Below are 55,507 nucleotides of genomic sequence, written 5' to 3' on the forward strand. Positions count from 1 at the left end.
ACAACTAAAACCCGACGCGCCGCACCTGAACCCGGTCGGGCGCTACCCTGTACCTGGGGGCTTCGCCCCCAGACCCCCAGAGGGAGGGGAAATGGGGGGCGGGAGCCCCCAAACCCCCACTCAGTGGGGCGGAGCCCCACACCCCTCGCCAGCGGTGCAGCCCGCGGACAGCTGTCTGTGAGGGTGTGGGGGCTTGCCCCCACAATTTCTCTTACCCGGGGTTTGGGGGCCCGCCCCCAAACCTTCCTTCTTCCCTCAGCTGAGGGCTTGCTCGATGTCCGCGAGGAGGTCGCTGATGTCTTCGATGCCGACCGAGAGGCGGACCAGGTCGGCGGGGACCTCGAGGGCGGAGCCCGCGGTGGAGGCGTGGGTCATCGCTCCGGGGTGCTCGATGAGGGATTCCACGCCGCCGAGGGATTCGGCGAGGGTGAAGAGTTTGGTGCGGGCGCAGAAGTCGAGGGCTGCCTCTTTGCCGCCGTGGACGCGGACGGAGATCATGCCGCCGAAGCGGCGCATCTGCTTCTGGGCCACGGTGTGGCCGGGGTGCTCCGGGAGGCCCGGGTAGATGACCTGGGCGATCTTCGGGTGGTTGGACAGGTATTCGGCGATGGTCTCGGCGTTGTCGCAGTGCTTGTCCATGCGCAGGGCGAGGGTTTTGATGCCGCGCATGGTGAGGAAGGCGTCCATGGGGCCGGGGACGGCGCCGGCGCCGTTCTGCAGGAAGGCGAACTTGGCGTCCATCTCCTGATCGTTGGTGATCAGGGCGCCGCCGACGACGTCGGAGTGGCCGCCGAGGTACTTGGTGGTGGAGTGGATGACGATGTCCGCGCCGAGCAGCAGGGGCTGCTGCAGGTACGGGGAGGCGAAGGTGTTGTCCACCACCAGCTTCGCGCCGCCATTGTGGGCGATCGCGGCGAGGGCGGAGATGTCGCCGATATTGAGCAGCGGGTTGGTGGGGGTCTCGATCCAGATCAGCTTGGTGTTGGGGCGCATGGCCGCGGCGACGGCCTCGGGATCGGAGACGGGGGCGACCGAGTATTCGATGCCCCACTGGGTGAAGACCTTGTCGATGAGCCGGAAGGTGCCGCCGTAGGCGTCATTGGGGATCACCATGTGGTCGCCGGGGCGCAGGTTGGCGCGAATGGCGCAGTCGGTGGCCGCCATGCCCGAGGCGAAGGCGCGGCCGTAGGTCCCGGATTCGAGCGCCGCGAGGTTGGCTTCCAGCGCGGTGCGGGTCGGGTTGCCGGTGCGGGCGTACTCGTAGCCGCCGCGCATGCCGCCCACACCGTCCTGGGCGAAGGTGGAACTCGCGTAGATCGGCACGTTCACCGCGCCGGTCTGCGGATCGGGATCGAACCCGGCGTGCACTGCCCGTGTGGAGAAACCAAGCTGATCACTCATGGGAACAGCCTAGGTCGGCGGAATTCGCGGCGATATCCAGCCCTGGGCCAGGCGGCGCAACGATCGGGCCAATGCCCGCGCCGGATTGCCACGGGGACCCCGGCGCGGCCGTTGTGGGCGGGCCGGGCGCGGACCTAGTGTGGGCGGCATGGTCACCGTAGACGAGCTGTTCGCCATCGATTCCCTGCTCTCCGGCGAGGAGCGCGAGATTCGCGACACCGTGCGCGCTTTCGCGGCGGAGCGGCTGCGGCCAAATATCGCGGACTGGTTCGAGGCGGGCACCTTCCCGGCCCGCGAGATCGCGCCGGAGCTGGGCAAGCTGGGGCTGCTCGGCATGCATCTGGAGGGCTACGGCTGCGCGGGCACCTCGGCCACCGCGTACGGGCTGGCCTGCCTGGAGCTGGAAGCGGTGGATTCCGGTGTGCGCAGCATGGTTTCGGTGCAGGGCTCGCTGGCCATGACCGCCATTCACAAGTACGGCTCGGAGGAGCAGAAGCAGCGGTGGCTGCCGGATATGGCGGCGGGGCGGCTGATCGGCTGCTTCGGGCTGACCGAACCGGATTACGGCTCCAATCCGGGCGGTATGCGCACCCGGGCGCGCCGGGATGGGGACGACTGGATCCTGGACGGGTCCAAGATGTGGATCACCAATGGCTCGGTCGCCGATGTGGCGATCATCTGGGCGCAGTCGCGCGAGGGTGAGCGCGACACCATTCGCGGGTTCGTGGTCCCCACGGACACACCGGGTTTCAGCGCCCGCGAGATGCATCGCAAGCTGTCGCTGCGCGCGTCGATCACCGCGGAGCTGTCGCTGGACGGCGTGCGCCTGCCCGCCGACGCCATGCTGCCGGAGGCGCGCGGGCTGGCCGCGCCCCTGGGCTGCCTGTCGGAGGCCCGCTTCGGCATTATCTTCGGCGCGCTCGGCGCCGCGCGGGACTGTCTCTCCGCCGCAATCGATTACGCCCGCACCCGGGAGGTCTTCGACAAGCCCCTGGCCGCCTATCAGCTGACCCAGGCCAAGCTGGCCGATATGGCGGTGGAGCTCGGCAAGGGACAGCTGCTGGCGCTGCACCTGGGCCGGCTCAAGGATCGCGGCGAGATCCGGCCGGAGCAGATCAGCGCGGGCAAGCTCAACTCCACCCGCGAGGCCATCGCCATCGCCCGGGAATGCCGCACGATTCTCGGCGCGAACGGGATCACGCTGGACTATCCGGTGCTGCGGCACGCCAACAACCTGGAGTCGGTGCTCACCTACGAGGGCACCGCGGAGGTGCATCAGTTGGTGCTGGGCGAGGCGCTGACGGGCGCCAAAGCGTTCCGCTGACGGGCATTCCAGCGATTTCGGGAAACTGGGCGATATCTCACAGCGACCGTCGCGGATGCCGGCCGATTGCTAGCATGACCCCGTGTTTTCGTCCGGCTCCGCGTTGCTCATCGTCTCGGCGCGCAAGACCTTGAACCGTCTGCAGCAGACGCACGGAGTTCCGGCGCAGGCGGCGGCGCGTGAATTCCCGGCGGTGTCCGCCGAGCTCGACCAGCACGCCGCCGCCGTCCGCGACATCCTCGATATGGGCGTCGAGAACTCGGCTGCCCTCCCCCCGAGCGTGCTGCTGGCCGGCTACGCCCGCGGCCTGCTCGAGGACGCCGACGAGACCGAGACACCGGCCCCGGAATCACTTCCGGACTGGCAGGACGCCGACTGGGTGCATCTGCGCCTGGCGTCGCTGTGCCTGCTCGCCCGCGAGGGATGATCAACTCTCGGAGTAACCGACTCTCGGAACTCTCAGGGGCAAGCCCCTGAAGCCCCGGGATTACCGCGGGGGTTCGCCGTAACCACCCCGATCGCCGTATCCGCCCTGTTCGCCGTAGCCCTGTTCGCCGTAGCCGCGCCGCTGGCTGTAGTCGGGGCGGCCGTAGTTCGGCTGGGAGCCGCCGGCTTGGTCGCCCCATTTGCCCGGGGGCATCTGGCTTCCCAAGGGGCGCTGGGGCATTCCCTGTTGGGCCATCATGGCCTGCTGTTGCGCCATCATGGCCTGGTGTTGGGCGGCTTCGCGCTGGCGGGCGGCGTCTTCGCGGCCGCGCTGGTAGGCCTCGGCGTGGCCCTTCACTTCGGGCATCTCGCTCTCGATGGTGTCCAGCCAGCCTTCCCAGCGCTGCTGCATGGGCCGGATGAGGCCGCCGCCGACGCCGACTATGAGCACGCCGGCGATGGTGGCGAGCACCGTGATGAGGATGGGCATGGTGACCGAGGTGCCGACGCCGATCTGATTGAGGGCGGCGATAATGCCTACGCCCCAGATGAATACGGCGGCAATGCGGCCCATCATGCGACCGTAGGACAGGCCGCTGAGCATATTCGAGATCATGTCCATCACCACGCGCGCGATGGCGCCGGCAATGCAGACGATGACGATGGCGACCGCCAGCCGCGGCAGCCAGGCCACGATGCCGTTCAGCATGGTGCTGATCGGGTTGGGGCCGAAGACGCCGAAGCCGAGCTGCAGGGTGAGCAGCAGGACCGCGTAGTAGGCCAGCTTGGCGATGATGCCGGTGGCGTCGTAGCGGCTGCGGGCCAGCATGTCCTTGATGCCGCCGCGCTCGACCAGCCGATCGAAGCCGACCTGGTGCAGGATGCGGGTCACCAGCTTGGCCACGAGCTTGGCCACGAACCAGCCGATGAGCAGGATCGCCAGGAAACCGGCGAACTTCGGGACGAACGTGGCGATGGAGGACCACGCGGCCGACAGGCCCTGCTGGATATCGATAGCCAAACTCGAGGTGTGCATGAAACCCCGTCCCTTTCGCTATCGCTCCGGCTATTTGCCGGAACTGCTCCAAGGGGGAGTTATACCCCTATACGAACACCCGCTCCGGCGGTTTGCGGAATCGTTGCCGAATCGGGTGCCTGCGATTTGCTCGCAGTTCATCGCTGGGGCCGGACGGCTCAGTACGCGCTGAAGACGTTGTCCATGGAGCCGTAGCGGTGGGCCGCGTAGTTGCAGGCGGCGACAATGTTCGCGACCGGATCCCACACGTCGAACACGGTGCCCTCGACGTGGTAGGCGGCGAAGGTGGGGTCGATGACCTGGAGCAGGCCCTTGGACGGGATGCCCATGGCGGCATTGGAGTCGTACAGGTTGATCGCCTGCGGGTTGCCGCTGGATTCGCGGATGATGTTGCGGTAGATGCCGTCGTAGCTACCCGGGATGCCCTTCGCGTGCATGATGTCGAGGGCCTGACGGATCCAGCCGTCCAGGTTGTTCGGGTAGACCGGGGCCGCCGGGGCCGGGATGGGCTCGGGCTGCGGCATGGGGGCGGGGGCCGGAACCACGGCGGGCCGCGCATCGGCCGGAGCGACGGCGGGGGCGGCCGCCGCGAGGGTCTCCTTCAGCGCGGCGGGCTGCACATCGTCGGCGGCATTGCCGGCGGCGGTGATGATGGAGCCGAAGACGCCCAGGGCGAGGGCGGCGGTGCCGGCCGTGCGAGCGGCGGCAACCACCTTGCTACGTCTAGCGGGATCACGCAGTGCAGTCATGGTTTTCGTGGGCATGGCGAATTGGATTCCTGTTCGGTTTCGGGCTCGCGGGCCTGAAAAAGGCAGCGCTGAAGACGCGGCGCCGTAACGGCGCTCACCTGCGCGCTGAGGGCTGTTGTGCGTTGCTGTTGTGAGACCCGTTGTGGGTCAGGGAATTAGACGCTCCAGGAGGTCATGGGTGACAGTGCCGGCCGCAACGGGCCGTGGCGCCTCATCTCACCGCTGTCGTGATCACGTTCCACATGTGAGTCGACATCTCCTTGCATCAACCAGACTTGGGGTCTGTTTCCGACAAGGTCACAGCTTGATTGCGCTTAGTTAACACAGCCTGAACCAAAAGTGAACAGAAAGTGAACCGGCACTCCAAGCAACGCGAATACCTGCATTAATACAAGTGCTGACCTGCTAATTCAATTCAAAACATAAAGTGTTTCAGATCACAGAACAATTTATGTGACTTGGAGCGATATAGCAGGATTGACTGATTTGTCGGCGTGTCGCTGCGCTGGAGCGATCGTTCAGCAACAGCGCCGATCACCCTGCGCCCCCGGTCGGCGGCCATTACTGTCGAGATATGGCATCGATTCGGGTCACCGAGGTGCTCGCAGCGCTCTCACTCACCACCGACCTCGCCACCGGGATGCCCTTCGAAAAAGGCCTGGCAGTCTGCCTCGTCGCCAATGCGGTCGCCGAACAGGTCGGCTTGGACGAATCCGATCGGCGCATCGTCTTCCACGCCGCCCTGCTGGGCGCGGTCGGCTGCACCAGCCGGGCCTCGGAGAACGCCGAGGCCTACGCCGACGACATCGCCTTCCAGCAGGCGTATCACACCCTGGACCCCGGCGATCCAGAGGTTTTCCGCGATCAGATGACCCACTTCGGGCAGTGGGCGCCCGAAACACAGGCCGCCATGCGCGACCGCTTCATCACCCAGGCGCCCAAGGGCGCGCCCATCGCGGTCCGCTCGGTCTGCGAGGTGAGCCGGGCGCTGGGACCGCGCCTGGGGCTGCCCGAGGCCGCCGTGCTCGCCCTCACCGAGGTCAAGGAGCGCTGGGACGGGCTCGGCGCACCCGATCGCCTGTGCGGCGACGCCGTCTCCCTCCCGGGCCGCATCCTGCACCTGGCCGAGCAGGCCGTGCTCGCCTTCCGCACCCGGGACCGCGCCGCCGCCCTCGGGGAACTGCGCCGGCGCGCGGGCGGGCATCTGGATCCGGATCTGGTGGGCGTCTTCACCACCGATCCGGACGTGGTGTGGGACGTGCTCGACCGCCCGGATCTGCTGACCGCGGTGGTGGACGCCGAACCGGGCCTGCCGACGATCATCCGGCCGGAGGATCGCGACCACCTGTGCATGGCCATGGCGGTGGTGGTCGACCTGAAAGGCCGCTTCCTGCTCGGGCATTCGGGCCACGTGGCCCAGCTCGCGGATGCGGCGGCCGGACTGTCCGGCATGAACCGCACCGATCGCGCCGCCCTGCGCGCCGCCGCCCTGCTGCACGACATCGGCCGCGCGGCCGTCTCCAGCTCCGTCTGGGACCGGCCCGGGCCGCTCGGCCCCGGCGACTGGGAACGCGTTCGCCTGCACTCCTATTGGACCGACCGCGTGCTGCGCCGCTGCCCCAGCCTGGCCGATCTGGCCGAGGTGGCCTCGGGCCATCACGAACGGCTCGACGGCTCCGGCTATCACCGCGGCGTCCGCGTGCACGACCTGTCCCCCGGCGCCCGCCTGCTCGCCGCGGCCGACGTCTTCGCGGCCATGACCGAGCCCCGCCCGCACCGGCCCGCGCACAAGCCCAGCGAGGCCGCCGCCCACCTGTCCGCCGAAGCCGCCGCGGGGCGACTCGATCGTGATGCCTGCGCGGCCGTGGTGGAAGCCGCGGGGCTGCGCCCGGCCCGCGCCGAATATCCCTGCGGCCTCACCGAGCGCGAAGTGGATGTGCTCCGGCTCGCGGCCCGGGGCCTGTCCAACCGCCAAATAGCCGCCGAGTTGGTCCTTTCCGAGCGAACGGTCGGCCATCACCTCGCCCACATCTACGACAAGACGGGGAGACGCACCCGCGCGGGCGCGGCCGTCTTCGCCATGGAACACGGCCTGCTACCCGGCTGAACACATCCGGATAGGTCGATCGACCGATGTGGGCGGGTGGGGGCGGGGCGGACGATGGACGCATCCGCCGGAGAACGTCGTGGTTCTCGTTCGGGGACCGAAGGCCGTTCTCCGCCAGGCGGTTTCGGATCCCGCTCGTCGAAGGACTCATCATGCCTGCCGCACCCGAGCCGTCCCATGCCGACCTGGTCGGCGCCCTCTACACCGCTTTCGGAGGCGGGGATATCGCCTTCATACTCGATCAGCTCGCCGATGATGTGTCCTGGGACGCGGATTGGGCCGACAATTCCGCCCAGCGCGCGGGAGTGGCGCATATGCGGGCCCGGCGCGGACCGGCCGAGGTCGCCGAATTCTTTGCGCTGCTTGCCGATTGGAAGTTTCAGGACTTCACCGTCGTGGATATCGTCGGCTCCGGCGGGCAGGTGGTGGCCGAGGTGCAGGTCGATGCCGAGCTGCCCAATGGGGGCCGCATCGTCGATCAGGAACTGCACCTGTGGGGTTTCGACGCCGACGGCAAGGTGAACCGATTCCGCCATTACGGCGATACCGCCAAACATATCGCCGCGTACGGCGGGAGGTGATGCCATTCGACTGAACGCTCTCGACTCGAGCCTCGAATGGCGGCCCGGCTGCTGTCCCAGCCGGGCCGTTCGGCACGCTCGGTTCGCGTGGATTCAGACGGTCGCGGGCACTACGCCGGCCGGAATCGGCTGTGGCGCATCGAATCTGCGCAGCGCCCGCATGAGCAGCGGCAGCAGCAGCATCATGACCAGCAGTCGGATGGTCTGCACGCTGGTGATGAGCGGCAGATCGGCGCTCATCTTGTCCGCGGTCGCGAGCACGGCATTGATTCCGCCCGGCGTGGTCGCCAGATACAGATCCGACAGGTGCAGATCGGTGACGGTGGACAGCCCGAACGCCAGCGCGGCCACCCCACCGGCCAGTACCACCACCGCCGCCGTCATGCCCGGAATCATGCGCGCCATCTCCCGCACCACCTCCCGGGTGAACCGGGTGCCGACCTCGAATCCGATGAGCACGAACAGCAGATCCTTGAACAGATGCGTCGGCGCGTACCCGTGGCTGATGCCCGCCGCCGTCAACGCGCCGGTGATCAGCATCGGCCCCAGCAGCGCCGGATTGGGCAGACCGATCCGGCGGCCGACCCAGATGCCGATGACGCACAGCATGATCGCCGTGGAGAGTCCGGCGACCTGATCGCCGCGGCCCACGATCATCCAATAGGGCAGATCGGGATTGGTGACCGCGCCGCCGAGCGTGGCGGACGCGTGGCCCAGCGCCTCGTCATCGTCGAGGAAGGCCGCCACCGCGGGCGCGCTCAGCGCCACCACCGCGACCCGCAGATACTGCATGAAGGCCACCCGCCGCGGATCGGCGTCGAGCTCGGCGGCGGCCGACACCACCGCGGCCGACCCGCCGGCCAGCATGCCGAGCGTCGCGGTCGGCACATCCACCTTCGCGGTCCGCGCGAACACCAGCGCCACCGCCACACTCACCACCACGGTGGCGGCGGTGACGGCGAGCACCGGCAGCAGATCCATGCCGATCGAGGTGAGCAGCGACACCTGCAGATAGCTGCCCATCAGCACGCCCAGCATGGCCTGCACACCGGTATTGACTTGGCGCGGCAGCGGATTCGGCAATCGTCCGGTCATGGCGAGCGCCGCGCCGACCAGAATGGCCAGGATCATCTGCGGCGCCGGGAATCCGACGCGGTCGAGCAGCGCCGCACAGGCCAGCACGCCTGCCGACAGCGCCGCCCAGGTCACCACGTCTCTTCGGTTCATGCACGACGATGCTGCTCGCCGAGCATGAACAGACAGTAACGCCGTAGTTATCCCAGGTTTCCGGCGTTTGTGATCTGCGATGCAGAACCGTATTGCATTGTCACGGGCCATAAATCACACGGGTGAAACATAACCGCCCGCCGAAGCCGGAAGCGGCTTCGACGGGCGGCAAATGCATGGCCGGAACTACACGAGCGCCCCGGTGCTCAGGAAGCCCAGCAGATCGTGGCGGGTGATGACGCCGACCGGCTTGCCGTCCTCGACCACCATGAGGGCGTCGGTGGACTCCAGCAGCTTGGTTGCCGCGGACACCGGCTCACCGGAGCCGATGAGCGGGAAGGCCGGGCTCATATGCTGTTTCACCGAATCGGTGAGCTTGGCGCGGCCCTCGAACACGGCCGAGAGCAGATCCCGCTCGGTCACGCTGCCCGCCACCTCGCCGGCCATGACCGGCGGTTCCGCCCCGACGACCGGCATCTGCGAGACGCCGTACTCGCGCAGGATCTCGATGGCGTCGCGCAGCGTCTCCTGCGGGTGGGTGTGCACCAGATCCGGCAGCTCGCCGGACTTGCCGCGCAGCACCTCGCCGACATGCGGTTCGGCCTGGGTCTTGCCGTCCAGCCGCGAGCGCAGGAAGCCGTAGGAGCTCATCCACTGGTCGTTGAAGATCTTGGACAGGTAGCCGCGACCGCCGTCCGGGAGCAGCACGACCACCACGGCGTCGGGATCGCGCTCGGCGACCTTGAGCGCCGCCACCGCGGCCATTCCGCAGGAGCCGCCCACCAGCAGGCCCTCCTCGCGGGCCAGACGGCGGGTCATCTCGAAGGAGTCGGCATCGGAGACGGCGATGATCTCGTCCGGGATGGCCGGGTCGTAGGCGGAGGGCCAGAAGTCCTCGCCGACGCCCTCGACCAGGTAGGGGCGGCCGGTGCCGCCGGAGTACACCGAGCCCTCCGGATCCGCGCCGATGATCTTCACCTTGCCGCCGGACACCTCCTTGAGGTAGCGGCCGGTGCCGGAGATGGTGCCGCCGGTGCCGACGCCCGCGACGAAATGCGTGATCTTGCCGTCGGTATCGCGCCAGATCTCGGGACCGGTGGTCTCGTAGTGCGATTCCGGACCGCCCGGGTTGGAGTACTGGTCCGGCTTCCAGGCGCCCGGAATCTCGCGCACCAGGCGGTCGGAGACGTTGTAGTAGCTCTGCGGATCCTCCGGCGCAACCGCGGTCGGGCACACCACGACCTCGGCGCCATAGGCGCGCAGCACATTTCGCTTGTCCTCGCTGACCTTGTCCGGGCAGACGAAGACGCATTTGTAGCCGCGCTGCTGGGCGACCAGCGCGAGGCCGACACCGGTATTGCCGGAGGTCGGTTCGACAATCGTGCCGCCGGGCTTCAGCAGCCCGGCTTCTTCGGCGGCGTCGATCATCTTGACGGCGATGCGGTCCTTCGAGCTGCCGCCCGGATTCAGGTACTCGACCTTCGCCGCCACCAGTCCCGAGTTCGGTCCCACCACGGAGTTCAACCGAACGAGCGGGGTGTTTCCGATCAGATCGACGACATGGTTAGCGATGCGCATACCCCTCATCGTTGCAGAAAGGTGATCCGGGCCTTCGCGCACGTCGGAGATATCGCCGTCGCGGATTACTAGCATCGCCCGCATGAGGACGCCGACCCGTGTGCGCGCCGCCCTGTTGTTCGGATCCCTCACGGCCGCGACCATGATCGTTCCCGGCCCGCCGGCGGCGGCGCAGACCGTCGAATTTCCCCAGGTCCCCACCTTTTTCCGGCCCGGACTGTGCGGCAGCGCCATCCGCAGCTGGGCGGACACCAGCACGCAATGGCCGGGCCGCGCGATCCTCAGCGTGCAGGCCCTGCCGGTCACCGGATACGGCCCGGAGCCACACAGTTTCGCGCCCGTGTGCGAGTCGGTGGTGACGGTCGCCTGGCGGAACATGAACACCGGACGGGTGGGCGAATACCGGGTGTACGTGGAGGCGGGGATCTACGGCAGCATGCAGTACGCCGAATTCCAGGACACCGGACCGGGACACGTCGTGGTCACCATCTATACGGACATGGCCAATGCGACACAGCGCGGTTGGTTCGATGTGCCCGCGGCGCCACCGGATCCGAGTCCGCAACCCGGCGAGTGAGGGATATTCCACAGTTCAATCACTGAGATACGGACCTACCGGATGTTTGGTGCGCACCACAGCCGTCGTACATTCGAAGCTGGTTCACCCCTGCAAGTAAGGAGTCCTCATGGCTGAGGCCGTCATCGTTTCGTACGCCCGCTCGCCGATCGGCCGCGCCGGCAAGGGATCTCTGGTGAGCATGCGACCGGACGATCTGACCGCCCAGATGGTGCGGGCCGCCCTGGACAAGGTGCCGTCCCTCGACCCCAACCAGATCGACGACCTGCTCCTGGGCTGCGGCCAGCCCGCCGGTGAGGGCGGCTTCAATATGGCCCGCTCGGTGGCCGTGCAGCTCGGCTACGACACCCTGCCGGGCGTCACCCTCAACCGCTACTGCTCCTCCTCGCTGCAGACCACCCGGATGGCCTTCCACGCCATCAAGGCCGGCGAGGGCGACGTGTTCATCTCCGCCGGCGTCGAGACCGTCTCCCGCTTCCCGAAGGGCACCGCCGACGGCTGGCCCGACACCCACAACGAGCTGTTCGCCGAGGCCGAGGCCCGCACCAAGCAGACCGCGGAAACCAATGCCACCTGGACCGATCCGCGTGAGGCGGGCATCCTGCCGGACGTCTACATCGCCATGGGCCAGACCGCCGAGAATGTCGCCACCTACACCGGCATCTCGCGCGAGGACCAGGACCACTGGGGCGTGCGCTCGCAGAACCGCGCCGAGGAGGCCATCAAGGCCGGCTTCTTCGAGCGGGAGATCACCCCGGTGACCCTGCCCGACGGCACCGTCGTCGCCACCGACGACGGCCCGCGCGCGGGCACCACCTACGAGAAGGTGTCGCAGCTCAAGCCGGTCTTCCGCCCGGACGGCGTGATCACCGCCGGCAATGCCTGTCCGCTCAACGACGGCGCGGCCGCGCTGGTCGTCATGAGCGACACCAAGGCCAAGGAGCTGGGCCTGACCCCGCTGGCGCGCATCGTGTCCACCGGCGTCTCCGGCCTGTCGCCGGAGATCATGGGCCTGGGCCCGATCGAGGCCGTCAAGAAGGCGCTCGGCAACGCGAACATGGGCATCGGCGATCTCGACCTCTACGAGATCAACGAGGCCTTCGCGGTGCAGGTGCTGGGCTCGGCCCGCGCGCTGAACATGGACATGGACAAGCTGAACGTCTCCGGCGGCGCCATCGCCCTGGGCCACCCGTTCGGCATGACCGGCGCCCGCATCACCGCCACCCTCATCAACAACCTCCAGACCCACGACAAGCAGTTCGGTCTGGAGACCATGTGCGTCGGCGGCGGCCAGGGCATGGCCATGATCATCGAGCGGCTGAGCTGACGTTCGGTCCCCAATAAGCTCGAGCCGCCCGACCTTCCGGTCGGGCGGCTCTTGCTTTTCGGGGGGTTAAGGGCCTTCGGCCCCTACCAGCCATTAGACAGCGGCCGGGGCGCCACGGCTATCGGGCATCTGCCCTATATTCGCGGCCGGTGACCGCCTCCGCCCCTCGATCTCCGCTCGTTGGTTGTGCCGAAAGGTGTAGCGACACAAGGAAGAACAAGGGTATAAAGTCACATTCTTCGGGAAACCGAAAGGTGTCTTTGTTTCTCATTCCAATGTAAATGCTTTTACCGGAATGATTCTCGGCATTCTCCGCACATCATCGGCTATCCGTGTGTAGCGTCGGGTTCATCGAAATCCATTGCATTACAGACGGTGTGGCGTGATCGGAATAGACGGCTGTTTACAGCGCATCATGAGCATTCCCGGTGCGCGGTGCGTGACACTGGTGGACAGCGCGAGCGGGCTGGCCATCGCCGCGGCCGGGCAGCACGACCTCGCCGACCAGCACGAAGACGCGGCGGCCAGCACCGAGGCGGTTCGCGCCGTAATCGGTTGCCCGGCACTGACATCCGGCGGCGGCGGTGACGACATCACCGAGATCATTGTCGGCGGTACGCGCGGATATCACCTGCTGAATCTGGTGAACGGCGATTTCGACGGACGGTTGTTCGTTCATGTCCGATTCGATGACGAGTCCGGCAATCTCGGCTTGGCGCGATTCCGGCTGCGTTCGGTTTTGTCCGAATTCGTGGGAGCCGAATACGGACATGGGACCGAGGACGGCCATGCGCAGTGAACTGGCTTCGGAATTGCGGCGACTGCAGGACGAGCGGCGCACCGGCGTCCTGCGCGCGAGCGACGGCGCCTTCCATCTCGCCCACGGCGCCATCGCCGCCGCCGACTGCCGCCGCACCACCGGCCTCGACCGGCTGGTGGTGGAGGCGGGCGTGGCGAGCGCCGCCGATTGGGAGCGCGCCGAATCCGGCGAGCCCGGCCGCGTCCTGGAGCGGCCCCGGCTGGAAACCCTCGCCCTGCTCGCCGTTTTCGATGCCGCCTACTTCCTGCTGGCCACCCCGGCCGCCGCGGAACCGGTCGCCGGTCCCGAATTCGAGCCCGCGCCACCGCATTGGCTCGCCGCGGCCTGCCATGTCACGCCCCGCGCGCTGGTGCACGAATGCGGCCGCCGCGGCGACCAGGAGAGCGGGCCATGGCTCGCGGAACTGGTGGACCGCGCGCCGGTGGTCCCGGTGCGCCGAGCCCGGCGCCGCCGGGTGCTGCTCACCGGCGGACAGGCCGAGGTGCTGGCCGCCGCCGATGCCCGGCGCAGCGTCGCCGCCATCGCCCACGATCTCGGCCGCACCGCCTACGGCTGCCTAGTGGCGGTGCGCGATCTGACCGCGGCCGGATTGATCGAACCGCCCGGCGCGGTGCGCATTCCGATGGTGATGGCCGAATCCATGGTGACCGAACCGGTTTCGGCCGGCACCGCGGTCACCGGGCCGCGGCCGCTGGCGCGCCGCACGCGCCGGGCCGCGCCGGAGCCCACCCCCGAGCCCTGGGAGCCGGTCGATCGGGATGTCCTCATCCGCTTGCGGGCAGCGCTGGAGGAACTCGCGTGACCGCGCGCAGAACAAGGCTCGGCGAACTGATGGGAAGGTTGACCAAGGTGGGGATGTCCGGACCCGAACCGAATGCGATGGTCATGGCGCAACTGCACGCGCTGCGCGCCCGGGTGCCGCAGTTGACCGGCACGCTGGTGGCTTCCAATGACGGTCTGCTGGTGGCGCACGATCTGCCGCCGGGCGTCGAGCCCAGCACCATGGCCGCCATGGCCGCCGCCCATCTGGCGCTGTCGCACCGGCTGGCCGCCGCCGCCTTCGACGGCGGATTCCACGAGGTCGTCGTGCGCGGCGTCGGCGGGCACGTGGTGATCTACGCCGCCGGGTGGACCTCCCTGACCGTTCTGGCCGACGCGGAGGCGAATGTCGGCCGCCTGCACCTCGAGTCGCGACCGGTGGCTCGGGCGATCGCCGACCATTTGGCGGCCGATTAGTGAAAGGAATGACATGTCCAATATGGACATAGCCCTGAAGGACATGATGGTGATCGACGGCGCGATCGGCGCCGCCGTCGTGGACTACAGCAGCGGTATGGCCCTAGGCATGCTCGGCAGCTCCAAGACTCTCGACCTACAGGTCGCGGCCGCGGGCAATACCGAAGTGGTGCGCGCCAAGATGCGCACCATCGAGCAGCTCGCCCTCAAGGAGGAGATCGAGGACATCCTCATCACCCTCTCCGGCCAATACCACGTCATCCGCCCCATGACCGGGCGCAAAGCCAAGGGCCTGTTCCTCTACCTGGCCCTCGACCGCAACCGGGCCAACCTCGCCCTGGCGCGCCACCGGCTCAAGGGAATCGAGGAAGACCTCGAGGTATGAGTGGTCCAACTCTGCGGGTTCTCAGGGGCAAGCCCCTGAAACCCCACTAGTGAAAGTCAATGGGCGGGCACCGGATACCCGATGCCCGCCCATTCACACGATCAAAGCCCAACCCGCACTCGGGATTCAGCGACTTACCCTGACCTACCCACCCATCCGAGGTTCAAGGGCTTGCCCCTGAGCACCTCATCCCATCCGGGGTTTCAGGGGCTTGCCCCTGAGAGTTCCGAGAGTTGGTTCTAGTCGTTGTTGAAGTACGACAGCAGGCGGAGGATCTCGACGTACAGCCAGACCAGGGTGACGGTCAGGCCCAGGGCCACGCCCCAGGCGGCCTTTTCCGGGGCCTGGGCGCGGATGAGCTGGTCGGCGGCGTCGAAGTCCATCAGGAAGCTGAAGGCGGCGATGGCGATGCAGACCAGGCTGAAGACGATGGCGATGGGGCCGCCGTCGCGCAGGCCGAAACCGCCGTCCATGAAGAAGGAGGCGATCAGGTTGCCCAGCATGAGCACCAGGATGCCGATCATGGCGCCGACCAGCATGCGAGTGAAGCGCGGCGTGACGCGGATGGCGCCGGTCTTGTAGACGACCAGCATGCCGAAGAACACGCCGAAGGTGCCCAGCACCGCCTGTGCGATCAGCCCGGAGCCGCCCGCGCCGCCGAAGGAGATATTGGTGAACATGAACGACAGCGCGCCGAGGAACAGACCCTCGAAGGCCGCGTAGCTCAGCACGATGGCCGGGTTGTCCTGCTTGCGGCCGAAGGTCGCGATCATGACGAGCACGAAGCCGACCAGACCGCCGACGATCACGAACAACGGGGCCAGCGAGTTGTTGGCCGCGGTGAGCGCGTAGGAGATGATCGCCGTCAGGGTCACCACGCCGAGCGTGATGCCGGTCTTGGTGACCACGTCGTCGATGGTGATGGGCCGGGTGGTCGGCACCGCCGGCTGATAGCCCTGCTGGTACCCGTACGGGCCCTGCGGGGGCTGCTGGCCGTACTGATTCGTGAACTGTCCGGCTCCAGCGGCCGCCGAGCCGAACCCCGCGTAGCCGCCGCCCTGCTGGGGCGTCAGGTTCTTGAAGACCGGGTTGCTTGTGGTGCGCAAGGCGCGTCCCTTTCTGGAGTCGTGGCGCACGGCGATCGTGGCCTCGTTACTACCGTGCCAACGATCCGCGCCCTGGGGAAGTTCCCAGATGGGCACGGATCGGACGTGTGGGACTTTACCCGAGCTTTACCGGGATCGCGCCCTGCATCACGCGCCTTCGGCGCGAAGAGAAGGAGGGGTGGGGGCAAAGCCCCCACACCCCCTTATCAGCGCTCAGCGCGGTGGGGCAAAGCCCCACGCCCTCCTATCAGCGCAACCGGCTCATGACCTTGTCGGCGATGAGTTCGAGGTGGTCGAGGTCGCCGAGATCGAGGATTTGCAGGTAGATGCGGGTGGTTCCGGCGGTTTCGGCGTAGCGGCCGATCTTCTCGACGACCTCGTCGGGGCTGCCCGCCAGGCCGTTGGTCTTCAGCTCGTCGACCTCGCGGCCGATGGCGGCGGCGCGGCGGGCGACCTCCGCGTCGGAGGCGCCGACGCAGGCGACCAGGGCATTGGAGTAGGTGAGTTCGTTCGGGTCGCGGCCGGCTTCCTTGGCGGCCTTGCGGACTCGATCGAAGAGGTCGGCGCTGGCCTCGGGCGATTGGAAGGGGGCGTTGAACTCGTCGGCGTAGCGGGCCGCGAGGCGCGGGGTGCGCTTGGCGCCGGTGCCGCCGATGAGGACGGGGATCTTGGGCTGGGCGGGCTTGGGCAGCGCCGGGGAGTCGGTGAGGGTGTAGTGCTCGCCGGCGTAGGAGAATTTCTCGCCCAGCGGGGTTGACCAGAGGCCGGTGATGACGGCCAGCTGCTCCTCGTAGCGGGGGAACTTGTCGGCCGGGAAGGGAATGCCGTACGCCGCGTGCTCGGCCTCGAACCAGCCTGCGCCGAAGCCGAATTCGACGCGGCCGCCGGACATGGCGTCGACCTGGGCGACCTGGATGGCGGTGACGCCGGGATGGCGGAAGGTGGCGGCGGTGACCAGGGTGCCCAGCCGGATGCGGCTGGTCTCGCGGGCCAGGCCGGCCAGGGTGATCCAGGCGTCGGTGGGGCCGGGCAGGCCGTCGGCGTCGCCCATGGCGAGGTAGTGGTCGGAGCGGAAGAAGGCGTCGTAGCCGAGGTCCTCGGTGGCCTTCGCGACGGTGCGGAGGGTGTCGTAGCTCGCGCCCTGCTGGGGCTCGGTGAAGATACGAAGATCGATTCGGGCCATGGGTCCATTGTGTTCCGGTCGTTCGCCCGGCTCACGATCGGTCCCCCGGAAGCGGCCAGGATCGCTCAGCGTTCGGTGTGCAGGCCGCGCACCGAGCGGGTGACGGTGAACTTCCGATTGCGGCCCATCACATCGGTCTTGCCGACCAGCCGCTCCATGACGCCGCGGTAGTTGAGGTGGGTGTTGTAGACGGTCCAGAGTTCGCCGCCGGGCCGCAGCACCCGCCCGGCCTGCTGGAACATCTTGATGGCCGACCCGGTGTGCACGGCCGCGCCGACATGGAAGGGCGGATTGCACAGCACCAGATCGGCGCTGTTGTCCGGCACGGTGGACATGGCGTCGTCGCGCAGCACCCGAATGCGCTCGGCGACCTCGTTGAGTTCGGCGGTGGCGCGGGTGGAGGCGATGGCCGCGGCCGACTGGTCGGTGGCGGTGACCACGATGCCGGGCCGGGCCTTGGCCAGCGCGACCGCGAGAATGCCGGTGCCGCAACCCAGATCGATGGCGTCGCGGGCGTCGGGCTTCATGCGCTTGATGTAGTCCAGCAGGAAGCGGGTGCCGATATCCAGCTTCGAACCGGAGAAGGCGGCGCCGTGCGCGACCACCTCGAGGTCGCGATCGTCGAGCCGGTTGCGCACCGGGAAGACCGGTTCGCCAACGACTTTCGGTCCGGCGGCGAGCAGCAGGCGCGATTTCTGCCGGCCGCGGCTGGCGCGCACCTCGGCGAAGGATTCGGCCAGCACCTCGTTCATGGCCGGGGTCAGGTACTTGTCGCGGCCGCCCGCGAAGACCTGCACCCCCGGTGCGGCGAATCGGGCGATGGCGTCGGCGGTTTCGGCCAGCCCGGACAGCGCGCGGGGCAGCCGCCACAGCACCACGGCCGCCTCGCTGAGCAGCGCCCGCCCGAGTTCGTGTGCGGTGTACCGGTCCGCGAGCCCGACCGCGCGAGCATTGTTGGCCAGCGCCAGTTCTCCGGTGAGCAGGTCCTGGTGCACCCGCACCCCGTGCAGATCGTGCGCGGCGATGGCGCCCAGGGTCAGGGCGCCGTAGCCGTCGTCGATGACCGCGACCCGCCCGTCCCCCGCCGCGGCCAGCGCGGCGGCCGCCTCATCGAGCAGCAAACGATCGGCAGCGTCCACCGCGTAGAGGTTCACCGCCTCCACATCCGGATACCGCCGCAACCGGCTCAGCACGTCTTCGACCTCGACCACGCCCCCTAGTGTGCTAGATCGTTGCCGAAGACTCCCAGTCGGGGAAGCCGCTGGTCAGGATTTCGCGCGCGGCATCATGGCCGCGGCCACCACCATGACCACCGCGGCCGCGGCCACGCCGAGGAAGACCAGGTGCACGGCGGGCGCGAGATCCTCCGGCGCGGGATGGTCCACGCCGCCCACGCGGGAATTCACCAGCGCGCCGAAGATCGCGACGCCGACCGCGCTGCCGATGGAGCGGGCGAACATATTGGTGGAGGTGACCACGCCGCGTTCGGACCAGTCGACGCTGGACTGAGCGGCGATCAGTGTGGGGCTGGCGACCATGCCCATGCCCGCGCCGACGATGAAACATCCGATCGCGACCTGCAACAGCGTGGAGTCCCCGTCCACCAGCAGCAAGGAGAGCGCCCCGATGGCGCCGAGCGCGCTGCCGATGAGCGAGGTGGCCCGGAAACCGATGCGCAGGTACACCTTTCCGGCCTGGGAGGCGGTCAGCGGCCAGCCGAGGGTGAGCGCGCCGACGGTGAGTCCGGCGACGAGCGCGCTGGTCCCGAGCACACCCTGCGCGAAGGTCGGCACATACGAGGTCAACCCGAGCAGGATCGCACCCACCAGCAGCGACACCAGGCTGCTGGCCACCAGCACCCGCCGGGTCAGCACCCACAGCGGCAGAATGGGATTCGCCGCGCGTCGCTCGACGACGCCGAACACCACCAGCATGAGCGCGCCGCCGCCGAAGAGGGCGAGGCTGGCCGGGGAGGTCCACGCCCAGGCGTGCCCGCCTTCGAGCAGGGCCAGGATGAGCGCCCCCGCGCCGGCGGTGAGCAGCCCGGCGCCGAGGTAGTCGATCCGATGCCGTTGGCGCGGTGTGTTCTCGGTGAACTGCCGGAAGATCATCCAGGCGGCCACGGCCGACAGCGGCAGGTTGATCAGGAAGATCCACCGCCAGCTGACGTACTCGGAGAACACTCCGCCCAGCAGCGGCCCCAGCACCGAGGAGGCCGCCCACACACCCGCCAGGTACGCCTGCACCTTGGCCCGCTCCTCCAGGGTGTAGATATCGCCCGCGATGGTGATGGACATGGGCCCCACCGCCCCGGCCCCGATGCCCTGGATCGCGCGGAACACGATGAGCGCCACCATGCTCGTGGCGAGCCCGCACAGCAGCGACCCGAGTGCGAACACCGCGATGCCGAACAGCATGATCGGCTTGCGGCCGACGGTGTCGGCGAGCTTGCCGTAGATGGGCACGGTCACCGCCTGCGCCAGCAGGTAGATCGAGAACAGCCAAGGGAATTGGGCGAAGCCGCCGAGTTGATCGGTGATGCTGAGCACCGCGGTGGCGATGATGGTCGAATCCAGGGCCACCAGACTGGTAGCCAGCATGATCGCAACCAGCACCGGCCCCCGCTCGGACCGCAGGCCGACGGACGTTCTCGCATCGGTGGCCGTCACCGGCAACCCCTTCCCTTAGCCATCCTCATCAACAAAGCGAACACCGCCCCGGTCCCGGTATTCCGGCGAGCCGGATTCCGCACCGCACCGGCGCCATCCGATGCAGGCTTTTTCACATGCTCAAACCACTTCTCGTCACCGCGGCGCTCTACCTCGCGGCCATCGGCCTCGCACTGCTGGTGGTGCCCGCGCGATTCGGGGTGGGCGCCGTGCCCGAGGACGCCGAACCCGAACTGCTCGCACTGCTCCGACTACTCGGCGGACCGTTCCTCGGTATCGCGGTGCTGAACTGGATGTCCCGCAACAGCTCACCGGCGAGCATCCGCAATACCGTTGTCCTGGCCAATTTCGTCGGCTTCGCCGTCGTCGCCGGAAACGACGTGTGGGGCGTCCTCAGCGGCGAGGCGCGCGACCTCGCCCGGGTGTTCCTCCTCGTCCACCTGGCCTTCGCGCTCGCGTTCGGCCTCGCCTGGGCGCGGGCCGGGCGAGAGCCGGACCGGACCGGATAGTCACAGCTCGGCGGCGAGCTCCCGCAGCACGGGCAGGCTGACCGAACCGGAGCCGAGCACCTTGTCGTGGAAGGCCTTGATATCGAAGGCGGTTCCGAGCCGCTGTTCGACGGCGGCGCGCTGGCGGCGGATCTCGAGCTGGCCGACCTTGTACGCCACGGCCTGGCCCGGCATGGCGATATAGCGGTCCACCTCGATGCGGATCTCCTCGAGACCGACGGGGGCATTGGCGACCATGAAGTCGACGGCCTGCTGACGGGTCCAGCCCTTGGCGTGCAGGCCGGTGTCCACCACCAGGCGGCAGGAGCGCCAGGAGTCGGCGGCCAGCATGCCGATGCGGTTGAGATCGTCGGGGTACAGACCCATCTCGTCGGCGAGGCGTTCGGTGTAGAGCGCCCAGCCTTCGACGAAGGCGGTGTTGGAGAACGACATTCGCTGGAACCGCGGCAGATGGTCGAGTTCGTTGGCGATGGTCAGCTGCAGATGGTGGCCGGGAATGGCCTCGTGGTAGGCCACGGACGCGGTCTCGAAGCGATTGCGGCCCTTGGCATCGTGCAGGTTCACGTAGTACGCGCCGGGACGGGAGCCGTCGGCGGCGGGCGGGAAATAGTAGGCGGCGGGCGCGTCGGCGGCCAGGAAATCCGGGACGGGGAGGATATCGCAGGACTGCCGGGGCAGGCGGCCGAACCAGTCGCCCATCTCGGCATTGGCCGCGGCCAGGCAGCGCCGGGCATCGGCCATGATCTCCTCGCCCTCGGTGTAGCGCAGCGACGGATCCTCGCGCAGGCGGGCGAAGATCTCGGCCTGATCGGTCAGGCCGAACAGGCGTGAGCCGATCTCGGCGTATTCGCCGCGCAGCTTCTCGAGTTCGTCCAGGCCGAGCTGGTGGATCTCCTCCGCGCCCAGATCGGGCAGGGTGGTGTGCTGACGCAGCAGCCGGGTGTAGATATTCGCGCCGTCCTCGCCGAGCCAGCTCAGACCGGGCTGTTCATCGGAACGGGCTTGCGGCAGCAGCTCATTGGCCAGCACATCGCGGTAGGCGCGGAAGGCCGGGCGGATGACATCGCGCGCCACCTCGGTGAGTTCTGCGCGCCAAGCCTTTTCGCCGTCCCAGTCCGCCGGGCCGGGGAAGGTGGCGAACGGATCGGTGGCGATATCGGAGGCCAGGTAGCCGTCGAGCTGGTTGATGGAGCGTTCGATGGCAATGCGCGCGGGGCGGCGACCGGCCGCGAGCCCGGCGCGGAAACGGTCGGTGGCCTGCGACATCAGCGTGCCGAACTGGCGGAAGCGCACCACCAGCTTCGCGGCGTTCTCCGGCTCCGGCGCATTGAGCTGCGGCGCCAGGGTGAGCATGGCCGCGTGCACGCCCGTCATCTGATCGGAGGCCAGTTCCGCGGGTCGCCACTCCAGATGCGATACGGCCGAAGCCAATTCGGCCCGCAGCAGACTGCGGGTGGTGCGGTCCTCGGCATTCAGACGTTCGGGATCGAGGGCGTCGACCTCGGTCAGCAGTCCCCGCCAGGTCTCCAGCAGCCGCTGCTCGGCGGCCTCCGAGAGGTCTTCGATCCGGTCGTCGAATCGCCTGTCCCCCAACAGGGTTGCCTCACTGGGCGCGGACTCCAGCACGGCGTCCCAGTAGCGGTCGGCAAGAGCGATCAATTCCTCATGGCCATCCATACATCCCATCATGCTCTGTTTGACCTCCCTCCGCCCCGCATTTACGCGGCGGTCAGCGGCGCGGTGGCAGCGGAATGCGCATCAGGTCCGCCGCGACGACGATGTCGCCCGAGAACCGGGAACGCGCCTCGGCGAGATGCTGATCGAGGGTGCGGTAGCGCTGGGAGAAGTGGGTGAGGACCAGGGTGCGGACACCGGCGCGGGCGGCGACGGCGGCGGCCTCGCCCGCGGTGAGGTGGCCGAATTCGGCGGCCAGGTGGGCGTCGCCGTCGATGAAGGTGGCCTCGATGACGAGCATGTCCACGCCCGCGGCGAGTTCGTACACGCCATTGCAGAGGCGGGTGTCCATGACGAAGGCGAAGCTCTGGCCGGGCTTGGGCTCGCTCACCTCGTCGAGGGTGACGGTGCGGCCGTCGATTTCGACCTCGCCGTCCCGCTGCAAGCGGCCGACGAGCGGGCCGGAGAGTCCGAGTTCGGCCAGTCGTTCCGGCAGGATGCGGCGGCCGCCGGGTTCGTCGATCCGGTAGCCGAAGGTCTCCACCGGATGCGACAGCCGTACCGCGCGCATGGCGAAAGGCGCTGCGGGCACGGGCAGTTCACCCGCCTCGGCAATGGGATGCGGGCGGAGTTCGGCGTTCTGATAGTAGGAAGTCGAGTAGCACAGCCGCTCGTAGTACTGCTGCCCCGAGGCCGGGTAGTACACGTCGACCGGCTGCGGCACCTTGTCGAGGCTGATGCGCTGCACGACCCCGGCCAGCCCGAGGCTGTGGTCGCCGTGGAAGTGGGTGATACCGATGCGGGTGAGATCGGTGGCCGATACTCCGGCGTGGATCATCTGTCGCTGCGTGCCCTCCCCCGGGTCGAAAAGCACCCCTTCGCCATCCCAGCGCAGCAGGTAGCCATTGTGATTGCGCTGCTTGGTCGGTACTTGGCTGGCCGTTCCGAGGATGACCAGTTCGCGCTGTGACACGGCGCTCAGGGTACCGCCCGGTCTGCTGTGGGCCGCGCCGCCGAGCCGGGCGCGTCCCGAGTCATACCAGGCAGGGGTATCGGGGGGCCGGAAATCGCCGCGACTAGACTGGCCTCGTGGTCGAACAGCCTGCGCCTCTCACCCGGTACATCCGGGCGTTCGCGCTGTTCGTCCTGCTCGGCGGGATCATCGCCATGCACATCGCCGTCTTCGGCATGGGCCACGGCTCGCGCGAGGCGATGAGCGGCCACCCGATGCCGGTGGCGGTCGCCGCCGACCAGCATGCGCACGATACGGCCGGGCACGACGCGGCAAGGCACGACGCTCCGCCCGCCGCCCCTCCCGCCGCGACTCTCGTGCCGGCCGCCATGCCGGGCGGACTCTCCGCCGTGGTCGCTCCGGACTGCGACTGCGGCGATGGCCATTCCGGCACGCACGGCTGCGTCTTCGTGCTGGCCGCGCTCCTGCTCGCGCTGGGCCTGGCCCTGCTGGGCTGGGTCGGTCTCCGGAACCGCGAGACCGCCGCGACGAAAGTCCGGCAACCGCGCACGCACCGGGCCCGGCCACCGCCGTGGACGGTGCTCACCTTGGCCGAATTGGCGATTCTGCGGATCTGATGGGCCGCCGCTGCCGCGTATCACGCACGCGGACGCGGGTTTTCGCATGCCCTTTTCAGGTTCATCGGCAATTGCCAAGGAGTACAACCATGTTCACCCCCACCCGGATCAAGCTCGCCGTCATCACCAGCACCGCCGCCGTCGCCCTGATCGCCGCGGGCTGTAGCGACAACGACGATTCGTCCATGTCCGGCATGGATCACAGCAGCACGTCCGCCACCGCGACCACCTCGGCGCAGGCCGCCACCCGCACCGATTTCGACGAGGACGACGTCATGTTCCTGCAGATGATGTACCCGCATCACGCGCAGGCGATCGAGATGGCCAAGATGGTGCCGAGCCGCTCGCAGAACCAGGAACTGCTCACCCTCGCGCAGAATATCGAGCAGGCCCAGGGCCCGGAGATGCAGCAGATCACCACCCTGCTCACGGCTTTCGGCAAGGGCGCGCCCAGCCCGACCACCACCGGGCACGAGGGCGGTCACGGCGGCATGACCGGCATGATGACCGACGATCAGATGAAGACGCTGGCGACACTGTCGGGCGCCGAATTCGACAAGCAGTGGCTGCAGATGATGATCGACCACCACACCGGCGCGGTCGATATGGCCAATGCCGAGCTCACCGATGGCGTCAATCCGGATGCGAAGGCCATGGCCAAGGCCATTATTACCGGCCAGCAGACCGAGATCGATCAGATGAAGACCATGCTGCGCCAGAGCTAATCGCCCGCATCAGTGAAATGACAACGGGTACGCCATTCCGGCGTACCCGTTGCCCGGCTGCAACCGTCAGCCGATGACCGTATTCATAATGGTGCCGGCACTGGTGGCGGTGGCGCCGCCGATCATGGCCCCCGCCACCATCTTCGGCGAATCCAGCGCGCCGCCGCTCCACTTCTCCCAGGCGAACTTGCCGCCGCCGTAGGTAATGGCGGTGACGCCCGACAACATGACGAACCAGGTGAAATACCGGACCAGTTTCATCAGCTTGTCCGCGACCGGAGGCGTCTCCGGTGTCGGATTGCCGATCTGCGCGACGACGTGGGTGTACGTCTCGTGCACGGCGAGAAGCATGCTCACGATCGGTTCCTCTCGGCTGCTGAGATGGTGCTGACGTGGCGGGACTCTGTTCACAACTCTTACTAGTAAGAGCAATTACACATCATCCCGCCAGGTCGGTACGCGACGACACACCAACCGCGGCCAACAAGAGCAGCCGATCAGCTACCGGATTTCCCCAGCGCGGCGCCGGCCTTGCCCAGCAGCGAATGCCGCCGGCCGTAGGCGAAGTACACGGCCATGCCGAGCACCATCCAGACGATGAACCGCAGCCAGGTCTCCACCGACAGGTTGAACATGAGCCACAGGCAGGCCAGCACCGACAGGATCGGAATGAGCGGCACCAGCGGAACCCGGAAGCCGCGCTGCAGATCCGGACGGGTCCGGCGCAGCACGATCACGCCGACCGACACCATCACGAACGCGAACAGCGTGCCGATATTGACCATCTCTTCGAGGGTGCCGAAGTCCACGAAACCGGCCAGCAGCGCGCAGACCACGCCGACGATGACGGTGAGCCGCACCGGCGTCCCGTTGTGCCCGGTGTGCGCGAGCTTGCGCGGCAGCAGGCCGTCGCGGGACATGGCGAACAGCACGCGGGTCTGGCCCAGGTACATGACCATGACGACGGTGGTCAGACCGGCCAGCGCGCCGATGGAGATCAGGTTCTTGGCCCAGTCGACACCGTGCGCCGCGAAGGCGGTGGCGAGGGTCGAATTACCTTCCAGCTCGGTGTAGGGCACCATGCCGGTCAGCACCAGCGAGACCGCCACGTACAGCACGGTCACGATGGCCAGCGAGCCCAGAATGCCGCGCGGCACATTGCGCTGCGGGTTCTTGGTCTCCTCGGCCGCGGTGGCGACCACGTCGAAGCCGATGAAGGCGAAGAACACGATGGAGGCCGCGGCCAGCAGGCCGTACCAGCCGAAGGTGCTGTGGCCGCCGCCGGTGACCGCGGAGAACAGGGTCTGATGCAGACCGCTCGCGCCGGTCTCGGACGGCTTGGACTCCGGCACGTACGGCGACAGGTTGTCGACCTTGAAGTACTTCAGGCCCACCACGATCACCAGCGCGATGACCGCCAGCTTGATGGCGACCGCGACCGCCGACACCCGCGAGGACAGCTTGGTGCCGCGCGCCAGCAGCACGCCGAGCACCGCGATGATGAGCACCGCGCCCCAGTCGAAGGTGAGCGAGCCGATCTCGATGGTGGTGGCCTTACCGCCGAGCACCACGCCCAGGTACTGCGACCAGCCCTTGGCGACCACGGAGACGGCGAGGGCGAACTCCAGGAAGAGGTCCCAGCCGATGATCCACGCCGCGAGCTCACCGAAGGTGGCGTAGGAGAAGGTGTAGGCGCTGCCCGCGACCGGCACGGTGGAGGCGAACTCGGCGTAGCAGAGCGCGGCCAGGCCGCAGGCGACGGCGGCGAAGACGAAGGCCAGCGAGACCGAGGGCCCGGCGAGGTTGCCGGCGGTGCGCGCGGTGAGGGTGAAGATGCCCGCGCCGACCACGACCGCGACACCGAAGACGGTGAGGTCCCAGGAGGTCAGGTCCTTGCGGAGTTTGGCATCGGGTTCGTCGGTATCGCGAATGGACTGCTCGACGGATTTGGTGCGGAACAGTCCGCTGCTGCGCCCCGGCTTCGGTCCGGCCGCATTCGGCGTGGGGTCCGAAATCGCCACTGTCTCTCCTATGTCTGGCTTCTCGGCAACAATGCAGTTCAGCACCGGTTGGTCGCTATGTCTTGTGGACGGGCGACAGACCGGTGTCAGGTTTTTCGCCTTCGCATGCGGCCGGCAGACAGATCAGCTGGTCCTGCCCCGTTTCAAGCTCTCGGCCCGGGGTGGGACCTGAGTTGTCGGCGTCACACCGAACGTTATCACCCACTGGTACGAACCAGTTCAGCAACCTGTCGGACAACATTCACCCTATTGCGCCCGGTCAGAGGCCCGGCGCACGACCGGCCGGTCCCGATACTGTTTGAGTATGCCGTTCGGGGGTGAGTCCGCCAGCGGGGATCTCGACGCCCTGGACCGGGTGCTGGCGACCGCCCACGCGGTCGGTGTACGGGAACTGGGCGGTGATTCCACGCCGCTGCTCGAGGAGCGCGACCCGGTTGCCGTGCGAGCGCTGCGCGAGGCGCTGCGCATTGCCGATCTCCCCGGATTCATCTGCCTGTGCTGGGGCGATGTGGCGCTGGACTTCTACGACGCGGCGGGCACGCGGCTCGCCACCGTGACCCTGCACCACGGGTATTCGCTGCGCTGGAACGGCTGGGCCGAGGACGCCGTCCTCGCCGACGGGGTGCGCTCCCTGGAATGGCTGGCCGTGCGCGGGGTGACCGGACCGCTCGCCGAATACCGGGCGGCCGAACGCCGCCGGGAGCAGTCCGAGCAGCAGACGCGCCTGTGGGCGGCGCAGATCCCGCCGGTGCTGATCGATTTCCGCCACGACTTCCTGACCATCTCGGCCATCGGACGGCTGCCCGACGCGGCCACCATGAGCGCGGTGCGGCGGCGGCTGCTGGCCGCGTACCCGGATCCGGTCGACCGCCTCACCGTCCTGCTGGCCTGGTTCGCCAGCGGTTCCGGCAAATACTCGGGTTACCCTGCGCACGAGGATGTTCCGGCCGTCCTGATGGACGGGGAGGCCGAGACCGATTTCGTGCGCGCCGCCGAGCAGGCGCACGGGCGGGCGGCCGCCGGCGCGGCCCGCTATCTGCGACGGTGGGACACCCGCAATCGGGTCGACCGGCTGTTGTCGGCGCTCTCGCCCGCCACCCGCCGCAAGATCGTCGAGCACGCCCACGACGACGAGGACCGCCGCTGGCTGGCGCACCGCATCGCACGCTTGAAATGAGCACGGGGGATGCTGGTCCCATGACGACGGTCGACTTCCCCGAACACAATGTGGGCCCCTCGTGCAAGGGCAAGCGGATCGGGTACTTCCGCGAGGCCGCCGGATACACCCGGTACAAGAGCGCCTACCAGGCCGGATTCGACCAGCTCCCGGCCCCGCGGGAGGCGGTGGACGTGCCCACCCGGTTCGGCACGGTGCGGGCCTACCGGTTCGGCGAGGGCGGCGGCACGCCGCTGGTGCTGCTGCCGGGGCGGCAGGCCGCGACGCCCATGTGGGCGGCGAATCTGGCGGGCCTGCTCGAGGTGCGGCCGGTCATCACCCTGGACCTGCTGGGTGAGCCGGGATTGAGCGTGCAATCCGAACCGTTCACCGACGGTCTGGATCAGGCCGCGTGGCTGGCCGAGGCGCTGCGGGGTCTGCAACCGGGTCCGGTGCACCTGCTGGGTGTATCGATCGGCGGCTGGGCGGCGGTGAATCTGGCTGTGCACCATCCGGATCGGGTCGCGTCCCTGGCAATCCTGGATGCTCCGTCGGTGTTCGGCGGCTTCAGCTGGAAGATGATCGCCGTCTCGCTGGGCTCGGTGCTGCCGGGCATGCCGGAGCGCTGGCGCAACAAGCTGCTGTCCTGGATCTCCGGCGGGGTGACGGCTCCCGAGGACGCGCCGGAGGGCAAGCTCATCGCCTCCGGCATGCGTGACTTCGCCGCCTATCTGCCGATGACGAAACAGCCTACGAAGCAACAGCTTTCCGCCATCACCGCGCCGGTGCTCGGGATCTACGCCGGGCGCAGCATCGTGCACGATTCGCGCCGGATCGTCGCCAAGGCGCGCAAGGCGCTGCCGGCCGCACAGCTCGAGGTGTGGCCGGAGGCCTCGCACGCCATCAATGGCGAGTTCCCGCAGGAGATCGCGGATCGGATGCGGAAGTTCCTGGCAGACGCGAGCTGATCAGGGCACCAGGACGGCGCGGCCGCGAATCTGGCCTTCGTCCAAGCGCCGCAGGGCTTCCGGGCCGTCGGCGAGATCGAAGCGTTCGACCTCCATGTGCAGCTTGCCCGCCTGCGCGAGGGCCACGCAGGCGTGCAGATCGCTTCTGGCGCCGCCCAGCGATTTCCGCACCGTCGCGCCCCACGGCCAGCCCGGCCCGCCGGCGGGCCCGGCGGTGATCTCCGGTGCGCCGCCGCCGATTCCGACCATGCGATAGGCGCCATTGGGCGCGACGGTCTCCACGGCCAGCTTGGCGGTGGCGTCCACGCCGACGAAGTCGAATACGGCCTCCGCGCCGCGGCCATCGGTCAGCTCGAGGATCTGCCGCGCGGTGCTGTCATCGGACAGGATGCCCAGGTCCGCACCGCACTCGGCGGCCAGCTCCAGTTTCTCCTTCGCCACGTCCACCGCGATGACCCGCACGCCGGTGACGGCCCGCAGAATCTGCACCGCCACATGCCCGAGCCCGCCGATGCCGATGGCGACCGCGGTGCCGCCGGGCCGCAGCACCTCCCGCGCGCCGCGAATGGCGTGATAAGCGGTGAGCGCCGCATCGGCCACCGGCGCGGCCTGCAGGAAGTCCAGGTCGCCGATGGGCACGAAGGCATTCGCCGGAATCCGCACGTATTCCGCCATTCCGCCCTCGATGGTGAGCCCCGGGCAGGGCGGCATGGCCACGCGACCGGCTGCGAGACAGACGTTCTCATTGCCGCTCACGCATTCGCGGCACACGCCGCAGGTCCAGAACAGGTACACCAGCCCGCGCTCGCCGATCTCGCGCCCGTGCACATCGGAGCCGACCGCCTCGATGGTCCCGGCGATCTCGTGCCCGAGGGTCAGCGGATCCTCGCGCAGCCGGACCGGGAAGTTGACCAGGGTCAGGTCCGAATGGCAGACGCCCGCGGCGCCGACTCGCAGCAGCAGGTCATTGGGTCCTATCTCGGGAACCGGGATGTCGTTGACCGCCACGGTTTCCGGGCCTGTCCACTGGAGTGCGCGCATGGTGCTTCCTCGACTGAGAGCTTGTGATCTGGCGCACAACGTAACACTCGCTATACACTGCGTCTAGCGAATGACGGAATGTCTAACGATGTTCCCGGAAACGCTCCCGAAAATGAGACTCGAGTCTAGGCTGCCGTCCCATGAGTGCCGCAGGATCGGGCCGCCGGCCCAATGGACAACCGCGGATCGCCATTGCCGGGGCCGGGATTTCCGGCATCGCCATGGCCGTCGCCTTGCAGCGGGCCGGATTCACCGACTTCACGATCTACGAGAAGGCGGCCGACTACGGCGGCACCTGGCGGGACAACACCTATCCCGGGCTGGTGTGCGATGTGCCGTCGCGGTACTACCAGTTCCGGTTCGCCATGAATCCCGAATGGTCGCAGCTGTATTCGACCGGGCCGGAGATCAAGGACTACCTGGTCGGGGTGGCGCGCAGGCACGGGCTGCCCGCGCGCACCCGCTTCGGCACGGAGGTGGCCGAAGCCGAATTCGAGGGCGACGGCTGGCGGGTCACGCTGTCCACCGGTGAGGTAGAGCGCTTCGACTTCGTCATGTGCGCAACGGGATTCCTGCATCACCCGAATACGCCCGACATTCCCGGGCTGGCGGACTTCGCGGGGACGGTCATGCATTCGGCGCGGTGGGATCACACGGTGGAGCTGGCAGGCAAGCGCATCGGCGTGATCGGGACCGGGTCGACCGGCACCCAGCTGGTGAGCGCGCTGGCCGGGCAGGTGCCGCGGGTGGTGTTGTTCCAGCGCACCGCGCAGTGGATTCTGCCGACGGTCAACCGGCCGTATTCACCGGTGGCCAAGGCCGTGTACCGGCGGCTGCCGGTGCTGAGTTCGCTTGTCTATCGGGTGCATCAGGCGATCTTCGCGGCGTTCTCGCAGGGGCTGGTGCATCCGGGGCGGACGCGGTCGTTCATTCAGTGGGTGGTGGCGCGGAATCTGCGCTCGGTCCGGGATCCGGAACTGCGGCGCAAGCTCACGCCGGACTATCAGGCCATGTGCAAGCGGCTGGTGGTGTCGGACCGCTTCTACGCGGCCGTGCAGCGGCCGGATGTCGACCTGGTCACCAGCGGGATCGACCAGGTGAAGCCGGGTGGCGTGGTCACCGTGGACGGGGAGTTGCACGAGCTCGACATCCTGGTGCTGGCAACGGGATTCGATTCACACGCCTTCATGCGGCCGATGGCGGTCACCGGTGTCGGCGGCCGCACCCTCGACCAGGCGTGGGCGGCGGGGCCGCGCGCCTTCGAGGGCGTCATGATGCCGGACTTCCCGAATCTGTTCATGCTCATCGGGCCGCACAGCCCGTTCGCCAACCACCCGCTGACGGCGGTGGCGGAGGCGCAGTCGGCGCGGATCGTCGGGTGGTTGCGGCGCTGGCGGGCCGGGGAATTCGCGACGGTCGCGCCGACCGCGGCGGCCACCGACCGCTACAACGCCCGGTTGCGCGCCGCCGCGCCGAGCACGGTGTGGACCACCGGCTGTAGCAGTTGGTATCTGGGCAAGGACGGGCTTCCGGAATTGTGGCCGTGGAGTCCGGGCCGGTACGAGAAACTCATTCGCAGCGAACCGGATCCGGTGGACTACCGCCTGGAACCGGCCGGGAAGTGAGGCTGCCGTGCTGTTTCCGATTCCGTTGATGCGCTGGGCGACCCGGGTCGTCGGCTGGTGGAGTTTCGGTCCGATACCCGACTGGCGGCGAGCGCGGAAGCGGATGAACGCGGGGACCCGCTACGCTCGCCCGCCGCGCGGGGTGCGCGTCGAGGCGGGCTCGCTCGGCGGGGTGCCCGCCGAAATACTCACTCCGCCAGGGGCTGCCGCCGATGCGGCGGTGCTGTACCTGCACGGTGGCGGGTTCGCCGTCGGCGCGCCGCCGATGGAGCGCCCGACCGCGGGGGCCATTGCCGCCGCCATGTGGACGACGGTGTACACGCTGGATTACCGGCTGGCGCCCGAGTTTCCGTATCCGGCCGCCATCGACGATGCCGTGGCCGCCTACCGCGCACTGCTCGATCGCGGGATTCCAGCGGGACGCATTGCGGTTGCGGGTGATTCGGCAGGAGGTACGCTCACCCTGGATCTGGCGTTGCGGGCACGCGATGAGGGCCTGCCCGCTCCGGCAGTGCTGGGGCTGATCTGCCCCGCCCTGGATCTGTCGGCGGATTCGCTTGCCTTCCGGTGTGATCCGAGCCGCGAGCCGCTGCTCTCCCCCGAGCTCATTCGCGAATTCACCGACGCGTACCTGCCGGGCATGCCGCAGGATCGGCGCCGGGCGGTGTCACCGCTGTATCGCGATATCACCGGCCTGCCACCCATCGTGCTGCAATCGGCCGGTGACGATCCGCTGGCCGGGGATGCCAGGCGTTTCGCCGAGCTGGCCGCGAAAACCGGTGCGCCGCTGCGGCATCACGAGTATCGCGGGCTGTGGCATGTGTTCCACGCCTGGCCGATGGCGCCCGCGCGCGCAGCCATCCGGGAGATGTCCGCCGCCTTGGCCGAGGGCATCTACGGCCATCACACCGGCCAGCGCTCAGGGCAGTAGCCGGTGCGCGGCGCCGGTGAGCATGTCCCGGACCCGGTCGAGGGGCTGCGCGAGCATGCACATGCTGGTGAAAGCTGCCAGCAGCAACTCGCCGAGCAGATAGGTGAGCTCACCGCGTTCCTCGACTGCCGGCGTGTCGCCGAGAACGGCATCGAACCGCTCCATCCACAGCCCGTACAGCGCTTGCCGTTCCAATTCCGCCGTGCGGTCGCCGGAGATGACCGCCGACACCACCGCCGTGCACAGCGGCAGTTCCGCCGCGGTGTGCTCCATGATCGCGGCCAGCATTCCGGCCACCCGGTCGGCCGGTGCGGTGTCCGCGCCGATGCCATCGGCCATGAACTCGCCGGTGACCTCGCGCGCCCACTCCGCGCCGACCGCCGTGAGCAACTGATCCTTGCTGCCGAAATACCGGTACACGGTGGCCCGCGCCAGCTGGGCTCGGTCGGCCACGGCATGCATGGTCACCGCCGCGTACCCACCCGCCGCAGCAAGCTCCCGGGCCGCATCGAGAAGCCGCTGCCGCCGCTCCCGCTGGCTGTCCGACAGCGGGTGCACGGTCGTGAACGTGGCCGACGGCAGGTGCGATGACATGCGCACATTCTGGCTCCTCCGCCTCCCCGAGACCTCAGCGCCCGGCCGAGAGCCGTTCACCGTCGCGCACGCGTGGCGGCGGCGGGGAGCCGAACCGACTCCGGACGTCCCCGGCGAGTTGCCCGGACCTTGCGAAATCAGTTGTCACCCTTGAAGCCTCGGAGGACCCATGCCCGCACCCGAACACTCCCCCGCCACCGGGGTCATAGTCACCGGCGGCGCGTCCGGTATCGGCCTGGCCTGTGCGGTGGCGCTGGCCGAGGTGGGCCGGCCGGTCGCGCTGTGGGATCTGCAGGGCGAGTCCGCGCGCGCCGCGGCGGCGACCATTTCCGACAAGTACGGGGTGGCGGCGCTCGGCGTCGGCATCGATGTCACCGATACCGAGCAGATCGAGGCCGCGGTCGGACCGGCTCGCGAGGTGCTGGGCAGTATCGGCGGGCTGGTGCACGCCGCGGGCGTGGTGCGCGCGGAGCCGGTCGGCTATCTGGATGCCGGCAAGTGGGATGCGGTGCTCGATGTGAACCTGCGCGCCCAGGCCCTGATCGCGCAGGCCATTCTCAGTGACCTGCAAAGCAATCCGGGGTCGGCGATCGTCGGGATCTCCTCCATCGAAGCCTTCATCGGCCAGGCCTTCATCCCGGCCTACTGCTCCTCCAAGGCGGGCCTGCTCGGCCTGACCCGGGCCCTCGCACATCAATTGGGCAGCAGCGACGTGCGCGTGAACGCCGTGTGCCCGGGCTATATCGACACTCCGATGATGAGAAACAATGTGCCGCAGGAGGTCATCGATCAGGAGGCCGCGCGCTCGATCTTTCGCAGGCTCGGTGCGCCCGAGGAGGTGGCGCGCGCGGTGCGCTTCCTGCTCAGCGACGAAGCCTCGTTCATCACCGGCACCCATCTCACAGTCGATGGGGGTGTCACAGCCATCGGCGGCCAGTGAACCTGAGCCACCCTCGACTGGGCCGAATTGCCCGAGAGTCAGCGTCGGGCGGCGTGCTCGCCGAGTTCGAGATCGATGAAGGCTCCGATCATTGCCCGCCAGACGGCCTCCGCGACAGCGGGTTCCAGCCGGGCGGCGGCAGCGCGCTCCTTGGCCAGCGCCACCACCCGCTCCACGCGGTCCGGGGCGCGCACGGCCTGCTCGTCGGTCTTGAATCCGGCGGCAGCGTGGACCAGATCCTGCCGTTGCGCCAGGAGGCGGATCAATTCGCCGTCGAGCGCGTCGATGCGAGTGCGGACCTCATCGAGGGATTGCGGGGCGGACGCGGCGGGCAATTGTGGAGCAGACACGAGTGCCGACCCTATCGGCTGCCCGCTCAGGCGAACACGCGGGTGATCACCGGCGCGACGAATTCGTCGAGCATGGCGCGCTCGTCCTCCGCGTCACGGCCGGGTGCCGCCAGCAGTGACACGATGATGCGGGTCAACCAGCGCGCCAGGCGGCTGCGCTCCGGATCGGTGAGCCCGGCGGGCGTGAACAGCCCGCCCGCAATGGATTCGATGACCTCGGAGTCCTGGCTGATGCGCCCGGCCGGCCCCGCCTCGCCCGGCCGGAACCAGGCAATGAGCATCGGCTCGGAGCGCACTTCCCGCACCGCGGCCAGCATGGCGGTGACGATCCGCCCGCCCGGATCCGCGATATCGCGCACCTCCCGCGCGACCCGCGCGGCAATGCGGCGAGTCTCCCGGTGCACGAAGGCCAGGCGCACCGCCTGCCGATTCTCGAAATACCGGTACAGCGTGGCCCGCGAGCAGCCCGCCGCCTTGGCGATATCGGCCATGCCCACAGCCGTCACGCCACGCTCGGCGAACAGCGCGGCGGCCGCGTCCAGGATGCGCTCGGCCGCCAAATCCGCACGATCGTCCGACAGCCAATCGCGACTCATGCGATCCCTCCAGCTCGTCTCGTCACTCCGGCGCCGACACGTCTCGTCATTCCGGCGCCGACACGTCTCGTCATTCCGGCGCCGACACGTCTCGTCATTCCGGCGCGCTTTTGGCCGGAATCCACCGCGGTGTCAGAGATCCCGGCCAAAAGCATGCCGGGATGACAAACGGCATTCATGCCGGGAGGACGAACAGCACTCACGCCGGGAGGACGAACAGCACTCACGCCGGGATAGGAAGCGGCACTGCTCATCCTGCCGCCCGGAACGGGACCGCGACCGGCCAGCGGACGTAGTTGCCTTGGGACCAGCGGACGTTGTCGAGGTCGACGGTGAAGTTCGGGCAGCGGGCGAGGAGTTCTTCGAGGGCTACGCGGGCCTGCATGCGGGCGGCGGCCGCGCCGAGGCAGTGGTGGTGGCCGTGGCTGAAGGTGAGGATGCGTTTGGGGTTGCGGCGGATGTCGAGTTCGGCGGCGGTGGGGCCGAATTCGCGTTCGTCGCGGTTGGCGGAGGCGTAGAGGAGCAGGACGCGGCGGCCGGCGGGGATGGTGGTGTCGTGCAGGGTGACCTCGCGGGTTGTGGTGCGGGCCAAGCCTTGGACGGGGGAGGTCATGCGGAGGAATTCCTCGACGGCGTCGGGGATGAGCGCCGGGTTCTCGGCCAGGAGGCGGCGCTGGCCGGGGTGGGTGGTGAGCAGTTGGACCGCGCCGCCGAGATTGCCTGTGGTGGTGTCGTTTCCGCCGGTGATCATGGTGAAGGCGAAGCCGAGCATGGCGACCAGTCCGTCATTGTCGCCGTCGGCGCCCAGGCCGGAGGCGAGTAGGTGGGAGATGGTGTCGTCGCCGGGTTCGGCGCGGCGGCGGGCGATCAATTCCGTGAAGTAGCCGACCAATTCGCCGACGGCGGTGAGTGCGTCCTGACCGCCGGCCGCTATGCCCGCACCGGCGACAGCACCGCCGACAATGGCTTCGGTCCAGTGGTCGAACTTGCCGTGGTCCTGTTGCGGCACACCGAGATAGTGCGCGACGACCATGGTCGGCAGCGGCTTGAACAGTTCGGCGACGATATCGCCCTCCCCCGCCGCCCGCAGCCGCTCGATGCGCTCGACGACGAACTCCCGCACCGCGGGTTCGACCGAATTCACCTGCCGGGGCGTGAATCCCGGCGATACCCGCCGCCGGAAGTCGGTGTGCTCGGGTGGATCCATGAAGACGAACGGCCGGTGCGTGCCGACTCCCGCACGCTCGAGCCCGACATAGTCGACGGTGAGCCCCGCGGCCGAGGAGAAGGTTTCCGGATCCCGTGCCGCCGCGTACACGTCCGCGTGCCGGGACAGGACGTAGAAGTCGTGCTCCGGATGCGCCTCGGGGATCACGCGGTGCACCGGATCCTGTTCGCGCAGTGCGGAATACATGGGCCAGGGGTCGCGCCAGGTTTCCCCCGATCGCAGTTGGAACCGGACCGGACGAGACGCCACTGTGCTCATGAATCGACGGTAAGACAAATGCTCGAATATGTCTAGAACACGTTTCAGAATTCTCCCGCTGTATCGCGCTGCGGCGGCGCTAGCTCTGGGTTTCGCCCGTATTCGAGCGGATCAACACGAAAACGAGCGAGGTGTCGCCGATCCGGATGGTGGACCCGTCGGACAGCACCGCGCTGTCCACCACCCGCGCGCCATTGACGTATACGCCGTTGGAGGAGTGCAGATCCTTGAGCACGTAGGTCATCCCGTTGTCCACGATGAGCGCATGATGACGGCTGACCCGCCCGTCGTGCAGCGGAATGTCATTGTCGGACAACCGGCCGATGCGCGTGACGGTGCCGACGATGGGATACACATTGCCCTCGCGGTCGCGCAGCACCGCCTCGGGTTCGTGCCAGCTGCGATCGATAATGGTGGTGGCCCGGGTGGCCGAGGCATTGCCCACCGTGCGCACGCTGAGCGGATCCTGGCGCAGGATGCGCTGTTCGAGTTCGCGCATCCGGTGTCCCGGATCGATGCCGAGTTCCTCGGCGAGGGTAACCCGCAATCGCCGCGCCGCCTCCAGCGCGTCGGATTGCCGCCCGGCCAGGTAGAGCGCGGTGATCAACTGCTCCCACAGCGATTCCCGCAGCGGATGCTCGCGCACCAGCAGGGTCAGCTCCGCGATCACGCTGTCGCCGCGGCCCTGGGCGATCTCGGCCTCGGCCCGCGCCTCGATCACGCCCAGCCGTTCGTCGTCGAGGGCGACCGCATAGGCGTCGGCGAATCCGAGCCCGCGCAGATCCGACAGCACCGGCCCGCGCCACTGCGCGAGCGCCTCCGACAGCGAGACCGCGGCTGCCCCGAATCGCCCCGCCGCCAAGGCCCGCAGCCCGTTCTCGCGGCGCGCGCGGAACCGGAATACATCGCAGGCGGCGTCGTCGACCACGATCCGGTAGCCGGTCCCCATGTGCTGGAGCACGGCGCGGGCGTCGATTCCGCCGTCGCGCAGGGGTTTCCGCAGGTTGGACACGATGGCGTGCAGGCTCACCCGCACATCCGGCGGCGGATTGTCCTCCCAGACGGCGGCCGCCAGCGCATCGACCGATACCGGCCGGTTGTTGTTGATCACCAGATAGGCCAGCACCGCCCGCTGCTTGGGCCCGCCCAGCTGCTGGGCGACCCCGTCGATGGTGAGCTGGACCGGCCCCAGCACCCCCACCTGCGCCCGCACCTCGGCCATGGCCGACTCCTCACGACCGCCCGCGATTATCGAGGGCCACTCTAACTATTCTTCGCCCGCCCCGCCGCCGGGATAGGTTATCGGTAGACCTCGTCCTTTGTTTCGGGCTATTGAATCCAATATTCAGGGCTGCCAAACTTGATAGTCCGAGCGGTGCGACGGAGATGCCGATGAAGCAATCACGGCGGGGGTTCCTGATCGGTGGCGCGATGGCCGGGTCGGCCGGCCTGGCCCTGGGGTCCACCCGATTGTTCGATGCGCCGGCCGCGGCCTCGTCCGGGCATTCCGGCCACGGCGGCGGGGTCGAAGGGCCCACCTTCCGGCTGGGGGAAGAGGTCGATCACGCGGCCAACGGGTTCAATCCGACGCAGATCCTGCGGGACTTCGACGGCGGCACGGTCTCCACCCTGCCCGGCGGCCGCACGCTGCGGGAGTGGCATATCGTGGCGCGCGACCAGGACCTGGAAGTGGCTCCGGGAGTGACGTTTCCGGCCTGGACGTTCAACTCCCGCCTGCCGGGCCCGACGCTGCGCTGCACCGAGGGCGATCTGCTGCGGGTGACCTTCACCAATGGCTCGGAGCACCCGCACACCATGCATTTCCACGGCATCCACCCCGCGGAGATGGACGGCATTCCCGGGATCGGCCGCGGCGTCATCCGGCCCAGTGAATCGTTCACCTACGAATTCGACGCCACGCCTTTCGGTCTGCACCTCTACCACTGTCACGTCAGCCCGCTGGCCGAGCACATCGCGCGCGGCATGTACGGCACCTTCATCGTGGATCCGCCGCAACCGCGCCCGGCGGCCGACGAACTGGTGATGGTCATGCACGGCTTCAACACCACCTTCGACGGCGAGGGCAATCAGCTCTACGCGGTCAATGGCATTCCGTTCCACTACATGCACGAGCCGGTGCGGGTGAAACGCAATGAGCTGGTGCGGATCTACCTGGTCAATGTGCTGGAGTACGACCCCATCAACAGTTTCCACATCCACGGCAACTTCTTCGAGTACTTCCCGACCGGAACCCGGCTCACCCCTGCCGAATTCACCGACACCATCGTGCAGGCGCAGGGGCAGCGCGGCATCTGCGAGCTGCGGTTCCCGCATGCCGGGAAGTTCATGTTCCACGCCCACAAGACCGAATTCGCGGAACTGGGCTGGATGGGATTCTTCGAGGTGAGCGAGTGATGAGCGAACCCACGGCAAGTGCACCGGCGGCGGAGTCCCGATTACCGGTCTGGGTGGGCTGGGCCGGACTGGTGCTGCTGATCGCGGCCGTGCTGGCCGGACTGGGGCTGATCGGCGGGCGCGCGCTGCCGGATCGGCTCGGGCCGCCGGTGGAGGAGATCGCGGTGGAGCGCACCGTCTTTCGCGATGATGTCATCGAGTTGCGGGTGCGCAATACCGGGCCGGATCCGGTGACCATCGCGCAGGTGTTCGTCAACGACGCGTTCGTCGACGTCACCGGGGGCGAGGACGCGATCGGCCGGATGGGCGCGGCCACACTGGAATTGAACTATCCGTGGCGGGAGGGGCAGCCGTATCTGGTGTCCATGCTCACCTCCAGCGGGCTGGTGATCGAACACGAGATCCCGCTCGCGGTCCCCACACCCGAGCCCGACGGGTCGTTCTTCGGGCTCATGGCGCTGCTCGGCCTCTACGTCGGCGTGATTCCGGTGCTGCTGGGCATGCTGTTCCTGCCGCTGGCCCGCCGGGCCGGGGGGAATGCGCTGCGGGTGCTGCTGGCCGTCACCGTCGGCCTGCTGGTGTTCCTGGCCGTCGACGGCACCAATGAGGGCCTCGAACTGGGCGCGGAGTCCGGCGGCGCGTTCGGCGGCGGCGAATTGGTGCTGCTCGGCGCGGGCCTGGCCTTCCTCGCCCTGACCGCACTCGACCGCTGGCTGCGCGCCCGGCGCGCCCGGGCCGCGGGCACCGGGGCCTCCGGCGTGCGCCTGGCCGCCATGATCGCCTTCGGTATCGGCCTGCACAATCTCGGCGAGGGCCTGGCCATCGGATCCGCTTATGCGGTGGGCGAATTGGCGCTGGGCGCGTTCCTGATTCTCGGGTTCGCCATTCACAACACCACCGAGGGCGTGGCGATCGTGGCGCCGCTGGTGCGCGAACGCATCCGGCTCCCGCTGCTGCTCGCGCTCGGCCTGCTCGCCGGAGCGCCCGCGATCGTGGGCGCGGTGGTGGGTGCGTCGATCAACAATGCCGAGGTGTCGGCGCTGCTGCTGGGTATCGGCGTGGGCGCCATCGTCCAGGTGATCGTGCAGATCCTGCCCGCTCTGCGGGCCGAGGGTCACGAGCGCGCCGATGCCCCCGCCATTGCGGGGGTCATCGGCGGCATCCTGATCATGTACCTGACCGGATTGCTGGTCACCGCCTGACGGCGGTGGGGAGGGTGAAGGCGGCGGTGCGGACGACGTCGCCGTGCTTGAAATCCAGGAACAGGCGGTAGGTTCCGGGACCCGGGACGACGGTGTGAAAGGTGATGTCCGGGCCCGGGGCGGTGACGCCGTCGCCCGGTTCGCCGTTCGGGTGCACGTGGACGTAGGCGAGATCGCCGGCGCGCAGCACGACCAGGTGACCGAAGGCGGCCAGGTAGGGCTGCAGGTCGGTGACCGGTGCGCCGTCCTTGTTGACCGTGAGGGTGAGCAGACGCCCTTCGCCGGGTACGAGATCACCGTCGAGGGTCACCTCGTAGCCGTCGACCGTGACGGTCCGTACCGGCTCGGGCGCGGGCTGCGGAGCGTAGTCGCCCGGGATGGCGAAATCGGCACCGAGCGTGATGGTCCGGCCGAGGGCCTGCGGAGCGATATCGGTGAAGGCGCGGTAGGCGCCGGCGGCGGGCAGGTTCAGCTTGACCGCCCAGGTGCCGTCGGCGGCGAGTTCGGGATGCACGTGCCAGAAGCCGGTCAGCTCGCGCTGCACGATGATGAGGTGCAGCTCGCGGTCGTGGATGGGGGTGTAGTCGGTGACGGGGTGGCCGCCGGGACCCAGGATGCGGAAGCGGAAGTCGATTTCGCCTGCGCCGATGATGGTTTCGGCGAGATCGAGGGTGTAGCCGTCCTGGGTGATCCGCAGGCCGCCGGGGAGTCCGGCGTCGCGCCCGGCGTGCGCGTCATGTCCGGCGTGGGCGCCGTGCGCGCCGTTCCCGGCATGAATTTCGTGGCCGGCGTGTTCACCATGGGCGGCGTGGTCGGTGTGCGCGGCATGAGCAGCGTGGTCGGCATGGTTGGCAGCGTGCGCGTGAGTGGTCATTTCCGCGTCTCCCTCGATCGTTTCGGTGTTCCGATAGGGAGAAATCTAATACCCCCAGGGGGTATCTGCAAGATCAATTGGAGTGATCCGGCTCACTACGAGGAACGCACATAGGTCATCTCCGGTGACACCGTGATGATGTCGGCGACCGCGACGAGTTCCGGAGGCACCGCGCCCCCGTCGAAGTGGCGCGCGCTCGGGACGATGACGGCATCGAGGTCGAGCCGCGAGATCAGCACGCGCAACCGGCGCAGCGGCTGATCGGTGAGCGGGCCGAAGACCACCGTTTTGCGGAGGTCGTAGCCGAGTCGATAGGCCAGGCCGCGAATAGCGGCCTCGTCCGATTCCTGCCGAATGCCGGAAACGTCACTCCGCAACCATCCGATCGCGCTGGGTTCGGTTGTCATGGCTAACCTTTGAGGTGCTCGCAGCCTGTGTCTAGTGCCGACTTCAACGTTCGTACGTCGAACGAGATTGATCGATGGCTTCCGGCGGGGAAAGTACTGGGCAAACCTGGGTCATGACGGCACGGCAAATCCGTGGAAGACCTATTCTCGGGATAGGTCCAGCAGAGAGGCCGCATGCCGTGACCGGACGGAACGAGCTGCTCATCGCCGCTCGCTCGCGTATGGAATCACCCGGTGCGCCAGGTCAATCCATGACTCGCCGGGAGTTGGCGGACGCCGTCAACGATCACGTCTTCCGGATTACGAGCAAGCGGGGCGCCGTCGACGAACGGCACGTCGGCAAGTGGGAGCGAGGCGAAACGACGTGGCCGAGAAAGCATTACCGCGCCGCCCTGCGGGCGGTGCTGAACGTGGCGACCGATGCCGAGCTCGGCTTCGCCACCCCGGCGCGGGCAGCGGATGACGAGAGCGTGAACCGCAAGCAGTTCCTGTCGAGCGCGCTCGTGCTGACCACGGGGGCGGTGCTGTCCAATGCCGCGCCCACCGAGAGCGAGCTCATCGACACCATGGCGGGACCGACCGGTAATTACCGGCGGATGGAATCCTCGGTGCCGTCGGATCGGCTGGCGCCGGTGGTGGACGCGCATCTGAACCTGGTCGCCGGAGTAGTCCGGGATCGGCTGCGCACCTCCAGCGGCTTCCGCGCCCTGTCCGAAATCGCCGGTCTGGCAGCATGGCTGGCCGCCGACCGCGGTGACGACGCGGCGGCGCGGCGGCGCTATGTGGAGGCCATCCGGCATGCCGAGCGCACACACCATCCGCTGCTCGTGTCCTATATGACCGCCAGCCTCGGGCACTACGCGGTGGAAATGGGCGATGCGCGCGCCGGGCTGACCCTGCTGCGCACCGCGGCCAACCAGCTCGGGCCCGACGCCCCCGACAGCGCCACCGCCTGGCTCACCTCACTGCTGGCCGTCGCCTATGCCGCGACCGGCGACCGCGCCAATGCGCATTCCGCCATGCGGCGGGCGGACAAACTGGTGGATCGGCAACGCGGCGAACCGCAATGGCCGTGGGTTTTCGTCTTCGACGCGCCCAAGGCCGCGCGGTATCAGGCCGCGGCGCTGGCCCGGCTGGGTGATCACCGCGGGGCCCATCTCGCCTTCGTCCATGCCGGCTCCGCCCTGACCGCGGCCAAACCGCGGGCGCTGGTGCAGGTCGAGCACGCGCAGGTGCTCGCCCGCAGCGGCGATATCGAGGCCGGGTGCGCGCTGGCCGCCGAGGCGCTGACCGTCGGCCTGAGCTATCACAGCGAGCGAATCACGCGGACCGCCAGGACATTCCGTGCGGGTCTGCCGGCCCGTACCGTGGAGGCGAGGGCACTCGACGAGGCCCTGGCAACCCTCTACGGACGAGACCAATGACCCGCGTCGCCATTACCGGGCATCGTGGGCTGCCGCCCGTCACCCTCGAGCTGGTCGCCGCCGCACTGCACGCCGCGGTGGGCAAGCGGGCCGAACCTCCCCTGTACGGCGTGAGTTGCCTTGCCGACGGGCCGGATTCGCTCTTCGCCCAAGCCGTTCTCGAGCACGGCGGGCAGCTCACCGCCGTCGTTCCCGCCCGCAAGTACCGCGAAAGCCTGCCCGCCGAGCACCATCCGGTCTACGACCGGCTGCTGGCCGCGGCCTCGGAGGTGGTCGAGCTCGACCGCGAGGAGTCCGATTCCGAGGCCCACCAAGCGGGCAACCTGCGCATGCTGGACGGTTCCGACGAGCTGCTCGCGGTCTGGGACGGCAAGCCCGCCCGCGGCTACGGGGGCACCGCCGATGTGGTCGCGGCCGCCCGCCGCCGCGGCATCCCGGTCACCATCCTCTGGCCCCCGGACGCCGAACGCCCGTGACCGGATCCGGCCGACTTGACCTCAACAAAGGTTGATGTACCAAGCTCGGGTTCATCGGTCCGATCGACGGTCCGACCCGCGCCCCGCCGAGCCCCGTACACCCCTCGGCGGGGCGCGAAACACTCGCCCGCGCGAGCTACCGTGGAAGCCGTGGGCATCATGGGCGAACTGTTCCCGGGCAAGAAGCTGACCGATGAGGGCAGCGAGGATTCCAGCGGGCAACCGCACCGTCCGCGCCTGGAAGTGAACCTCGACGACGGTGTGATCCGCATTGCCCCGACCACCCCGCCGAGCAGTGCGGACGCGGCGAACTAGGTTTGCCGCAGCGGCTCGTAGACCTCGGCGCTGAGGCCGAAGGTCCAGGCGACGCCCTCGCGGGCGGTCCGGGTCTCCGGCGGGACGCGCAGCCAATAGGTGCGGCTGGTGCCGTCCGGTTCGGGGGTCGAATTGATGACCTCGACCATCACCACGTCCTCGTCGTCGGGTAGCTCGATGCGCCACAGCACGCCGGTTTCGTCGCGGTGCAGCGGGCGGGCCCCGGATTCGGAGAGGTAGCGGTCGTAGCCGTAGTACTCGAGCATGATGCGGCGCAGCTCGGCGTTCTCCTCGCGCCGGATGCGCTCGGGGGTCAGCGTGCGCAACCCGGCGAGGAACTCCCCCGCCACCGCCATACCGCGCCAGGAGTGCAGGACGAAGCCGTCGGCATACGCCAGGGCGGGGCCGTCGGCGCGGTCCAGGCGACCGGCCTCGTCGCGGTGGAGTTCGGTGGGGCGGTCGGTGAGGATGGCGACCTTCTCGTAGGGCCACCACCAGCCGGCTTCCCGGGCCACCGCGGCCAGTCCGTCGAGCGGGTTGCCGGGCGTGGTGTCGAAGGCGGAGAGCCAGGCGGCGTCGTGCTGGCCCAGGACGGCGTCGAGCAGCAGCAGGCGGACCCTGGTCTCCTGCTTGCGATCCCGGGCCACCGCGGCGACGACGCCCGCGCTGATCCGGTCGACGATGGTGCGGGTGAGCTCCCACAGGTCGGCGCCGGTGGCCTGCCAGTGATCGCTGAAACCCTTGGGGCCCAGGGCGGCGTGCAGGCGTTCGCGTTCGGCCGCCCACGGACGGCTGCGCAGCGCCTCGCGAACGCTGCCGCCGGTGCCGCGCAGGATGGGCCGGCCCTCCGGCTCGACCGCCCAGAGTTTGCGCACGGCCTCCAAGGGCGATGCGGCCCAGACGATCCGCTCCGGTTCGGCCAGTCCGGCCCGCCGATAGGCCAGGCGCACCCCGGCCTCGGCCGCCGCCCGGTCGCCGCGGCCGGTCATCGCCGAGATCGCGCGCCACTGCGCCTGCGTTGTCACTTGCTCACTCGATTCTCTTGTCGCTGTGTGGGATCCGGGTTCAGTCGGCGACGATCCGCACCGAGCCGGGCACGTACTCGCGCTGCCGGATCACCCGGTACCAGCCCTTGGGCAGCGGGATGGCCGCGTGCTCCTCGTGCACGACGCGCCCGCCCTCGGGCAGGTGGAGTAGGAAGGGCCCGAAGGCCCCGGTCTCGCGAACCAGCCGCCCGGGTCCCTGGACGGCGTGGGCGTGGCCGGTGACCTCGCCGAGCGCGAGCACCAGCCGGCCGCGGGCATCGCGCGGTTCGGACGGCGCTTTCGCGGCCCGCTCGGGTACGGCGGCCTCCGCCAGCGGAACGATCAGGACATCGCCTTGCCGGTACATGATTCTGCTCCCCTCGTGGCACGAAATCGGTGCCGTGCCAAGGACGGTAGCGCCGCGCACCGACAAGTCCGGCCGCCCGTGCGATTGTCTGCCGGGCTTGGTAGAAAGCACCCATCGATCACCGGCACTGGCCAGAAGGGGCGGGGCGCACATGACCATCGGGAACCACCTGGAGGAGTTCTACGGGTTGCCCGTATTCGACTTCCCGGACGCGGATGACTTGCGCAAACGCAAGTCCGCCTTGCCCGCGCCGGACTCGGTGGCGTGGCGGATCCGCCTGTCGGACTGGGACTCCGAGGACCCGTGGTCGGAGGACTTCGCCCGGTTCCTGGTGGCGGTCGATTCGACGCGGGTGCGGGCGATCATCGTGGGCATGTGGAACGAGGTGCACGACAACGGCCCGGCGGACGTCATCGAGGCGATCACCGAGGCGCGGGACCGCTTCCCCGCGCTGCGCGGGCTGTTCCTCGGCGACATCACCTTCGACGAGTGTGAGATCTCCTGGATCAACCAGGGTTCGGTGACTCCACTGCTGGAAGCCTTTCCCGCGCTGGAGGAGTTCGGCGTGCGCGGCGGGCAGAATCTGGAGTTCGACGCCATCGAGCACGCGCGACTGCGCAAGCTGACCGTGCAGACCGGTGGCCTGCCCGGCGAGGTGGCGCGTGAGATCGCCGACAGCGATCTGCCCGCGCTCACCCATCTCGACCTGTGGCTGGGCACCTCGGAATACGGCGGGGATACCGAAATCGCGGAGTTGGCACCGATTTTCGCTGGGACACGGCTGCCGAGGCTGAAGCATCTGGGCTTGCGCAACAGTGAGATCCAGGATGAGATCTGCGCCGAGCTGGCCGCCGCGCCGGTGGTGGCACGGCTGGAGGCGCTCGATGTGTCGATGGGCGTGCTGACCGATGACGGCGCGGCCGCACTGCTCGCCGGGCAGCCGCTCGGGCATTTGAAAACCCTTGATATGCACCACAACTACCTCAGCGAGGCCATGCGCACCCGGCTGCGGGAAACCCTCGAACCCGCGGGCGTGGCGCTGAATCTGGACACCGGTGACGCGGAGGAGGACGAGGACGAAGACCAGGTGTGGCGCTTCGTCGCGGTCGGTGAGTGAGCGTTGGCAGACGGGTTTCCGTATCGGTGGGTCGTCGTCGGCAATGGCGAGAACCGGCGGGTGCGGATGTTTCTCGCGGCGGCGGAGGCGGCCGGGCTGGTGACGCCGCGCGTGGTGCGGTGGCGTGACGTACTGCGTGCGGGCGGGCACGGGTTCGCGGCGGACGAACTCGTGCGCTTGGACTCGCCCGGGGAGAATCCCGAGGTGGACGAGCTGCTGCGCGGGGTGAACGAGCCCACGCGCGTGGAGGGTTCGGCGCGCTGGTACGCGCGGTTCCTGGACGCGGTGCGGTCGCTGCGGGGCGGGATCCGGCTCGACGATCCCACCGAGCTGGGCATTCTGTTCGACAAGCGGTTGTGCCATGCGCGGCTGGTGGACGCGGGCGTGCCGGTGCCGCCCTCCCCCACCTCGGGCGCGCGGGAACCGGTGCGCGGCTGGTCCGATGTGCGTGCGCTGATGCGGGCGGGCGGTATGCCCCGCGCCTTCGTCAAGATCGCGCACGGGTCCTCGGCCTCGGGGGTGCTGGCGATCGAGACGACCCGCGCCGGGCGGGTGCGGGCCACCACCTCGGTCGAAGTGGATTCGGCTGGGGGCCTGCACAACTCGCTGAAGATCCGCCGGTACACCGAGGAACGGCGGGTAGCGGCCATCGTCGATCGTCTCGCACCCGATGGGCTGCACATCGAGCGGTGGCTGCCCAAGGCGTCCCTCGGCGGCGGGGCGGCCGATCTGCGGGTGCTCGTCGTGGCGGGCCGCGCCACCCACGCGGTCGTGCGGACCAGCCGGGCGCCGCTGACCAATCTGCATCTGGGCGGGCGGCGGGGCGATCTCGCGGCGGTGCGCGCGGTGGCGGGCGAGCGCTGGGCGGAGGCGCTGGCCATCTGTGAACAGGCCGCCGCGTGTTTTCCCGGAACACTGTGCGTGGGCGTCGATCTGCTGCCCGCGACCGGCTGGCGGCGGTTCGCCGTCGGCGAGGTCAATGCCTTCGGCGATCTGCTGCCGCGGCTCACCGGGCTGCCGGAGGGACCGGCGGCCGGGCTGGACACCTACACGGCGCAGATCCGCGCGGCCCAGCGTCTGTACGGCGCTACACCACAACGACTTTCCCAGGAGCGCACGCATGCACCGGCCTGATATGAACGAGGTGGTGGGCCGCGACGACATGCTGCTGCTCACCCTCGACACCTTGCGCTACGACGTCGCGGTCGAGCTGGCGGAGGCGGGCCGACTGCCCAATCTCATGGCGCACCTGCCGTCCTCCGGCTGGGAGAAGCGCCACGCCCCGGGCAATTTCACCTATGCCTCACACCAGGCCATCTTCGCCGGGTTCCTGCCGACGCCGGCCACGCCCGGTCCGCATCCCCGGCTGTTCGCCGCCCGTTTCGCCGGCAGTGAGACGACCGCGGACGGCACCTTCGTCTTCGACGAACCGGATCTGGTGACCGCGCTGGCGGCGCGGGGCTATCACACGGTGTGTATCGGCGGCGTCGGATTCTTCAACAAGCAGGGCGCATTGGGGAATGTGCTGCCCGGGCTGTTCGCGGAGAGTCATTGGGAATCGGGGTTCTCGGTGGCCTCCCCGACCTCCTTCGAGGAGCAGGTGGCGCGGGCGGAGAAGGTGGTGTCCGAGCTGCCCGCGCGGCAGCGGGTGTTCTTGTTCCTCAATGCTTCCGCGCTGCATCAGCCCAATTGGTTCTATCTGCCGGGCGCGACCCGCGCGGCCGGGGACAGCCGGGCCACGCATGCCGCCGCCCTGGAGTACATCGACCGTCATGTGGGCCGGCTGTTCGATGCGATGCGTTCGCGCCGCCGGTGTTTCGCCATCGTGTGCTCCGATCACGGCACCGCCTACGGGGACGACGGTTTCACCGGGCACCGCCTCGGCCACGAGTCCGTATGGACCGTTCCCTATGGTCACTTCTTCCTGGACCCCCTGGAGTGTTCCGCATGACCGCGACCCTCGTTCCGCCCAGGCCGTATCAGAGCTATGTCTACGCCTACCCGCACAAGACGGCGTACCGGCCGCTGCATCCGCGGCCCGCGCTGGCGGAGCTCTGGAAAGGCGAACCGCGCCAGGCGCTCTCGTTGTACCTGCACATACCGTTCTGCGAGGTGCGATGCGGGTTCTGCAACCTTTTCACACGGGTGGGCGCGCCCGACGGTTTGACCGGGCGGTATCTCGACGCGCTCACCCGGCAGGCGGTCGCCGTGCGGGAAGCACTCGGCGACGAGGAGCCGGTGCGCTTCGCGAATGCGGCCTTCGGCGGCGGCACCCCGACCTTTCTCGAAGCCGGAGAGCTGGAAAGGCTCTGCGACACAGCCGAACTTGTGATGGGCGCGGACCTGCGAGCGATTCCGCTGTCGGTCGAGGCCTCGCCCGCGACGGCGACCGCGGACCGGCTGGCCGTGCTCGCCGAGCGCGGTGCCACGCGGGTGAGCCTCGGCGTGCAAAGCTTCATCGACGAGGAGGCGCGCGCGGCCGTGCGGCCACAGCGCCGCGCCGATGTCGAGGCCGCCCTGGGCCGCATCCGCGCGGCCGGGATCCCGATTCTCAATATCGATCTCATCTACGGCATCGACGGCCAGAGTTCGTCGAGCTGGCGGCAGTCCCTGGATGCGGCGCTGGCCTGGCGGCCGGAGGAGATCTACCTCTATCCGCTGTATGTGCGCCCGCTGACCGGACTGGATCGCCATGCCGATCCCGCGGTGTCCGAACGGGATTGGGATGCTCAGCGACTGCGGCTGTACGGCGAGGGCCGCGATCATCTGCTCGCCCGGGGGTACGAGCAGGTCTCCATGCGCATGTTCCGCCGCCTCGACGCCCCGCCGCAGGGGCCGGACGATTACGCCTGCCAGACCGACGGCATGATCGGCCTCGGCTGCGGAGCCCGCTCCTATACCTCGGGCCTGCACTACTCGTTCGATTACGCGGTTTCCATGCGCGAGGTCCGGGCGATCATCGACGATTACGCCGCCACAACGGATTTCAGCCGCGCCACGGTGGGCCATGCCATCGACGAGGACGAGGCGCGCCGCCGATTCCTGCTCCAATCCCTGTTGCAGGCCGCTGGTTTCGCGGCCGCCGACTACCGGGAGCGCTTCGGCGCCGATCCCCATCAGGACTTCCCCGGCGAACTGCGGACGCTGGCCGAGCGCGGCTGGCTGGCCGATCCGGCCGCCGCGCACCTGCGGCTGACTCCGGCGGGACTGTCCTACTCCGATGCGATCGGTCCCGAATTCTTCTCTCCCGCAGTCAGATCGGCCATGTCGGCCTACGAACTCCGGTAGCCCGCGTGGACCTGACCCTCCTGTATCGCGGCCCGTTGTCCTCCTGCGACTACGACTGCCCGTACTGCCCGTTCGCCAAGCGCCGCGACTCGACCGCCCAGCTGCGCGCCGACCGCGACGCCCTCGACCGCTTCACCGCCTGGGCCCGGCGGCAGACCGGGGACCGGTTGTCGATTCTCTTCACGCCATGGGGTGAGGGCCTCGTCCGCTCCTGGTATCGGCGCGCGCTGATCGAGCTGTCCCATGAGCCGCATATCGAGCGCGTCGCCATCCAGACCAACCTCAGCTGCCGCACCAACTGGCTCGCCGAAGCCGATCCGGAAACCGTCGCGCTCTGGTGCACGTATCACCCCGGCCAGACGCCCTACGACCGCTTCCTCGCCAAAACGCGAGAGCTGGCCGCCGCGGGCATCCGCTTCAGCGTCGGCATAGTCGGCCTCCCCGAGCACCTATCGCATGCCCGTCGCCTTCGCGCCGACCTCCCCGAACACGTCTATCTATGGGTGAACGCCGCCGAAGGCCACACCTACACCGACCCCGAAGCCGCCGTCTGGACCGCTCTCGATCCGCTCTTCCCCTTCAGCCGTCACGCCCACGCCTCCGCCGGCCGGGCTTGCCGCACCGGTTCCACGGTCGTCTCCGTCGACGGCGACGGCGCCGTCCGCCGCTGCCATTTCGTCCGCGACATCCTGGGCAACCTCTACGACGGCTCCTATCGGAGCGCCCTCGCCCGGCGCCCCTGCCCCCTCGCCGTGTGCGACTGCCACATCGGCTACGTCCACCTCGAAACCCTCCCCCTCTACGACGTTTTCGCCGGCGGAGTCCTGGAACGCATCCCCGCCGCTCCCGGCGTCGCCGACCTCGAACTCGGCGTCCACGGTGATGGTGACGACGGGCATCGCGTCGGCTGAGCCAGCGGCACCCGGCATCGCGACCGCGGGGGCGGGCACGTCGGGCATCGTGTCGGCGGCGTCGGCCATATCGGGCATCGCATCCGCGGCGTCAGCCGTGTCGGGCATCGCATCGACGGCATCGGCCATGTCGGGCATCGGATCCGCGGCATCGGCGGCAAACGGCGGCACGCCCGCGGCATCGCCGATGGCCGGCGGCACGGCCCCCGTGTCGTTCGGGTCGAGTTCGGCTCGCAGGTCGGCGATTTCGGCGGCGAGCTGGTCGCGCAGGTGGATGCGTTCGTCCAGGCTGGCGCGCATGCCGGCAATGGTGTCGTCCATGGCGGCCAGGCGTCGATCCGCGCCCCGCAGGTGGTATTCGATGACCGCGCGGCGGTCGACGACGGCGCTGGCATTCCGGATCCACTCCTGGATGTAGGCCAGCCAGGCGGGGGGCTTGGGCATCTTCTCGTCGTCGAAGCCCTGCCGGAGGGCGGCCTTGGTGGAGAGGACCTTGTCCTTGGGCTTACCGGAGGTGAGGTCGGTCAGCTGGGCGAGGGACAGCTTGCCGGCGCTGGTCACCGCGGCCGTGAGCCGGTAGCGGCCCACCAGGTGCAGTTTCAGCTCGGCGGTGTAGCGGGCGTCGGCGTCGAGCATGCCCACCCAGGGTCCGTCGGTGGCCTCCAGCAGCGCCTCGAGAATGTCCTGCTGCACGGTGCCGCCGCGCAGCCGGGCGACGCTGACGCGCAGGTGGTCGGGGGTGGCGGTCATCTGGTCCCAGTGCATTTGACCCCGCTTTCTGACCGGCTCGTGGAACGACAACGGGTACGACGATATCCGGGGTCGGCCCGCCGCCGTGGCAGACGTGCGCGCGGTGCGGCGGGGAGCCGCGTGCTAAGAGCCGTACCGCCGGTTACGGCCGGTGCGGGCTGGCGCCGCCGTCCACCACAATGCGCTGGCCGGTGAGGTAACCGGCGGCCGGGGAGACCAGGAAGTCGATGACATCGGCGACCTCGGCCGGTCGGCAGACGTGACCGAAGGCGGAGGCGGCATCGAGGTCCGCGGCTCGGCGGGCGGCGCCGCCCGTGACCGCCACGGTGAGCCGGTCGCCCATATCGGTGGCCACCAGGCCCGGGGCGACGATATTGACGTGGATGCCATTGGCCGCCTCCTCTTTCGCCAGGGTGTGGGCCAGCGCTTCCAGCGCGGCCTTGGCCATGTTGTACGGCGCGCCATTGGCGGCCAGCGTGTGCGCGGCCACGCTGCTGATCATGATGATGTCGCCGCGCTCGCACTGCCGCATGGACGGCAGCACGAGGCGGGTGAGATTGTGCGGCCCGAAGGCATGGACCTGGAGCAGTTTCTCGACTTCGGCAATAGGGGTGTCGGCCACGGTATTGCCGCGGCTGGCAATGCCCGCATTGTGCACGAGGATGCCGATCGGCCCGAGTCCGGAGACGACCTGCTCGACCATTGCCTCGACGGCGGCGTAATCCTGCACCGGGGCGTGCACGGCGAGGGCGGCGCCGCCCGCGGCTTCGATCTGGGCGACAGTGTCTTTGGCGGACTGCTCGTCCCGCGCCCAGGTGATCGCGACCGCCGCCCCGCTCCCCGCCAGGGCGAGCGCGGTGGCGCGGCCGATGCCGCGCCCGCCGCCGGTAACGAGCGCCACCCGGCCCGTGCATGTGTTGTTCATCTGCGCCCCTTCGGTTTCCATGGGCAATCCTAGGCCGCGGCGTACGCCTCCAGGTAGCGCGTCATGGCCAGGCGCGCCTCGGCGAGGATGGCCGGATCACCCACTGGGTCACGGTGATACGCGAGTTCGAGAAGGCGATCCCCCAGCTCCACCGCGACCTCGGTGACCAGGCGATCGGTATCCGGGCGTAGCAGCCCGCGGTCGAGCAGCAGGCCGTGCACCATGCCCGCCAACCGGCGGCGGTGTTCACGCGGATCGGGGAACAACCCGGATTCCCGCCGCGCGTAGTACATCGAGACGACTTCGGGGTGCGAACGGTAGAGCGCGTGGTGCAGCGCCACGATCTGATCCACCGCGTCGGCGATGGAACCGACCCGCAGCTCGGCCACCCGCGCCGACATGTCCGCGTCGATGCCACCGACGCTGCGCAGCGTCAATTCCTGCAGCACCGCTTCACGATTGGCGAAGTACTGATAGATCGAAGCGACCGGCACCCCGGCTCGCTCGGCGACCGCGCGCGTCGTCACGGCCCCCGGCCCGCTCTCCTCCAGCAGTTCCCGGGCCGCTTGCAGGATCCGATCGACCCGCGCGCGGCTGCGTTGCTGACTGGGCGCGCGCCGGCGAAGTCCTTCCGTGGGCACGGCTGGTCATCCTTCCACGACGAATTCCTACTCGAAAAACATGAACATGAATCATGTTCATGTTAGCGTGTCCGTGTTCATCGGCTCGTTCGTAAGGTTCGGAATGAAGTTCGCAGGTCTGCTGCTCGCCCTCGCGGTCGCGGCGACGGTGGGAAGCGGTGCGGCGGCGGCCGAGTTGCCGGTGCCGTACGGCAATGGGGAGATGCTGCGGATCGCGGCCACCGATTGGAACGGCGCGGTCGCCGGGGCCAATGACTACGGGTGCACCCCGTCGGCCGAGCTGCCGAAACCCGTTGTGCTGGTTGGCTCGACCTTCCTGTCCGAGGCCGTCAACTGGACCGCGCTCGCTCCGTATCTGCACAATCGCGGGTTCTGCGTGTTCACGCTCAACTTCGGGCGCTCCATGTATCCCGTCGGACCGGGATTGAATGGCATGGACCCGATTCCCCTGTCCGCGGCCGAAGTCGGGGCGCTCGTCGACCGCGTACTCGCCGCGACGGGAGCGGCGGAGGTCGACATCGTGGCGCATTCCCAGGGCGGCGTGGTCGCGCGCTACTACGCCAATGAGCTGGGCGGCGCGGCCGAGATCGACCAGATGGTCCTGCTGTCCTCGCCCTACACCATGACCGGGCTGCCCATTGATGTCATGGAAGTGGCGAGCGGGCTCATTCCCCGCGATCTCTACGACGCGATCCTCTACAACGGCGTCGTCCAACCCGGCGGCCTGAATCTGCTCGATCCGTGGTCGATCACCAAAGCCCAAGTGCTGCAACCGGATGTCCGCTACACCCAGATCACCGACAGCGCGGACGAAATGGGGCTGCTCGGCGGCATGCACGCTCCCGCCGGGGTTCCCAATGCGAGCACGCAGTACATCGACGCCGTCTGCCCCACCGATTTCTCCCAGCATTTCGCCCAGCCCTATTCCCCCACCGCGGTGGCATTGATCGCCAACGCCCTGGACCCGGTGCACGCGGTCACCCCGCCGTGCACCGTCGTGCCGCTCTATTCGGTGGCACAACAGTGAAGCCGTGGGTACGGAGTCGCCGGAGGGGACGACTTCGTACCCACGAGGGATTGGCCTATCATGGTCGGTACCGATCGTTTCCGACGATGGCCCCGATGCGCCGCGAAGCATCGTTCGCATGAATCTCGTTCTCCCCCAAGGGAAGGGTCTTCCCGCCCGCCGATGACCGCCGCGCGGCTGCGCACGCGCGCCGAACTGCGCCGCGATCGCCGGCCCCGCGCCCACGGGTGCTGGAATCACCTCATTGCCGCACCCCTGTGGCCCAAACACGGGGTCAACCTGGGCACGCTGCTGCGCACCTGCGATGCGACCGGCGCTTGCTTGGCTGTGCCTCGATTGCCTTGGGTCCCAGAGGCTTTGGACAAGGGCAATACGCTGCGGCAGCGGTCCTGCGTGCACTGGGTCCAGGGTCGGGCCGAGCGGTGGCTGGAACGCCAGCGGCAGGGTGGTTCCGCGCTCGTCGGCGTGGAGCTCACCGATGAATCCATCCGTCTCGCGGACCTTCCCACCGCGCACCGCCGCACCGTCATGGTGCTCGGCAACGAGGGCAGCGGAATTCCGCCCGAGGGGCTCGAGCAGCTCGATCTGACGGTCGAGATACCCATGGTCGGCTCCGGCAGCAGCCTCAATGTGGCGGTGGCGGGATCGCTGGTGCTCTACAAGCTCGCCGGGCTGTGCTGATCAGGTCAGCAGTCGCTGTTCCTTGGCGACGGCGACGGCGGTGCCGATTATCGGCAGCACATCGAACAACTGGAAATGCCGCTGCCGCAATCGATGGATATAGGGATTGCTGATTGCCTATTGCAATGGTTCGATTCTGTCGGTGAGGACCGCCGATTCGCGCAGGCGGTGCAGGCGCAGCGAGAGCTGGATTTCCAGGGCGCGATCCGGGTGCTGCCAGTCCGCGCCGAGCAGCGCGGTAATGCGTTCCAGGCGCTGGGTGACGGTATTGACGTGGATGTGCAGGCGTTTGGCGCTGGCGGTGAGGTTGCAGCCACTGGCGAAATAGGTTTCCAGGGTCTGGATCAGGGGTGTGCCGCGGCGGTCCTCGTAGTCGAGGACCGGACCGAGCGTGCTGTCGAGGAAGGTGCCGACATCGGCGCCGCGGCTGAGCAGCAGCCCGACGAAACCCAGGCTGTCGGCGCTGGCGGTGGCGCCCTCCTTGCCGAGGGCGATGAGGGCCTGGATGCAGCGGCGGGCCTCCTGGTAGGCGGAGGCGGCGCCGGTGGGCAGATCCACGGGGCCGGAGCCCGCGATGGTGGCGGAAAAGCCCAGGGCGCTGGTCAATTCGCGGGCGAGCTGGCGGGCGGCGGCGGTCGGGTCGGAGCCGGGCAGCAGGACGACGGTGTGCTCGCCGCGGGTGGCGGCCAGCCCGTGCCGGGACAGGGCGTGGTCGGTGGTCCAGGCGGCGGGGCGGCGCTGCGGGCCGTGGTCCACGACCACCAGGACGTGCGGCTGGGTGAGGTCGATGCCCAGCAGGGTGGCGCGGCTGTGCAGGGCTTCGCGATCGGGGACGCGGCCATTGAGCAGGTCGTCGAGCAGTTCACCGCGGACCCGGCCCTCGGCCTCGGCAATGCTGCGGCGGAACAGCAGCAGCAGCGCGGTGACCAGTGTGGCGCGTTCCAGAATGCGCTGATCGGAGCCGGAGAGCTCCTCACTCTGCTGCAGCACCATGGTGCACAGCGGTTCGCTGCCCGCCCCGGCGGGCGCGGCCCAGAGGTCGCGCAGCCGGGCGGTGCGGCCGAGTTTGCCCGCCTTGGCCATGATTTCGCCGAGCAGGTGATCGTCGTCGAGCTGGTCGCGGGCGCTCACGCCGGGCGGGTCGATGGCGGCCAGGCGGCGGCCCTCGGCATCGAGCACCACCAGCGGGCCGCCGAGAATGTCCGCGGCCACGGCCGCGACCTCGTTCACCCCGCCGCCGCGCACCACCAGATTGGTCATGCGATCGTGAGCCTGGGCAGCGCGTTCCACGGTGATGTAGTGGGCGCGCATGGCGGCATTGGCGGCACTGAGTTCGGCCAGGGCGGAACGGGTTTCGGTGAGCAGGCGGGCGGAGTCTAGGGCGATGGTGGCGTGTGCGGCCAGGCTGCCGAGCAGCGCGATCTCCTCCGGCCCGTAGGGCCGCACACTGCGATGGGAAGCGAAGAGCACGCCGATCACCTGGTCGCCCAGCCGCATGGGCACGCCCAGAATGGCAACCAGCCCTTCGTCTTTCACCGCGGCGTCGATCTCCGGGGTGTGCTGGAAGCGGTCGTCGGCGAAATAGTCCGCGCTGCAATAGGGCATGCCGGTCTGGGCGACCAGCCCACCCAGGCCCGCGCCCAATTGCAGCCGGGTCATCCGGAATTGCTGTGAGGCGGAGCCGTCGGTGACGCGCATATAGGTGTCGCCGCGGTCGCGATCGG

Annotated in this window: 56 protein-coding genes (1 of these 56 cut by a window edge); 30 read left to right on the plus strand and 26 right to left on the minus strand. The window is 68.8% G+C overall.

Annotated elements, in window-relative coordinates; translation table 11 throughout:
- Positions 1-255: 255 nt before the first annotated feature.
- A complete protein-coding gene (locus ACFVIV_RS28655; protein ID WP_379201558.1) occupies positions 256-1,401 on the minus strand; it encodes a cystathionine gamma-synthase in 1,146 nt (381 codons plus the stop codon).
- A 148-nt stretch (positions 1,402-1,549) separates the two neighbouring features.
- On the opposite strand from ACFVIV_RS28655, the gene ACFVIV_RS28660 reads away from it, so the two are divergent.
- Together ACFVIV_RS28660 and ACFVIV_RS28665 are read left to right on the plus strand one after the other, a co-directional pair.
- The gene (locus ACFVIV_RS28660) at positions 1,550-2,725 is read left to right on the plus strand and encodes an acyl-CoA dehydrogenase family protein (RefSeq protein ID WP_379201560.1); all 1,176 of its coding nucleotides are present in this window, start codon (positions 1,550-1,552) and stop codon (positions 2,723-2,725) included.
- Between the two features lie 82 nt (positions 2,726-2,807).
- Positions 2,808-3,152: a DUF6401 family natural product biosynthesis protein gene (locus tag ACFVIV_RS28665; RefSeq protein ID WP_379201562.1), complete on the plus strand. Its 345-nt coding sequence runs from the start codon at positions 2,808-2,810 to the stop codon at positions 3,150-3,152.
- A 60-nt stretch (positions 3,153-3,212) separates the two neighbouring features.
- Here the strand turns inward: ACFVIV_RS28665 and ACFVIV_RS28670 are convergent, their stop codons facing one another.
- Together ACFVIV_RS28670 and ACFVIV_RS28675 are read right to left on the minus strand one after the other, a co-directional pair.
- Positions 3,213-4,187, minus strand: coding sequence for a hypothetical protein (locus ACFVIV_RS28670; RefSeq protein ID WP_379201564.1), 975 nt, complete (start codon positions 4,185-4,187; stop codon positions 3,213-3,215).
- A gap of 158 nt (positions 4,188-4,345) precedes the next feature.
- Positions 4,346-4,951 carry a transglycosylase SLT domain-containing protein gene (locus ACFVIV_RS28675; RefSeq protein ID WP_379201566.1) on the minus strand — a complete coding sequence of 202 codons (606 nt, stop codon included), beginning with the start codon at positions 4,949-4,951 and terminating at the stop codon, positions 4,346-4,348.
- Positions 4,952-5,510: 559 nt separating this feature from the next.
- Between ACFVIV_RS28675 and ACFVIV_RS28680 the strand changes: the two genes are divergently transcribed.
- A complete protein-coding gene (locus tag ACFVIV_RS28680; RefSeq protein WP_379201568.1) occupies positions 5,511-7,043 on the plus strand; it encodes an HD domain-containing phosphohydrolase in 1,533 nt (510 codons plus the stop codon).
- 152 nt (positions 7,044-7,195) lie between these two features.
- Positions 7,196-7,624 (plus strand): nuclear transport factor 2 family protein, encoded by a 429-nt coding sequence (locus ACFVIV_RS28685; protein WP_379201570.1) that lies wholly within the window; start codon positions 7,196-7,198, stop codon positions 7,622-7,624.
- 93 nt (positions 7,625-7,717) lie between these two features.
- Here ACFVIV_RS28685 and ACFVIV_RS28690 read toward each other — a convergent pair whose 3' ends face one another.
- Both ACFVIV_RS28690 and ACFVIV_RS28695 read right to left on the minus strand, forming a co-directional pair.
- Positions 7,718-8,851, minus strand: coding sequence for an AbrB family transcriptional regulator (locus tag ACFVIV_RS28690; RefSeq protein ID WP_379201572.1), 1,134 nt, complete (start codon positions 8,849-8,851; stop codon positions 7,718-7,720).
- A gap of 186 nt (positions 8,852-9,037) precedes the next feature.
- Positions 9,038-10,429: a cystathionine beta-synthase gene (locus ACFVIV_RS28695; RefSeq protein WP_379201574.1), complete on the minus strand. Its 1,392-nt coding sequence runs from the start codon at positions 10,427-10,429 to the stop codon at positions 9,038-9,040.
- Between the two features lie 82 nt (positions 10,430-10,511).
- On the opposite strand from ACFVIV_RS28695, the gene ACFVIV_RS28700 reads away from it, so the two are divergent.
- From ACFVIV_RS28700 to ACFVIV_RS28725, 6 genes are all read left to right on the plus strand, one after another.
- The gene (locus ACFVIV_RS28700) at positions 10,512-11,006 is read left to right on the plus strand and encodes a hypothetical protein (protein WP_379201575.1); all 495 of its coding nucleotides are present in this window, start codon (positions 10,512-10,514) and stop codon (positions 11,004-11,006) included.
- A gap of 109 nt (positions 11,007-11,115) precedes the next feature.
- Positions 11,116-12,333 (plus strand): acetyl-CoA C-acetyltransferase, encoded by a 1,218-nt coding sequence (locus ACFVIV_RS28705; protein WP_379201577.1) that lies wholly within the window; start codon positions 11,116-11,118, stop codon positions 12,331-12,333.
- 415 nt (positions 12,334-12,748) lie between these two features.
- The gene (locus ACFVIV_RS28710; protein WP_379201579.1) at positions 12,749-13,132 is read left to right on the plus strand and encodes a hypothetical protein; all 384 of its coding nucleotides are present in this window, start codon (positions 12,749-12,751) and stop codon (positions 13,130-13,132) included.
- Positions 13,122-13,955, plus strand: coding sequence for a hypothetical protein (locus tag ACFVIV_RS28715; protein ID WP_379201581.1), 834 nt, complete (start codon positions 13,122-13,124; stop codon positions 13,953-13,955). The genes ACFVIV_RS28710 and ACFVIV_RS28715 overlap by 11 nt, the downstream gene beginning before the upstream one ends.
- Positions 13,952-14,389: a roadblock/LC7 domain-containing protein gene (locus ACFVIV_RS28720; protein ID WP_379201583.1), complete on the plus strand. Its 438-nt coding sequence runs from the start codon at positions 13,952-13,954 to the stop codon at positions 14,387-14,389. Before ACFVIV_RS28715 ends, ACFVIV_RS28720 begins: the two co-directional genes overlap by 4 nt.
- A 13-nt stretch (positions 14,390-14,402) precedes the next feature.
- Positions 14,403-14,774 (plus strand): hypothetical protein, encoded by a 372-nt coding sequence (locus tag ACFVIV_RS28725; RefSeq protein ID WP_379201585.1) that lies wholly within the window; start codon positions 14,403-14,405, stop codon positions 14,772-14,774.
- A 239-nt stretch (positions 14,775-15,013) separates the two neighbouring features.
- On the opposite strand, the gene ACFVIV_RS28730 is transcribed toward ACFVIV_RS28725, so the two are convergent.
- From ACFVIV_RS28730 to ACFVIV_RS28745, 4 genes are all read right to left on the minus strand, one after another.
- Positions 15,014-15,880, minus strand: a complete 867-nt coding sequence (locus tag ACFVIV_RS28730) for a Bax inhibitor-1/YccA family protein (RefSeq protein WP_379201586.1) — start codon at positions 15,878-15,880, stop codon at positions 15,014-15,016.
- Between the two features lie 247 nt (positions 15,881-16,127).
- Positions 16,128-17,054 carry an LLM class F420-dependent oxidoreductase gene (locus ACFVIV_RS28735; protein ID WP_379201781.1) on the minus strand — a complete coding sequence of 309 codons (927 nt, stop codon included), beginning with the start codon at positions 17,052-17,054 and terminating at the stop codon, positions 16,128-16,130.
- A gap of 74 nt (positions 17,055-17,128) precedes the next feature.
- Complete coding sequence (locus ACFVIV_RS28740; RefSeq protein ID WP_379201588.1) at positions 17,129-18,274, minus strand: class I SAM-dependent methyltransferase; 1,146 nt, start codon at positions 18,272-18,274, stop codon at positions 17,129-17,131.
- Between the two features lie 54 nt (positions 18,275-18,328).
- Positions 18,329-19,732 (minus strand): MDR family MFS transporter, encoded by a 1,404-nt coding sequence (locus ACFVIV_RS28745; RefSeq protein ID WP_379201590.1) that lies wholly within the window; start codon positions 19,730-19,732, stop codon positions 18,329-18,331.
- Positions 19,733-19,848: 116 nt separating this feature from the next.
- Between ACFVIV_RS28745 and ACFVIV_RS28750 the strand changes: the two genes are divergently transcribed.
- Positions 19,849-20,241, plus strand: coding sequence for a hypothetical protein (locus ACFVIV_RS28750; protein WP_379201592.1), 393 nt, complete (start codon positions 19,849-19,851; stop codon positions 20,239-20,241).
- Here ACFVIV_RS28750 and ACFVIV_RS28755 read toward each other — a convergent pair whose 3' ends face one another.
- A complete protein-coding gene (locus tag ACFVIV_RS28755; RefSeq protein ID WP_379201594.1) occupies positions 20,242-21,918 on the minus strand; it encodes a DUF885 domain-containing protein in 1,677 nt (558 codons plus the stop codon). It abuts the gene before it with no gap.
- A 52-nt stretch (positions 21,919-21,970) separates the two neighbouring features.
- Complete coding sequence (locus tag ACFVIV_RS28760; RefSeq protein WP_379201596.1) at positions 21,971-22,888, minus strand: ribonuclease Z; 918 nt, start codon at positions 22,886-22,888, stop codon at positions 21,971-21,973.
- A gap of 116 nt (positions 22,889-23,004) precedes the next feature.
- Between ACFVIV_RS28760 and ACFVIV_RS28765 the strand changes: the two genes are divergently transcribed.
- Together ACFVIV_RS28765 and ACFVIV_RS28770 are read left to right on the plus strand one after the other, a co-directional pair.
- Positions 23,005-23,505, plus strand: a complete 501-nt coding sequence (locus ACFVIV_RS28765) for a hypothetical protein (protein WP_379201598.1) — start codon at positions 23,005-23,007, stop codon at positions 23,503-23,505.
- A gap of 89 nt (positions 23,506-23,594) precedes the next feature.
- Positions 23,595-24,230, plus strand: coding sequence for a DUF305 domain-containing protein (locus tag ACFVIV_RS28770; RefSeq protein WP_379201600.1), 636 nt, complete (start codon positions 23,595-23,597; stop codon positions 24,228-24,230).
- A gap of 66 nt (positions 24,231-24,296) precedes the next feature.
- Here the strand turns inward: ACFVIV_RS28770 and ACFVIV_RS28775 are convergent, their stop codons facing one another.
- Positions 24,297-24,581 (minus strand): hypothetical protein, encoded by a 285-nt coding sequence (locus ACFVIV_RS28775; RefSeq protein WP_379201783.1) that lies wholly within the window; start codon positions 24,579-24,581, stop codon positions 24,297-24,299.
- A 146-nt stretch (positions 24,582-24,727) separates the two neighbouring features.
- Complete coding sequence (locus ACFVIV_RS28780; protein WP_379201602.1) at positions 24,728-26,251, minus strand: amino acid permease; 1,524 nt, start codon at positions 26,249-26,251, stop codon at positions 24,728-24,730.
- A gap of 304 nt (positions 26,252-26,555) precedes the next feature.
- On the opposite strand from ACFVIV_RS28780, the gene ACFVIV_RS28785 reads away from it, so the two are divergent.
- Entirely contained in the window at positions 26,556-27,428 is an 873-nt protein-coding gene (locus ACFVIV_RS28785; RefSeq protein WP_379201604.1) for a hypothetical protein, read from the plus strand.
- Positions 27,429-27,448: 20 nt separating this feature from the next.
- Positions 27,449-28,375 carry an alpha/beta fold hydrolase gene (locus ACFVIV_RS28790; protein WP_379201606.1) on the plus strand — a complete coding sequence of 309 codons (927 nt, stop codon included), beginning with the start codon at positions 27,449-27,451 and terminating at the stop codon, positions 28,373-28,375.
- On the opposite strand, the gene ACFVIV_RS28795 is transcribed toward ACFVIV_RS28790, so the two are convergent.
- Positions 28,376-29,416, minus strand: coding sequence for an NAD(P)-dependent alcohol dehydrogenase (locus tag ACFVIV_RS28795; protein ID WP_379201608.1), 1,041 nt, complete (start codon positions 29,414-29,416; stop codon positions 28,376-28,378). It lies immediately after the preceding gene.
- Between the two features lie 140 nt (positions 29,417-29,556).
- Between ACFVIV_RS28795 and ACFVIV_RS28800 the strand changes: the two genes are divergently transcribed.
- Together ACFVIV_RS28800 and ACFVIV_RS28805 are read left to right on the plus strand one after the other, a co-directional pair.
- The gene (locus tag ACFVIV_RS28800; RefSeq protein ID WP_379201610.1) at positions 29,557-31,041 is read left to right on the plus strand and encodes a flavin-containing monooxygenase; all 1,485 of its coding nucleotides are present in this window, start codon (positions 29,557-29,559) and stop codon (positions 31,039-31,041) included.
- A 7-nt stretch (positions 31,042-31,048) separates the two neighbouring features.
- Positions 31,049-31,972 carry an alpha/beta hydrolase gene (locus ACFVIV_RS28805; protein ID WP_379201612.1) on the plus strand — a complete coding sequence of 308 codons (924 nt, stop codon included), beginning with the start codon at positions 31,049-31,051 and terminating at the stop codon, positions 31,970-31,972.
- Here the strand turns inward: ACFVIV_RS28805 and ACFVIV_RS28810 are convergent.
- A complete protein-coding gene (locus ACFVIV_RS28810) occupies positions 31,961-32,566 on the minus strand; it encodes a TetR/AcrR family transcriptional regulator (protein ID WP_379201614.1) in 606 nt (201 codons plus the stop codon). The two genes, ACFVIV_RS28805 and ACFVIV_RS28810, sit on opposite strands and share 12 nt — an antisense overlap.
- Positions 32,567-32,735: 169 nt before the next feature.
- Between ACFVIV_RS28810 and ACFVIV_RS28815 the strand changes: the two genes are divergently transcribed.
- Complete coding sequence (locus ACFVIV_RS28815) at positions 32,736-33,506, plus strand: SDR family NAD(P)-dependent oxidoreductase (protein WP_379201616.1); 771 nt, start codon at positions 32,736-32,738, stop codon at positions 33,504-33,506.
- 38 nt (positions 33,507-33,544) lie between these two features.
- Here ACFVIV_RS28815 and ACFVIV_RS28820 read toward each other — a convergent pair whose 3' ends face one another.
- The 4 genes from ACFVIV_RS28820 to ACFVIV_RS28835 all read right to left on the minus strand — a co-directional run bounded on the left by ACFVIV_RS28820 (position 33,545) and on the right by ACFVIV_RS28835 (position 37,160).
- The gene (locus tag ACFVIV_RS28820) at positions 33,545-33,856 is read right to left on the minus strand and encodes a chorismate mutase (RefSeq protein ID WP_379201618.1); all 312 of its coding nucleotides are present in this window, start codon (positions 33,854-33,856) and stop codon (positions 33,545-33,547) included.
- 26 nt (positions 33,857-33,882) lie between these two features.
- On the minus strand, positions 33,883-34,452 hold the full coding sequence (locus ACFVIV_RS28825) for a TetR/AcrR family transcriptional regulator (RefSeq protein WP_379201620.1): 570 nt from the start codon (positions 34,450-34,452) through the stop codon (positions 33,883-33,885).
- Between the two features lie 250 nt (positions 34,453-34,702).
- Positions 34,703-35,938, minus strand: a complete 1,236-nt coding sequence (locus ACFVIV_RS28830) for a cytochrome P450 (RefSeq protein WP_379201622.1) — start codon at positions 35,936-35,938, stop codon at positions 34,703-34,705.
- 79 nt (positions 35,939-36,017) lie between these two features.
- Positions 36,018-37,160 carry a BTAD domain-containing putative transcriptional regulator gene (locus ACFVIV_RS28835; protein ID WP_379201624.1) on the minus strand — a complete coding sequence of 381 codons (1,143 nt, stop codon included), beginning with the start codon at positions 37,158-37,160 and terminating at the stop codon, positions 36,018-36,020.
- A gap of 164 nt (positions 37,161-37,324) precedes the next feature.
- Between ACFVIV_RS28835 and ACFVIV_RS28840 the strand changes: the two genes are divergently transcribed.
- Both ACFVIV_RS28840 and ACFVIV_RS28845 read left to right on the plus strand, forming a co-directional pair.
- Positions 37,325-38,353, plus strand: a complete 1,029-nt coding sequence (locus ACFVIV_RS28840; protein ID WP_379201626.1) for a multicopper oxidase domain-containing protein — start codon at positions 37,325-37,327, stop codon at positions 38,351-38,353.
- A complete protein-coding gene (locus ACFVIV_RS28845; protein WP_379201628.1) occupies positions 38,353-39,555 on the plus strand; it encodes a ZIP family metal transporter in 1,203 nt (400 codons plus the stop codon). The genes ACFVIV_RS28840 and ACFVIV_RS28845 overlap by 1 nt, the downstream gene beginning before the upstream one ends.
- Here ACFVIV_RS28845 and ACFVIV_RS28850 read toward each other — a convergent pair.
- Positions 39,545-40,429 carry a hypothetical protein gene (locus tag ACFVIV_RS28850; RefSeq protein WP_379201630.1) on the minus strand — a complete coding sequence of 295 codons (885 nt, stop codon included), beginning with the start codon at positions 40,427-40,429 and terminating at the stop codon, positions 39,545-39,547. The genes ACFVIV_RS28845 and ACFVIV_RS28850 overlap by 11 nt on opposite strands.
- 95 nt (positions 40,430-40,524) lie before the next feature.
- A complete protein-coding gene (locus ACFVIV_RS28855) occupies positions 40,525-40,836 on the minus strand; it encodes a hypothetical protein (protein WP_379201631.1) in 312 nt (103 codons plus the stop codon).
- A 251-nt stretch (positions 40,837-41,087) separates the two neighbouring features.
- On the opposite strand from ACFVIV_RS28855, the gene ACFVIV_RS28860 reads away from it, so the two are divergent.
- The 3 genes from ACFVIV_RS28860 to ACFVIV_RS28870 all read left to right on the plus strand — a co-directional run bounded on the left by ACFVIV_RS28860 (position 41,088) and on the right by ACFVIV_RS28870 (position 43,051).
- Positions 41,088-42,260, plus strand: coding sequence for a hypothetical protein (locus ACFVIV_RS28860; RefSeq protein ID WP_379201633.1), 1,173 nt, complete (start codon positions 41,088-41,090; stop codon positions 42,258-42,260).
- Positions 42,257-42,736, plus strand: coding sequence for a hypothetical protein (locus ACFVIV_RS28865; RefSeq protein ID WP_379201635.1), 480 nt, complete (start codon positions 42,257-42,259; stop codon positions 42,734-42,736). The genes ACFVIV_RS28860 and ACFVIV_RS28865 overlap by 4 nt, the downstream gene beginning before the upstream one ends.
- Before the next feature lie 150 nt (positions 42,737-42,886).
- Positions 42,887-43,051 (plus strand): hypothetical protein, encoded by a 165-nt coding sequence (locus ACFVIV_RS28870; protein ID WP_379201791.1) that lies wholly within the window; start codon positions 42,887-42,889, stop codon positions 43,049-43,051.
- Here the strand turns inward: ACFVIV_RS28870 and ACFVIV_RS28875 are convergent.
- Positions 43,048-44,076 (minus strand): DUF6745 domain-containing protein, encoded by a 1,029-nt coding sequence (locus tag ACFVIV_RS28875; protein ID WP_379201637.1) that lies wholly within the window; start codon positions 44,074-44,076, stop codon positions 43,048-43,050. The genes ACFVIV_RS28870 and ACFVIV_RS28875 overlap by 4 nt on opposite strands.
- Positions 44,077-44,116: 40 nt before the next feature.
- Positions 44,117-44,443 (minus strand): hypothetical protein, encoded by a 327-nt coding sequence (locus ACFVIV_RS28880; RefSeq protein WP_379201639.1) that lies wholly within the window; start codon positions 44,441-44,443, stop codon positions 44,117-44,119.
- A gap of 151 nt (positions 44,444-44,594) precedes the next feature.
- Here ACFVIV_RS28880 and ACFVIV_RS28885 point away from each other — a divergent pair, with 151 nt between their 5' ends.
- Genes ACFVIV_RS28885 through ACFVIV_RS28905 form a run of 5 tightly spaced genes read left to right on the plus strand, consistent with a single transcriptional unit; the run spans position 44,595 to position 49,759 of the window.
- On the plus strand, positions 44,595-45,560 hold the full coding sequence (locus ACFVIV_RS28885; protein WP_379201641.1) for an STM4015 family protein: 966 nt from the start codon (positions 44,595-44,597) through the stop codon (positions 45,558-45,560).
- Positions 45,561-45,563: 3 nt separating this feature from the next.
- Entirely contained in the window at positions 45,564-46,694 is a 1,131-nt protein-coding gene (locus ACFVIV_RS28890; RefSeq protein WP_379201643.1) for an STM4014 family protein, read from the plus strand.
- Positions 46,681-47,511, plus strand: a complete 831-nt coding sequence (locus ACFVIV_RS28895) for an STM4013/SEN3800 family hydrolase (RefSeq protein ID WP_379201645.1) — start codon at positions 46,681-46,683, stop codon at positions 47,509-47,511. Before ACFVIV_RS28890 ends, ACFVIV_RS28895 begins: the two co-directional genes overlap by 14 nt.
- Complete coding sequence (locus ACFVIV_RS28900) at positions 47,508-48,848, plus strand: STM4012 family radical SAM protein (protein ID WP_379201647.1); 1,341 nt, start codon at positions 47,508-47,510, stop codon at positions 48,846-48,848. The genes ACFVIV_RS28895 and ACFVIV_RS28900 overlap by 4 nt, the downstream gene beginning before the upstream one ends.
- Before the next feature lie 5 nt (positions 48,849-48,853).
- Complete coding sequence (locus ACFVIV_RS28905; RefSeq protein ID WP_379201649.1) at positions 48,854-49,759, plus strand: STM4011 family radical SAM protein; 906 nt, start codon at positions 48,854-48,856, stop codon at positions 49,757-49,759.
- A gap of 892 nt (positions 49,760-50,651) precedes the next feature.
- Here ACFVIV_RS28905 and ACFVIV_RS28910 read toward each other — a convergent pair.
- Both ACFVIV_RS28910 and ACFVIV_RS28915 read right to left on the minus strand, forming a co-directional pair.
- On the minus strand, positions 50,652-51,455 hold the full coding sequence (locus ACFVIV_RS28910; protein ID WP_379201651.1) for an SDR family NAD(P)-dependent oxidoreductase: 804 nt from the start codon (positions 51,453-51,455) through the stop codon (positions 50,652-50,654).
- Positions 51,456-51,463: 8 nt separating this feature from the next.
- The gene (locus ACFVIV_RS28915) at positions 51,464-52,075 is read right to left on the minus strand and encodes a TetR/AcrR family transcriptional regulator (protein ID WP_379201653.1); all 612 of its coding nucleotides are present in this window, start codon (positions 52,073-52,075) and stop codon (positions 51,464-51,466) included.
- A gap of 103 nt (positions 52,076-52,178) precedes the next feature.
- Here ACFVIV_RS28915 and ACFVIV_RS28920 point away from each other — a divergent pair, with 103 nt between their 5' ends.
- Positions 52,179-53,102, plus strand: coding sequence for an esterase/lipase family protein (locus ACFVIV_RS28920; protein WP_379201655.1), 924 nt, complete (start codon positions 52,179-52,181; stop codon positions 53,100-53,102).
- 162 nt (positions 53,103-53,264) lie between these two features.
- On the plus strand, positions 53,265-53,783 hold the full coding sequence (locus ACFVIV_RS28925; protein ID WP_379201657.1) for a TrmH family RNA methyltransferase: 519 nt from the start codon (positions 53,265-53,267) through the stop codon (positions 53,781-53,783).
- A gap of 117 nt (positions 53,784-53,900) precedes the next feature.
- On the opposite strand, the gene ACFVIV_RS28930 is transcribed toward ACFVIV_RS28925, so the two are convergent.
- Positions 53,901-55,507: the 3' portion of a helix-turn-helix domain-containing protein gene (locus ACFVIV_RS28930; protein WP_379201659.1), read on the minus strand. Its footprint extends 331 nt past the window's final position; only the last 1,607 of its 1,938 coding nucleotides appear in the window; its start codon lies off the right edge, out of view; its stop codon occupies positions 53,901-53,903.

The organism is Nocardia sp. NPDC127526 (assembly GCF_042672265.1).
Classification (GTDB): domain Bacteria; phylum Actinomycetota; class Actinomycetes; order Mycobacteriales; family Mycobacteriaceae; genus Nocardia.

Bases quoted from the DNA above. Each gene is read 5' to 3' on its own strand.
- ACFVIV_RS28920 (WP_379201655.1), top strand. From the start codon at position 52,179: ATGAAGTTCGCAGGTCTGCTGCTCGCCCTCGCGGTCGCGGCGACGGTG.
- ACFVIV_RS28810 (WP_379201614.1), bottom strand. From the start codon at position 32,566: ATGTCATCGCACCTGCCGTCGGCCACGTTCACGACCGTGCACCCGCTG.
- ACFVIV_RS28680 (WP_379201568.1), top strand. From the start codon at position 5,511: ATGGCATCGATTCGGGTCACCGAGGTGCTCGCAGCGCTCTCACTCACC.
- ACFVIV_RS28910 (WP_379201651.1), bottom strand. From the start codon at position 51,455: ATGGAAACCGAAGGGGCGCAGATGAACAACACATGCACGGGCCGGGTG.
- ACFVIV_RS28700 (WP_379201575.1), top strand. From the start codon at position 10,512: ATGAGGACGCCGACCCGTGTGCGCGCCGCCCTGTTGTTCGGATCCCTC.
- ACFVIV_RS28660 (WP_379201560.1), top strand. From the start codon at position 1,550: ATGGTCACCGTAGACGAGCTGTTCGCCATCGATTCCCTGCTCTCCGGC.
- ACFVIV_RS28655 (WP_379201558.1), bottom strand. From the start codon at position 1,401: ATGAGTGATCAGCTTGGTTTCTCCACACGGGCAGTGCACGCCGGGTTC.
- ACFVIV_RS28690 (WP_379201572.1), bottom strand. From the start codon at position 8,851: ATGAACCGAAGAGACGTGGTGACCTGGGCGGCGCTGTCGGCAGGCGTG.
- ACFVIV_RS28830 (WP_379201622.1), bottom strand. From the start codon at position 35,938: ATGAGCACAGTGGCGTCTCGTCCGGTCCGGTTCCAACTGCGATCGGGG.
- ACFVIV_RS28815 (WP_379201616.1), top strand. From the start codon at position 32,736: ATGCCCGCACCCGAACACTCCCCCGCCACCGGGGTCATAGTCACCGGC.
- ACFVIV_RS28825 (WP_379201620.1), bottom strand. From the start codon at position 34,452: ATGAGTCGCGATTGGCTGTCGGACGATCGTGCGGATTTGGCGGCCGAG.
- ACFVIV_RS28670 (WP_379201564.1), bottom strand. From the start codon at position 4,187: ATGCACACCTCGAGTTTGGCTATCGATATCCAGCAGGGCCTGTCGGCC.
- ACFVIV_RS28725 (WP_379201585.1), top strand. From the start codon at position 14,403: ATGTCCAATATGGACATAGCCCTGAAGGACATGATGGTGATCGACGGC.
- ACFVIV_RS28925 (WP_379201657.1), top strand. From the start codon at position 53,265: ATGACCGCCGCGCGGCTGCGCACGCGCGCCGAACTGCGCCGCGATCGC.
- ACFVIV_RS28860 (WP_379201633.1), top strand. From the start codon at position 41,088: ATGACTCGCCGGGAGTTGGCGGACGCCGTCAACGATCACGTCTTCCGG.
- ACFVIV_RS28675 (WP_379201566.1), bottom strand. From the start codon at position 4,951: ATGCCCACGAAAACCATGACTGCACTGCGTGATCCCGCTAGACGTAGC.
- ACFVIV_RS28785 (WP_379201604.1), top strand. From the start codon at position 26,556: ATGCCGTTCGGGGGTGAGTCCGCCAGCGGGGATCTCGACGCCCTGGAC.
- ACFVIV_RS28850 (WP_379201630.1), bottom strand. From the start codon at position 40,429: ATGACCACTCACGCGCACGCTGCCAACCATGCCGACCACGCTGCTCAT.
- ACFVIV_RS28880 (WP_379201639.1), bottom strand. From the start codon at position 44,443: ATGTACCGGCAAGGCGATGTCCTGATCGTTCCGCTGGCGGAGGCCGCC.
- ACFVIV_RS28790 (WP_379201606.1), top strand. From the start codon at position 27,449: ATGACGACGGTCGACTTCCCCGAACACAATGTGGGCCCCTCGTGCAAG.
- ACFVIV_RS28715 (WP_379201581.1), top strand. From the start codon at position 13,122: ATGCGCAGTGAACTGGCTTCGGAATTGCGGCGACTGCAGGACGAGCGG.
- ACFVIV_RS28795 (WP_379201608.1), bottom strand. From the start codon at position 29,416: ATGCGCGCACTCCAGTGGACAGGCCCGGAAACCGTGGCGGTCAACGAC.
- ACFVIV_RS28845 (WP_379201628.1), top strand. From the start codon at position 38,353: ATGAGCGAACCCACGGCAAGTGCACCGGCGGCGGAGTCCCGATTACCG.
- ACFVIV_RS28855 (WP_379201631.1), bottom strand. From the start codon at position 40,836: ATGACAACCGAACCCAGCGCGATCGGATGGTTGCGGAGTGACGTTTCC.
- ACFVIV_RS28900 (WP_379201647.1), top strand. From the start codon at position 47,508: ATGACCGCGACCCTCGTTCCGCCCAGGCCGTATCAGAGCTATGTCTAC.
- ACFVIV_RS28840 (WP_379201626.1), top strand. From the start codon at position 37,325: ATGCCGATGAAGCAATCACGGCGGGGGTTCCTGATCGGTGGCGCGATG.
- ACFVIV_RS28775 (WP_379201783.1), bottom strand. From the start codon at position 24,581: ATGCTTCTCGCCGTGCACGAGACGTACACCCACGTCGTCGCGCAGATC.
- ACFVIV_RS28835 (WP_379201624.1), bottom strand. From the start codon at position 37,160: ATGGCCGAGGTGCGGGCGCAGGTGGGGGTGCTGGGGCCGGTCCAGCTC.
- ACFVIV_RS28800 (WP_379201610.1), top strand. From the start codon at position 29,557: ATGAGTGCCGCAGGATCGGGCCGCCGGCCCAATGGACAACCGCGGATC.
- ACFVIV_RS28705 (WP_379201577.1), top strand. From the start codon at position 11,116: ATGGCTGAGGCCGTCATCGTTTCGTACGCCCGCTCGCCGATCGGCCGC.
- ACFVIV_RS28770 (WP_379201600.1), top strand. From the start codon at position 23,595: ATGTTCACCCCCACCCGGATCAAGCTCGCCGTCATCACCAGCACCGCC.
- ACFVIV_RS28895 (WP_379201645.1), top strand. From the start codon at position 46,681: ATGCACCGGCCTGATATGAACGAGGTGGTGGGCCGCGACGACATGCTG.
- ACFVIV_RS28755 (WP_379201594.1), bottom strand. From the start codon at position 21,918: ATGGATGGCCATGAGGAATTGATCGCTCTTGCCGACCGCTACTGGGAC.
- ACFVIV_RS28685 (WP_379201570.1), top strand. From the start codon at position 7,196: ATGCCTGCCGCACCCGAGCCGTCCCATGCCGACCTGGTCGGCGCCCTC.
- ACFVIV_RS28695 (WP_379201574.1), bottom strand. From the start codon at position 10,429: ATGCGCATCGCTAACCATGTCGTCGATCTGATCGGAAACACCCCGCTC.
- ACFVIV_RS28865 (WP_379201635.1), top strand. From the start codon at position 42,257: ATGACCCGCGTCGCCATTACCGGGCATCGTGGGCTGCCGCCCGTCACC.
- ACFVIV_RS28710 (WP_379201579.1), top strand. From the start codon at position 12,749: ATGAGCATTCCCGGTGCGCGGTGCGTGACACTGGTGGACAGCGCGAGC.
- ACFVIV_RS28885 (WP_379201641.1), top strand. From the start codon at position 44,595: ATGACCATCGGGAACCACCTGGAGGAGTTCTACGGGTTGCCCGTATTC.
- ACFVIV_RS28750 (WP_379201592.1), top strand. From the start codon at position 19,849: ATGCTCAAACCACTTCTCGTCACCGCGGCGCTCTACCTCGCGGCCATC.